We start from the raw sequence: 55,831 nt of genomic DNA on the forward strand, positions 1-55,831 counted from the left end.
AGGAAGCCCTCCAGCACCCGGCCCTCAAGCCGCTGCTCGCCCAGGCCGCCAGCTGACCCACACCCCCGGAAAGGGGGGCGGCAACCCCACCCCCCCCGAGGAGGGGCGGCGCCCCCGCCCCCTCCACGATCCGCGTGACGACTCCGTCCACGCAAGACAGTTCTGGAAGGCATCATGAGCATCGAGAAGGGCAACGCCCTGGAGCTCGACGACGTCCAGGCCGCCGCTCTGGAGCCACGGCCGACGCCCTACGCGGGCGCCTACCTCGCCCTGCGCATCGACGACCGGCGGCAGGGGCGCGAGCTGCTGCGGCGGCTCACCCCCGCCCTCGACTCGGTCGCCGCGTTCGACCCCGAGCGTCAGGTCTCGCTCGCGGTGGCACTCAGCTTCCAGGGCCTGAAGGCCTTGGGGGTGCCCGAGGAGTCGCTGGCCACCTTCCCGGAGGAGTTCCGGGAGGGCATGGCCGCGCGGGCGGAGTACATCGGGGACGTCGGGGAAAGCGCGCCGGAGAACTGGGAGGGCCCGCTCGGTTCGAAGGACGTGCACCTCATCCTGGGCGGACTCGCCCCGGATGCCGCCCGCCTGGAGACGGTCGTCCTCCTGGTCCGCGACGCCCTGCGTGATCTGCCCGGTGTCGTTGCCATCTGGCAGCAGGACGTGCACGTCGGACCGGACGAGAAGGAACCGTTCGGGTTCCGGGACGGCATCGGTCAGCCGGCGATCGAGGGCACGGGCATCCCCGGTACCAATCCGTACGAAGAGCCGCTCAGGGCAGGCGAGTTCATCACCGGATACGTGGACGAGACCCACGGCATCGCACCCGTTCCGCAGCCCGAGGTGCTCGGGCGCAACGGAACGTACGTGGCCTTCCGCAAGCTGCACACGCGAGTGGCCGACTTCCGTCAGTACCTCCACGAGCGCGCCACCGACCCCGCCGATGAGGAGTTGCTGGCGGCCAAGTTCGTCGGCCGCTGGCCCAGTGGCGCCCCGCTGGCACTGACGCCGGACAAGGACGATCCGGAACTCGGTGCCGATCCCAAGCGCAACAACGCGTATCTGTACGGCGACGACCCGCAGGGCCTCAAGTGCCCCGTGGGCGCCCACGCCCGGCGGATGAACCCGCGGGACGCGGTCGTCACCGGCGAGGTGCGCCTGCACCGCATGATCCGGCGCGGTACGACCTACGGCCCGCCGCTGCCCAAGGGAGTGCGGGAGGACGACGGCGCCGACCGCGGCATCATGTTCGCCTTTGTCGGAGCGCACCTGGACCGGCAGTTCGAGTTCGTCCAGAGGCAGTGGGTGAACGACGGCAAGTTCATCGGGGCGCCCGCGGAAAAGGACCCGCTGATCGGCGTGAACGACGACGGCGGGTTCACCGTCCCGCGCCAGCCGATCCGCCGCCGCTTCAAGGGGCTACCGCCGTTCGTCGTCAACCGGGGTGGCGAGTACTGCTTCATGCCTGGACTGTCGGCGCTGCGCTGGATCGCCGACCTCGACACCTGACATCTCTCACAAACAACACGACAAGGAGCGTTTCTCATGGCTGACCACTTCTCCGGGCCGCGTGCCATCGCGGACCCTGCATCCGACATCTGCGACGTATACGCCTTCCCGAGCCCGGAGCGGCCGGGGAACCTGGTGCTCATCCTCAACGTGCTCCCGGCCTCGGCCCCTACGGCCCTGTTCTCCGACGTGATCACCCACCGTTTCCGCGTCCGGCCGATCACCTGCGTGAGCGAGGGCGCCGCTGCGGCGTTCAATGTCGGCGAGGACGAGTACCTCTTCGACTTCACCTTCGACGCCCCCCAGAAGGTCGGCGGTACGGACACCCTGGTGCAGGCGGGCACGTGCCAGGCGCCCGGCGGCCGGAAGGTCTCCTTCCAGGTCGGCAACGAGGTGCCCACCGAGGCCGAGGGACTGAAGATCTTCGCCGGGTCGCGGCTCGACCCGTTCTTCATCGACTTCGTGGGCGTGATCGCCACCGAGGCGACGGGGAAGCTGGCCTTCCGGTCTGATGCCAGCAACGTTCTGGAGGGCCTGAACGCGCTGAGCATCGTGCTCGAAATCGACGCCGCGGTGCTCGGCCCGGCCGCCGGCTCGCTGGTGGCGGTCGTCGGCGAGACCCTGACTTCCGGTGGTGGACGCCCGGTCAGGCTGGAGCGCATGGGCCGGCCGGAGATCAAGAACGTGGTCATGTCGCCCAAGAACTTCGACACCGTCAACAGCGATCTGGAGATCCGCGACCTCTTCAACGAGGAGGACGCCTTCAGCGTGCGGCCCGACTATGCGAGCACCTACCGCGCACGACTCAACGCCAACCTGGCCTTCTACGACGGCCTGGACGGCAAGACCGCTTGGCCGCTGGACGAGCAGGGTGCTCACCCGCTGACCGAACTGCTGCTGGCGGACTTCCTCGTCGTCGACCTGTCCAAGCCCTTCTCCGAGGACGGCTGTTTCGAGATCGAGACCGCCCTGCTCGCCGGCCGCCCGCACACGACCTGCGGTGGCCGGTCGCTCAACGACGACATCGTGGACACCCTCTACACGCTGCTGGTGGGCGGCATCGACGGCGAGCGCATCAGTGACGGCGTCGACCAGCCCACTCAGCCGGCCACCGACACCTTCCCCTACCTGAACGCTCCCAACCCGACCCCGCCGGACCTGGGTGCCCGCCTGGCCGCGCAGATGCCTCCCCGCGAGGAAGCGGCATGACCGGGGCGTCTCCCCAGGAGCGGGAGCCGGTCACGACGAACGGCACCATCGCCGTAACGAATCTGCACGGGCAGATCGACGGCCTGGCCGTCCGGCTCAGCCGTACGGGTACCGGGGAGACGCCGGGGGCTCCGTTGGCGGTGGCGCAAGGAGCGGCCCTGGTCGACCTCCTCAACCTCCGAGGCCACATCCTGGGTCGCGTCGCCGACTACGAGCAAGCCGCGGACCTCGCTGAGCGGCTCGTGCACGGCGCACCCGAGGACGGCGCGGCCCTGCTTGCCCGCGCCAGGACGCGGGCGACCCTGCACCGCTTCGCCGAGGCCGTTGCCGACCTCGGCGCGGCGGGCCGGGGCGGCGCGGACGAGGCCACACTGGACGCGGAGCGAGCCGTCGTTCTGCAGGCCCTCGGCTGCTACGCGGAGGCCACGGCCCTGATCCGCAAAGCGGCGGAGCGGCAGAGCGAGTTCACGACGCTCGGCTCGCTCGCCGTACTCCAGGCCGAGCGCGGGGAGGTCACCGAGGCGGAGCGGCTGTTCGGCGAGGCGCGGCGCCACTATCAGGGGACCTCGCCGTTTCCGCTCGCCCAGTTGGACTTCCGACGCGGTGTGATGTGGCACCGCGAGGGCGATCTCGATGCGGCCCGCTCGTGCTACGAGGCCGCCCGGCGCCGGGTGCCCGACTACGCGCCGGCACTGGGCCACCTGGCCGAGGTCGAGCTGCTGCGCGGAGACCCTCACGGCGCCGTCGCCCTCCTGCGTCCCCTCACCCGGTCCAGCGACGACCCCGAGTACGCCGGCCACCTCGCGGCCGCGTTGCACGCATGCGACAGGCTTCAGGAGGCGAACCAGTGGCGCGAGCGCGCGGCAGCCGGTTACGACGAACTGGTGTTGCGTCACCCGGAGGCCTACGCCGACCACGCGGCCGACTTCTGGCTCACCGTGGGGGCCGATGCCGAGCGGGGGCTCCAACTGGCGCTGCAGAACCTCGCATTCCGCCAGACATCCCGAGCCCATGCCCTGTTCCAGCGCGCTGTCCTCGCGCAGAACCGGGTTGCACAGGCTGCCCCATAGTCGCCGAGCGGCGATGCCGGCGATATGGGGCACCGACGGGGTCGGCCGGACGGACAGGCGTGCTGTTCGGCCGACCCCGCACCAGCCCGCCAGGGGCAGACGTGGCCCGGCCGCGTATCGGCTGACGCCCCCCCATCGCCCGGCCCCTCTCAGCGCCCCTCACCCCTTTGTGGTCCCAGGGACCGCTGCAGCACTCCAAATCAGCAACCACTACCTGAGAAGGCCCAAAACGATGGACACCATGCTGGCAGGACGCGTCCACCTGGACACGAAGAAGTTCGTCATGGAGGAGATCCCGGTCCCCGTACCCGGGCCGGGCGAAGTACTGATCGAAGTGAAGGCGGCGGGCGTGTGCCTCTCCGACCTCCACCTCATCGACGGAAGCATCACGCCGCTGCACCTGAACTCCAACGTGCTCACCCTCGGGCACGAGATCTCCGGTGTCATCCATTCCCTGGGCCCCGGCCTCAAGCGCAACCTGGCCGTCGGCACACGGGTCGCCCTGCAGGCGGGACAGCCGTGCCGCGAGTGCGCCACCTGCGTCAGGGGCGGCACGTGCACGTCGTTCCGCGGTCGCGGCGTCGACTACGACGGTGGCTGGTCCCAGTACACGATCGCCCGTGAGGACACCGTCGTCCCCATCCCCGACACACTTCCCTTCGACCAGGCGGCGATCATCCCGGACGCCGTTTCCACCTCGTACGCGGCCCTGGTCGACACGGTGCAGGTGCGTTCCGCCCAGTCCGTGGGCATCTGGGGAGTCGGCGGGGTGGGTGCCCATGCCGTCCGGCTGGCCCGCACGATGGGTGCCACGCCGATCATCGCCGTCGACCCGCTGCCCAATGCGCGTGCGCGAGCCCTCGCGTTCGGCGCCGACATCGCGCTCGACCCGACCGACCCCGGTTTCGCCGAGGCCGTGCTGCGGGCCACCGACGGCCTGGGCCTGGACTACGCCTTCGACTTCGCGGGCGTTCCCCGGGTCCGGGAGCAGGCGTCGCCTCTCCTCGGTGACCACGGTTCGCTCGTCCTGGTGGGTATCACCACCGAGCCGCTGACGATCTCGGAGAAGATGACCTTCAACCTGAAGAACAAGAAGGTGTACGGACACTACGGATCCTCGTTCGACCACGTCTACGAGCTGATCCGGTTGGCCGGCAGCGGCCGTCTCGACCTGGCCCCGTCCATCACCGACCACATCTCCCTGGCCGACGCCCCCGAGGCGATCCACCGCCTGGAGCACAAGATCGGCGATCCGATCCGCCTCATCCTCGTTCCCTGACGAGTCGACCGAGCGCGATGGGCCGCCCCGGCGACGGAGTCGGCCCATAGCGCGACCAACACCCGCAACCGCCGCCCGCCCCGGAGAAGCAGACCGACATGCGCGACTCACGCAACGCCACCGCATCCAGCGACAGCAGGAATCCGACAGGCCTGTCGGCAGCCACGGTGCGCACCCGCGTGACGGTCCCGCTCCGTTTCGGCGACGGCTATATGGTGACCGCCGACCTCGCCACCTTCCACCACCTCGCCGACGGGCAGGAACACGTGGCCGTCATTCTCGGCGAACCCGCCGCCGGCCGGCCCCCGCTGGTGCGATTGCACTCCGAGTGCTTGACCGGTGATGTCTTCGGCTCGGCCCGCTGCGACTGCGGCCCCCAGTTGCGCGAGGCTGTCGAGCGCATCGCCGACCGCGGAGGCGTCCTGCTCTACCTGCGCCAGGAGGGGCGCGGCATCGGCCTGTACAACAAGCTCGACGCCTACGCCCTCCAGGACCAGGGCCTCGACACCTACGAGGCCAACGCGGCCCTCGGCCTCCCCGAGGACGCCCGCGACTACACCGCCGCCGCGCAGATACTCGCCGCCCTCGGCATCTTTGAGCTGGACCTGCTGTCCAACAACCCGGACAAGGCGGCCCAGCTGCGCACCCTGGGCCTTACGGTGACCCAGCACGTTCCCACGGGCGTCTTCCCCACGGCCCACAACGTCGGCTACCTGCGTACCAAGGTGGTCCACACCCAGCACACGCTGCCGCTGACGGAACTGACGGCGGGCTGACGGCCGATGCCCATCGGCTCATGGCCCAGTCCTGCGTCAACACGATGCGGCGCGTGACCAGGCAGATGGGCCGCGTCGCCGAGCAGAAAGACGCGTCACCGGCGCCAGCGGTCGATGCGAACCCGGAAGCTGTACTCGGTAAGTCGTGGGCTCTCGCGGTCTCTCAGTTGGAGCTCCCAGCGGTAGCGACAGCCTCAGCCGCAGGTCGAGCAGATGGGTGAAGACCGCTCAGGAGCGATCTTCGCAATGGACAAGTCCTCGACCTGCCGTTGACCACGTGATGGGCCGGGACATTTCGTAACGGCCGCCCTCGGGCAATGCGCGGGTTACGTTCGGCGATCCAGTTCGCCATGCGGAGTGTCGCCCGGCACGACGCCCGGGTTCCGGCGCCGCCGCGCCGTCATCACGGGGGATAGGCGAGTCTCGCCCCGCCAGACGGTATCCTTCCACTTTCCATACAACGTATGGTATTACTGTGAAGGGGTTCCGTACGGCGTATGGAACCCGGGGTATCAACGCATCGGCACCTCTCTCGCGTCTGGTGACGCAGTACCGAGCCGACCGACGCGCAGGAAGCAGAGCGGCCTGCGCTGCTGCATTCGAATGCTGCCCGCGAATTGCATCAGTGACCTGAGCACCCGTTGCACTGGCGGAGCGCTCTGAGGCGAAGGGGAAAACCTGTGAGTAACCGCGCGAAGCGCATGACCGTCGCCATCGCCTCCCTGGCGGTGGCCGGCGGAGCCGTTCTTGCTGCCGGGAGTACTGCGTCGGCTGCGACGGCGACGCCCGAACATGCGCAGCCCCCGGCCGTCAGCGTCGAGACCAACGACCATCGCTGGGGTGGCGACCACGACTACGGCTGGGACCGCGCAGGCTGCGACGCCGACTACCGCCGGGTCCGCTTCATCGACTACCGCTGGGACCACGGCATCAGCTACCTGTTGGAGGGTCGCCACGACCGGCGTCACGGCGAGGACCGTGACGAGGGGAGCCGGTACAGCGGCGACTGCTACAGCGCCGGTCGTTGACACGAAGGTCGCCTTCGTCAGGCAACTGATGTCGGTGGCATCCCGCACTGGTCGACGTAGTACCGCCTCCCTGTTCAGGCCTCGTTTGTTCCAGCGACAGAACTTCCGATGGCCCTCCCCGTATGACTCGGCACCAAGAGTGAGAGCAATGAAGTCGTTGAAAACCGTGATTCGGGGGCTACCTGTACAGCTCGTCGTCTCGCATGAGATGTCCCTTTCTATGAGCGTGAGCCTGCAGTACGAGCCCAGCGATCCCTGGGCTGTCCGCGCCGCATTCACCGTTGTCGGCAGCGGCGAGACGGTGGAGTGGATCATCGGGCGAGATCTTCTGGCCGATGGTCTGGAGGGCCCCGCCGGCGAGGGGGACATACGCGTATGGCCCGCCGAGGAGCATGATGTCAGCGACTTGTGCATCCTTCTCAATCCGCCAGATGGCACGGCCTTGCTCAAAGTTCCGGTGCGGGAAATCAAGACGTTCCTGCAGGAAACGGAGGCCGTGGTGCCCAGGGGGGCCGAGCCCGGGCACATCGACTGGGACGCTTGGCTGACGCACCTCATCGCCGAAAAATGAAGGAATCCAGATGCTCCGCACCAAGAGGCTGGGCCGCTCGGGCCCCGCGTCACCAAGTTCTGTTAGCGTGCGCACCCTGGGGGCTGGCACACTGAATTTGTGCTTCCACTGATGGCCGCTGCAGTTCAGGATGCGTTTCCATCGATTCCTGGCGCCGGCGTTGTATCGGTTTGCGCGTTGATCTTTACCGTCGCATCCTTCTGGTGGATCAACGCCAGGCAAGGGCACCTGAAGTCCTGGGAGCCTCATTCCTTTGCCGCGATTATCCACTGCTCCATGGCTCGCCTGCGGCTTCCGCTCGTCCTTCACAACACCGGTGCCAAGCCGATAGTCGTGCAGGATCTCAGGTTGACCTTCCCTGATGAGCCCCTCTCTCATCTGCCACTTCTGTGGATGTCTTCACCGTCTCGTCTCCAACCCGGACCGGAGGACGAGCCGAAGTTGCCAGCCGGATTCGCCGTGGCCGGCAGAGAAGCGCAGCAACTCCTCATCGAGTTCGAGGCACCGTTTTCCGGATTCGTTCCGGAGCCCCGTGACTACAAGGTCCAGCTTCAGGCGAGGGTCGGCCACCGCAAGGGATGGCGCACCCTTCTGACGTTCACCTTGAGGGCCGCCAACATCATTGATCCCGACCGGTACACCGTCTACAGCAACGCACCTCTTGAACTGACGAAAGAAGACAGGCAGAAGGCAGACGCTGCGCTCCTGGAACTGCTGGACGAGCAAGAAGACCTCTCTGCTCCGGGCGAGAGGAAGCAGCGGGACTCTTTGAACGATGAGGGCGACACCGGCACGAATCTCTAGCGAGCGGGAAGGCGCTCCCGGGCTTCGCCGTGGCGAATGTGTCGACGCCCCGCCTGCTGCCGTCGGAGCGGGTCAGACTGTGGCAGGGAAGGAGATGCTGCCGCGGCCAGTGGGGGTAGACCGTGGCCCGGCCGTCACTGGAGCGTTCGGCGACCGCGGCATGGGTGACCGCCCCAGGTCCGCGCCCAGAAGCTCTGCCGTGGCCGTCCCGCTGTGACGGGGGGCATCTTGGCCTGGCTCAGCCGACACCTGCTTCCTTGGCTGTGTGGCGGCGCGGCGCCTCCGACGACGTCACTCGACATCTATGAGACGGTTTGACTCGCAGAGTATCTCCGATACGTAATGTCTCACAGGTGCTGTGTGTCGGTCCGACGCTGATCGTTTCGGGTCAGGGGACGGTGAGGACGATCTTGCCGAGGGCTCGGTGGGAGCGGAGCCGGGTGACGGCTTGGTCGGCGGAATCGAAGCTCAGGGTGCTGTCGATGAGGGGGCGTACCCGTCCGTCGGTGACGGCGGGCAGCAGGTCTTGGCCGGCGGCTGCAATGACGGCGCCGAGTTCTGCGGCGCGGGTGAAGCCGAAGGACACGCCATGCACGTGCAGGTGCCGGTAGGACAGGGCGTCGAGGTCGATGGCGGCGGCGGCCTGGTCGAGGCGACCGATGTTGACCACGGTGCCGTCCACTGCGGTGGCGGGCATGCAGGCGGAGAAGGTCTGGCCGCCGACGTGATCCAGGACTAGGTCGACGCCCTCGCCAGCGGTAGCGTCGAGTACCGACTGGGTGAGGTCGTGTTCGCTGGTGATGACGACGGTGTCGGCTCCGGCCTGCTTGAGCAGGTCGTGCTTGGCGGCGCTGCGGGTGGTGGCGATGATCTGGCCTGCGCCCAGGGCGCGGACGATCTGCAGGCCGATGAGGCCGATGCTGGAAGTGGCGCCGGTGATCAGCACCGACTGGCTGGGGCGGAAGCCGCCGGTCATGAGGGCACCGTGCTCGGTGAGCAGGCCGGTGGGCAGCGCGCAGGCTTCGGTGTCATCGAGGCCGTCGGGGATGGGCAGGACGTGCCGGTGGTCGGCCAGCACGTACTGGGCGAAGCTCTCGGGGGCGGTGCCCGTCACGCGCTGGCCCACGGCGGTGGTGTCGACGCCGTCGCCGACGGCGGTGACTTGTCCCGCGAACTCGTAGCCCGCCTGGTACTCCTTGCCGCTGCCGCCCGCGGTGGGGTCGGCAGCTTCCAGCATGGCGGCGTCGGCGTTGTTGAGTGCCACGGCGTGTGCTCGCACCACGATCTGACCGGGGCCCGGCTGGGGGACGGCGACCTGGCGTCGGGTCCAGTGGGGTCCGGTGCCGCCGAAGAGGGCGGTCATCGTCGCGGTCATGATCGGATGCTCCTCATCGTGGGGACGGGGTCAGTGGCTGTTGCGGGTGCGGGGGGCTTGGTACTGGGCGTCGGTGACGTGCTCCAGCCAGGTGGTCTCCGGGCGGTCGTCATTCGGGGCGGTGGCGTCCCACAACGCGAGGTGCTGCATGAAGCGGTCCTCGGTGGCGCCGTGCCAGTGCTCCTCGCCGGGCGGGCAGGTGACGGTCTCGCCGGGGTGGGCGGCGTAGACGGTGCCGTCGCGGGTGCCGATCAGGGCGATGCCCGCGACGACGTGCAGGGTCTGGCCGACGGCGTGGTGGTGCCAGGCGGTGCGGGCGCCGGGGGAGAAGCGCACCATGTTGGCGCGGATGCGGGACGGTTCCTGGCCGGCGTGGATGACGTCGAACCAGACGTCTCCGGTGAACCAGTCTTCGGGGCCCTTGCCGGTGGGCTGCGGCTTGCGGAATTCCACGGGGTGCTCCTTGCTGCGGATCGGGTGCCTGGGGCGGCGTCAGGCGGCGTCAGCGTGGGCGAGGCCGGTGCCCAGAGTGCGGGAGGCGGTGGCCTGCGCGGTGATCTCCGCGCCCTTGGCCTCAGCAGTGGGGATGGCGTCGTCGCCGGCGACGAATCGCAGCGGCGGGGTGTCCAGGTCGATGACCTTCAGCAGGGCGTCGGCGAGCTTGGACGGATCTCCGGCCTGCTGACCGTTCATCGACTGCCACATCGCCTTGGTGGTCCGGGTGCGCTCTGCGTAGTCGTCGATGGACAGCTCGGCCCAGCTGGTGGAGGCGTCCACCAGCAGCTCGGTGCGGAAGAAGCCGGGCTCGACGATGGTGGTGCGGATGCCGTACGGCTCGACGTCGTAGCGCAGGGACTCCATCCAGCCCTCGACGCCGAACTTGGAGGCGGCGTAGGCGACGCAGAACTCCTGGCCGACCAGACCGGCGATCGAGGAGATGGTGACGATGTGACCGGCGCGCTGCTGGCGCATGACGGGCAGGACGGCGCGGGTGACGTTCATCGGGCCGAACAGATTCGTCTCGATCTGCGCGCGCATCTGCGCCTCGGAGATCTCCTCGAAATAGCCCGCCTGGAACGTGGCGGCGTTGTTGATCAGCACGTCGACGCGGCCGAACCGGGCCACGGCAGCATCGACCGCCGCCTGGGCGGCGTCGGCGCTGGTGATGTCCAGGGCGGCGACCAGCAGGTTGTCCTGCTCGCCGCCGAGCGCCTTGAGCACGCTGTCGGGGCGGCGACCGGTGGCGACGACCTGGTGGCCGGCGACCAGGGCCTGGCGGGCGATGTCGGTGCCCAGGCCGCGGCCCGCACCGGTGACAAAGAAGACCTTGCTCATGAGAAAGGGGAGCTCCTGCGTAAAGGGGGTGTGTCAGTGGTCCTGGGGGGCGTCGGCTGACGCCAGGACGGCCTTGAGCTGCGCGGCGGCGCCCATGGCGTTGGGCCAGCCGGCGTAGAACGCCAGGTGGGTGATGGCCTCGGTCAGCTCTTCCTTGGTCAGCCCGTTCTCCAGGGCCAGCTTGAGGTGGAAGCCGAGCTGGTCGGAGCGGTACAGGGCGATCAGCGCGCTGACGGTGACCAGGCTGCGATCCCGCGGGGAAAGTCCCTCGCGCTCCCAGACGTCACCGAAGAGCACCTGGTCGGTGAGGTCGGCGAGCTTGGGGGCGACGTCACCGATGGCCTGCTGTGCTGCGGATTCCTTTTCCGACACGATGCTCTTCCTTTCGCTGTCCTGTCTGGCGCAATTCCAGGTTTGCACCCCCACACGCGCCTGTGCAGTGGAGGGTTTGTTCCTGGGAACGAAACATCCTGGGAAGAATCCTTCCCCCTCACACCGGGCCCTTCCGCTGCCACACTGGAGAAATGAGTCCGACACCGCATCTGAACGAGCTGGGCGAGTTCCTCAAGGCGCGCCGCTCCGAGCTGAGCCCGCGCGCCGTGGGCCTGCCTGACAGCGGCGGGCAGCGTCGCGTTGCCGGACTGCGCAGGGAAGAGGTGGCTCAGCTCGCCGCGATCTCCACGGACTACTACACCCGCCTGGAGCAGGGGCGCCTGCCTCCCTCGGCGCCGGTGCTGGAGGCGGTGGCCCAGGCGCTGCAGCTGGACGACGACCAGCGGCGCTACGTGTTCGGCCTGGCCGGGAAAGAGACGGCGAAGCCGCGCCGCCGAGCCCGGCAGAGAGTCCAGCCCCAGCTGCGCAGAGTCCTGGACGACCTCACCGCCACGCCCGCCATCGTGATGGGCCGCCGCATGGACGTCATCGCCTGGAACCCCCTCGCGGCGGCACTCATCACCGACTTCGCGGCCGTCCCGGAAAAGCACCGCAATTACGTGCGGATCCTTTTCACCGACCCGGCGATGCGCACCCTGTATGCCGACTGGAAAAGCGTCGCACGGACTGCGGTCGCGCAATTGCGCATGGAGGCGGCGAAGTATCCGGACGATCCACGCCTGACCGCTTTGGTCGGTGAACTGTGCGTACAGGACGAGGACTTCCGCCAGTGGTGGGCCGCACACCATGTTGCCACCCTCAGCGTGGGCACAAAGGTTCTCAACCATCCCGTCGCCGGCGAGCTCTGCCTGGACTGGGACACCCTGACCGCCAGCACCGATCCCGACCAGCAACTCGTCGTCTGGACCGCCGAAGCCGGCTCCACCACCCACGACGGCCTGCGCATCCTCGCCTCCTGGGCCGCAGACCAGTACCAGGCCACCGCACAACCGGCCGAGTGAGGTCACCCACCGGGTCATGCCGCCCCACGTACTGGCCATACACCGGTGATCGACTCGACCCCGGAGCCGAGCAAAGTCTGCGGATCCCGGCAGCGGTGCGCCTTTCGTGGCCGCGGGGAAGTCGGTGCGACTGGCCGGCGTGACCGGCCAGCTCGGGACGCGTCAGCGGCGTCGCTGGTCGGCAAGCAGCTCGAAGTCGCCGTAGCTGTTGTCGACCGGGTTGACCGTGACGCCGGGCGCGACGATCTCGTCGATGGCGTCGAGCACGTCGGACGACAGCGTGACGTCGGCGGCGGGCAGAAACGCCTCCAACTGGTCCATGGTGCGCGGTCCGATGATCGCCGAGGTGACGCCGGGGTGGTTGATGACGAAGGCGACGGCCAGCTCGATCAGGGTGAGACCCGCTTTCTCCGCCAGGAGCGCGAGCTGTTCGACGGCGTCGAGCTTGCGCTGGTTGGCGGGGGTGCTCATGTCGAAGCGGGCCTCGGGGCGTGCCGCGGAGGCGGGGCCCTCTGTTGCGTTCTTGCGGTAGCGGCCGGAGAGCCAGCCGCCGGAGAGCGGGCTGTAGGTGAGGGTGCCCATGCCGTGGCGGCGCACGGTGGGCAGTACGTCCTCCTCGATACCGCGGACCAGGATCGAGTACGGCGGCTGCTCGGTCACGAACCGCTCCAGGTGGCGCTCCCGCGAGGTCCACTGGGCCTCGACGATCTGGGAGCCGGAGTAGGACGAGGAGCCGATGTAGCGGATCTTGCCCTGGTGCACGAGGTCGGAGAGTGCGCCGAGGGTCTCGGCGACGTCCGTGTCAGGGCTGGGGCGGTGGACCTGGTAGAGGTCGATGTGGTCGGTGTCGAGCCGGCGCAGGGAGTTCTCGACCTCGCGGATGATCCAGCGCCGTGAGCCGCCTCGCTGGTTGGGGTCGTTCTGGTCCATGGGCATGAAGAACTTGGTCGCCAGGAACACGTCCTCGCGGCGGCCCTTCAGGGCCTTGCCGACGATCTCTTCCGAGACGCCGGCGGAGTACACGTCCGCGGTGTCGACGAAGTTGATGCCCGCGTCCAGGGCACGGTGGATGATCCGGATCGAGTCGGCCTCGTCCTCGTTGCCCCAGGGGCCGAACATCATCGCGCCCAGGCAGAGCGGGCTGACCTGGACACCGGTGCGGCCGAGCGGTCGGTACTGCATGAAGGGGTTCTCCTCGGGTGTGCTCGGTGGTCAGTCGTTCGCGGTCGGGACGACGGTCCCGGTGCTTGCCCAACTGGCCAGCAGGTCCAGGGCCTCCCTCGCCGGGGAGTCCGGTTCGGGCGTGTAGAAGTTGAGGCGAAGTCCGGGATCGGCCGACAACTCCATCGCCTCGTAGGGCAGGGCGAGATCGCCGACCAGCGGGTGGTGCAGGTTCTTCACCCCGGAGCGGTGGAACTTCACGTCGTGGCGGGCCCACCGGCGGGCGAAGTCGCTGCTCTTGGTCGTCAGCTCCCCGATCAGGTCGGTCAGCGCCTTGTCGTGGGGTGCCTGGCCTGTCTCGTTGCGCAGGAAGGCGACCGCGTCGTCAGCGCCCTTGTCCCAGTCGACCCAGAAGTCCTTGCTCGCAGGGTCCAGGAACATGAAGCGGGCGGCGTTGGCCGGGCCGCGCTGGGCGAACAGCGGCGAGTCGAAAAGGGGTGCGTACAGTGCCCGCCCCAGCATGTTCGCGGCCAGGAGGTCGAAGCGCGCGTTGCGCACGTACGCCGGCACATCGGCCATCGAGTCGAGAAGGCGCAAGATCGTGGGCCGCACCCGGGACGTCGTCGCTGTGGGGCGCCGGCCCGACGGTGTCGACGCGTGGGCCAGGTCGTAGAGGTAAGTGCGCTCGGCCTCGTCCAGTTGCAGCGCGTGCGCGAGGGATTCCAGTACCGAGTCCGAGGCGCCGGAGAGGTTCCCGCGCTCCAGGCGGACGTAGTAGTCGACGCTCATGCCCGCGAGCAGCGCGACCTCCTCCCGGCGCAGGCCCGCAACGCGCCGGTTGCCGCCGTAGACCGGCAGTCCGGCCTGCTCGGGGGTGATCCGGGCACGCCTGGTGCTCAGGAACTCGCGGACCTCGGCGGCCACGCTCTTCTTGTCTCTGTCTGCCATCGTCCAGATCCCTGAAATCGCTCCGCCGCCGGTGACCGCGCCCCGGTGGGGCGGTCCAGCCCGACCTACGACGGTCCTGCCTTGACCTTCACCGTAGGTCCGTCCGCGAGGACCTGCGAGGTACTGCCAGTACCTGGAAGACCAGTGACTCCCACCCCTGTGCCCGCGCGGGGTTCTCTTGGAGAGAACCGAGGACCAGGAGTCCGACACCAGGCCCTCACCCTGAAGCGAAGGACACACCGTGCGCGCAGCACCCAAGTACGACGGGACCGGCGACGTCGCCATAGCGGAATCCACGCCGCCCATGGCGGTGCATGCGCCAGCCCCTGCCGCCCCGGCCCGGGCGACGCTGATCCTCACGATCATCTGCGTCAGCTACTTCATGGTCATCCTCGACAACTCGATCGTCTTCACCGGCCTGCCGCAGATCCGCTCCGACATGGGGTTCTCCGAGACCGGCCTGTCCTGGATCACTAACGCCTACGTCCTGGTCTTCGGCGGCCTGCTGCTGTTGGGGGCCCGGGCCGGTGACCTGTTCGGACACCGCAGGGTGTTCCTGTTCTCCCTGGTCGTCTTCGCGCTGACCTCACTTCTTGTCGGCGCCGCACAGAATCAGTGGTGGCTGATCGGAGCTCGGGCGCTGCAGGGCGTCGGGGCGGCGGTCCTGGCCCCCTCCGCTCTGTCCCTGCTCACCCGCAGCTTCGCCGAGGGCCGGGCCCGTAACCGGGCGATGGCCGCCTACAGCGCGGTGGCCGGGCTCGGCGCGGCTCTCGGCCTGGTGGTGGGCGGCCTGGTCGCCGACCTGATCTCCTGGCGGGCCGGGTTCTTCCTCAACGTCCCGGTCGGCATCGCGATGGTGGCGCTGGCCGTGCGGTTCCTGCCGGAGACCGAGCGACAGGGCGGCCGTTTCGACGTCGCCGGGGCGCTCCTGGCGACTGCGGGCTCCACCGCTCTGGTCTTCGGCATCGTGGATGCCACCGACATCGGCTGGACCGCTCCGGCCACCCTGATTCCGCTGGTGGCGGGACTGGTGATGCTGGCCCTGTTCGTCCTGGTGGAGCGCCGGGCCGCGCAGCCGATCGTGCCGCTGCGGTTGTTCGTCGGCCGGGAGCGCAGCGGCGCCTACGTCACCCGAATGCTCTACATGGGCGCGATGATCGGGTTCTTCTTCTTCACCGCGCAGTTCGTGCAGAGCGTCTACCACTGGACGCCGCTGCAGGCCGGTCTCGCCTTCCTGCCGATGACGCTGGTCAACTTCGTCTTCGCCGTCCAGGTGCCGCGGCTGCTGGAGCGGGCGAGCAGGCCGCAGGTGCTCACCACCGGGCTCGCCCTGACCATGGTGGGCATGGTGTGGCTCAGCCGCCTCGACCTGCACACGCCCTACCTGACGGGCGTGGCGTTGCCGATGGTGCTCATCGGCGCCGGCCAGGGCCTGGTCCTGGCCCCGCTGACTTCCAGCGGCGTGGACGGGGTCGTTCCCGCGGACGCGGGAGCCGCCTCGGGCCTGGTCAACACCGTGCACCAGATCGGCAGTGCGCTGAGCCTGAGCGTCCTGACCGCCGTGGCCGCCTCCGTCTCCACCGGACACGAGGCCGCCGACATCGCAGCCCGCTCGGGTGCCGCGCTGACCGGCTCCGCCGTCCTGCTCGCCCTGGCCCTCGCAGCCACCCTCACCCTCATCGTCCCCGCACGTACCCGCCCGCACGAAAGGTCCCTGTGATGCAGACCCTCACCCTCAACAACGGCGTCGAGATGCCCGCCCTCGGGCTCGGTGTCTTCCAGACCCCGCCGGACGAGACCCGGGCCGCCGTCACGGCCGCGCTCGAACTCGGCTACCGCCACATCGACACCGCCGCCGCGTACGGCAACGAACGCGAGGTCGGCCAGGCCATCCGCGCCTCCGCGGTGCCCCGTGACGACATCTTCATCGAGACGAAGATCTGGATCAGCGACTACGGCTACGACGAGACCCTGCACGGCTTCGACAAGAGCGCCGCCAAGCTCGGCGTGGACCAGATCGACCTGCTGATCCTGCACCAGGCGCTGCCGTCGGACTTCGACAAGACCCTCGCCGCCTACCGCGCCCTGGAGCGGCTCCTGGCAGACGGCAAGGTCCGGGCGATCGGCGTCAGCAACTTCATGGTCGATCACCTGACCACGCTGCTTGACGCGACCTCCGTCGTCCCGGCCGTCAATCAGCTGGAGATCCACCCGTACTTCCAGCAGCGCGCGGTCCTCGACTTCGCCGCCGAGCACGGCATCCTCAACCAGGCGTGGTCCCCGATCGGCGGCATCACCTTCTACCCGGGATATGGCGAGGACCGCAGGAGCGTCCTTGAGGACCCGGCCGTCACCGCGATCGCCGAGGTGCACGGTAAGAGCCCGGCCCAGGTGCTGCTGCGCTGGGGCATCCAGCAGGGCCGCTCGGTGATCCCCAAGTCGACCAAGCGCCACCGCATCGCGGAGAACATCGACGTCTTCGACTTCGTGCTGACCGCGGATGAGCTGAAGTCCCTCGACGCCCTGGAGACCGGTCGACGAGGCGGCCCCGAGCCCACGAGCGTCACCCTCGCAGCCTACGGCCGCGCCATCCCCGAAGCCTGACAGCACCTCGTACCTGAGCAAAGGAACCATCATGCCCACCACCGTCAACGCGTTCGGCACCCACGAAGCAGGCAAGCCGCTCGTTCCCGTCACCATCGAGCGCCGCGACGTCGGCCCGCACGACGTCAAGCTCGACATCCTGTACTGCGGGATCTGCCACTCCGACATGAACTACGTCGACGGTACGTTCGGCCCGCTGGCAGTCAGCCCGCTCGTCCCCGGCCACGAGATCGTCGGCCGGGTCACCGAGATCGGTCCCGACGTCACCCGCCACCAGGTCGGCGACCTGGTCGGCATCGGCTGCATGGTCAACTCCTGCCGCACATGCGAGAACTGCCAGGCAGGCCAGGAGCAGTACTGCCTCAAGGGAAACACCCTTGTCTTCGGGGCTCCCGATCCCGCCGAGCCCGGCGCCCACACCCAGGGCGGCTACTCCGAGGCGATCGTCGCCCCGGAGGACTTCGTCGTCCGCGTTCCCGAGGCCCTCGACCCGGCCGCCGCCGCTCCGCTGCTGTGCGCCGGCATCACCGTCTACTCTCCGCTCAAGCGGTTCGGCGCCCGGCCCGGCACCAAGGTCGCGGTCGTCGGCCTCGGCGGGCTCGGCCACCTCGGCGTGAAGATGGCCAAGGCCATGGGCGCCGACGTGACCGTCCTGTCCCAGTCCGGCAGCAAGCGCGAGGCCGCCGCGGCCCTCGGCGCCGACCACTACGCCGTGACCGGTGACGGTTCGGCGTTCACCGAGCTGGCCAACACCTTCGACATCATCCTGAACACCGTCAGCGCACCTGTGTCCCTCCCCGACTACCTCGGGATGCTGCGCCTGCACGGCACGATGGTGAACGTCGGAGTGACGACCGAGCCGATGCCGATGGAGGTCTTCACCCTCCTCCAGAACGGCCGGTCCTTCGTGGGATCGCTGTTCGGCGGCATCGCCGAGACACAGGAGATGCTCGACTTCGCGGCCGAGCACGACGTCACGGCCGACATCGAGCTGATCGACGCGCAGGACATCAACACCGCCTACGAGCGGATCCTCGCCTCCGACGTCCGCTACCGGTTCGTGATCGACGGCGCCACCTTCGCGAAGCCGAAGCAGGCATGACCGGCCCCCACATGGACGCTGTACGAGGGCGCTGAGAATCGCCCTCGTACGGGAGTGACCTGCGGCAACACCACCCGCAGGGGGATTTGACGCACAGGGCGCGCGATCGCGACGCCCGAGTGAGACTGACGGCACGGGTGCTCATCCCACCCGTGCCCTGGCGAGGAGGGAACGCACATGGCAGCACAGCCCCTGACCGTGCTGGTGATCGGCGCCACCGGCAGCATCGGACGGCTCGTGGTGGCCGAGGCGATCGCCCGCGGACACACCGTCCGGGCCCTGGTACGTGACCGCGCGAAGGGCACCCAGCTGCTCCCCGCCGACGCCGAGCTTGTCGTCGGCGATGTCACCCGGCCCGAGACCCTGCCCGAGGCGGTGGCCGGCGCCGACGCCATCGTGCTCACCCTCGGCTCCTTCGGCACCGGCGCTTCCTCGCCGGAGACGGTGGACTACGCAGGCGTACGCAACGTCCTGACCGCCCTGGCCTCCCTGGACGGCGCGCGGCCCCGCGTGGCGCTGATGACCTCCATCGGGGCCACCACTCGCAGCAGCAGCTACGGCCATCTGCTGGAGTGGAAGCGCCGCTCGGAGCGTCTGGTACGGGCCAGTGGCCTCACGTACACCATCGTGCGGCCGGGCTGGTTCGACATGAACGGACCCGACGAACACCAGATGGTGTTCCTCCAGGGCGACCGCCGCCGCTCCGGCGGCCCCGCCGACGGATGTGTCGCGCGCGCCGACGTCGCACGGGTCCTGGTGGCGGCCCTCACCGCTCCCGAGGCGGCCGACCGTACCTTCGAGCTGGTGGCCGAACAGGGAGACGGACCAAGCGACTTTGGGCCCTTGTTCGCGGCGCTGGACCAGGACCCGCCCGGCTCCCTGGACGCGGTACGGGACGAGGCCAACATGCCGCTCGACGCCGAGCCGCAGCGGGTCCGCGACGACCTCGACGCCGTCCGGGCACGCGCCGCAGCCTGACGACAGCCCAGGCCCGCCACGCAACAAGGAGTCAGCGTGCCACCCACCCCCAGCCAGACGGACCGGGAGGCCATCCTCCAGGCCCACCACGCCTACTTGGACGCCATGGTCGAAGGAGACACACCGTCACTCGACGACCTGCTCGACGCGGGTTTCACCCTCACCCACATGACGGGATACGTGCAGCCCAAAGCCGAGTGGCTGGCCGAGATGAAGGCCGGGCAGTTCGTCTACCACTCCATCGACGAGGTGGACACGGCGCTCGACCTCGACGGCAGCACGGCGCGTCTGACCGTCCGGACCATGACCGACGCGAAGGTATACGGAAGCCGGGCCGACTGGCGGCTGCTCCTGACCACCGACTACGGCCGCCGCGGTGAGACGTGGATCCCCCTGAGAACGGTCGCCACGACATGGTGACCCGCAGCAGCCAAGGGACCAGGGGAGCCCCAAGGACTCCCATGAACCCAACGGCCCCGAGGAGACTGCGTCGTGGCGGCCCTTGAGTTCGTCGTGCTGCTCGGATGCGCCCTGCTGGTGAGCGGCGCCCTCGCCCACCAGCTCAAGGTGGCCACCCCCGTACTGCAACTGGCCGCCGGCGTCCTGCTCGGCTTCGTACCCGCGCTCCGCGAGACCGAGCTGCCACCAGAGGTGCTGCTGCTCGTCTTCCTGCCGGTGCTCCTGTACTGGGAGAGCGTGACGACCTCCTTGCGGGCGATCCGGCGCGACCTGCGCGGCATCGTCCTGACCGGCAACCTCCTGGTGGCTGTCACCGCCTGGGCCGTCGCGGCCCTCGCGCACGCGCTCGGCCTGCCGTGGGGCCCGGCCTGGGTCCTTGGCGCCGCCGTCGCACCGACCGACGCCACCGCCGTGGGCGTGGTCTCCCGGCTACTGCCCCGGCGCAACGTCACGCTGCTGCGCGCCGAGTCCTTGATCAACGACGGTACCGCGCTGGTCATCTACAGCCTGGCAGTCGGCGTCACCGTGGGATCCGAGCACCTCAGCGCGGCCCACGTGAGCGGCCTGGTGGCCCTGTCCTACTACGGCGGCGGCATCGCGGCCGGCGTACTGGTCGCGTGGCTCGGCATCCGGCTCCGTCGCCTCGTACGCTGTGGGCCGCAGAACTACCGCGGCAACTGATTACCCCATGGCCCCGGAAACTCTGGCACTCCGGCTCCGTCAGAGTGGTGACACCCTGGTGGTCCCCGCGCTCGACCGCTACGGCCGCTCGCTGAAGGACCTGGTGAACATGGTCGGCGAGCCGAGGAGCCGCGGGATCGGCTTCACCTCGCTGCACGAGCGCCTGGACACCACCACCCCCGGCGGTCGGCTCATCTTCACACGTCTTCGCTGCCCTGGCGGAGTTCATCCGCGAGCTGATCGCCTCCGGCAACCCGCCGGACCTCCCGCAGGAGCAGACAACCGGCTCCCGCGAAGCCCAACGGGACGGATCAGGGGCACCTCGTCATCGCGACGCGGAAGCGGAGAAGGCCATGGCGAACAACTCCCACACGATCCTGTTCACGTGGAATCAGCGCGAGATGTACGCCGCTTACCTGGCTGCGGCCGCGGCAGCTGTTCAGGCGCAGGGTGGCAGCGCCTTCAGATAGGCCGCCCTCCGGCTGGCGTGCGGCGCGCCACGGGGCGGGACGCACGCAAACGGCCCTCGGTGACCTCGGCCGGGGGCCGTTGGCTGCCCAAGCGGCTGGACGCCTGGGCCCCGCCTACCCTCAGAGCTCACGGGGTACGGGGACGGGCGGAGGGGGCCCGGTCCCGACACACCGCCGCGCCGGGACCGGGGGACCCGTCGGTGGGCGGATCGTCGACCAGGCGCACGCGCTCGAACCGCTTCCCGGCCTCGGTCTGCTCGGCGACGTTCTCCCGCCACGCCTTGGCCGGATCCTGAACGATGTCCTCGCCGGCGTGCCACCGCTCCCACTTCGGGCTGTTGCGGTCCGAGGCGTAGCCGCGGCGGGTCTCCAGCCGCCAGGCGGTGTGCCGGAACTCGCCGAACGGGTGGGAGATTGAGGTGAACGGCTGCAGCTCAGGAGCCGGGGTCCTCGGCGCGTAGCGGGGGCGCGTAGCGGGTGAGCAGGCTGCGGGGTTCGGGCCGGGGGCCGACATGTACCTGTGGCAGCAGATGCGTCAGAACAAGGGGGGCGGAGCGAATTCCAAGCGCGGACGACAGGAACGCCCTCGACCCGGCACTGCACCTACTGTGAGCAGCAGCTTCACGGGGCCGTGACGCTGAGCCTTCGGGCCGTGAACACGTCTTGTAGCGATGAGACGTTGCCGATGTCATGGGTGCGTGCTCGACTGATTATGATCTTGATCATGTCTGTGCAGAACTCCGACAAAGCCCTTTCCCGTAAACAGAGACTTCAGGAGAAGCAGCGCCGCCAGTTGGCGGTGGTCGACACCGTGGACAAGGCCGAGGCCAAGGTCCGCAAGGCAGAGGTCGAACTGGCCATGGCTGTCACCGAGGCAGTGCAGGTGTTCGGCGACGAGCAGGCCGCGTCCGAAGGGCTCGACATGCCAGTCGATGCGATCCGGCGCTTTCTTGGCATAGCGCAGGACGAAGCGGCCAGTACAGACAACGTCGCCGAGGTCGCTGGCGCATCCTGAGCTTGGCGTTCGTGGCGACCCGTGGTAAGAGATCAGTTCGACGACCCGTATCGCCGCAGGGAGCGCTCCCCGGAGCGGGGCAGCCGCTTCCTTGGCAAGCCGCCTGCGGGAGACACCAGAAAGTCACCGGCCGCACGCCGGGCAAAGAACCCGCGGCCCAGGAGCCTCTCGCCCGCGCCTGTCAGTTCGCCACTGCCGCACCCCAACTCACCTGCCCTAAACCATCCCACCCTGCGGATGGGCACGGTCTGGACAGACGTGCCCTCGAGTCTGGTGCTGGTCGCAGCCCTCAACGGGCGGCTGTGACCAGCGGTTTCCCACGAGACGCTAGCCGCAGTCGTTGCGGTTGATCTTCAGGGAGCGGGTCTGGTCGTTGAGGTTGTAGGAGCGCAGGTCGTGGATGGAGCCGCCGCTGCGGGTTACGCAGACCCACCGGCCGCCGTAGTTCCTTTTCTCATACACCCGGGCGGTGCGGTCGGAGTTGTTCCTGATGGAACTGCCGCGGTCACGGATCGCGGACGGCAGGTCCTTCACGCCGCCATCGACAGCGCGCCGCACCCATGGCTGCCCACCGAAGCTGATCTCCGGGTAGATGCACACATAGCCGTTCGGGCAGTCAATCGCACGCCCTGTGCCGGCCTGGGCGGAAGCCGTTGTGGGGGCGGTCACCGGAAGGAACGCCAGCGCAGCAATTGCCCCGGCACACATCATTCTTCTGATCACACCTACACAAGGAGTCGACGCCAGCGGCCAGCAGGGCAAAGCCGCGCGCTGGTTCACCCCGACGGAGCAACGCTGTGGGCGACCGGGACGTCCCACCCGCTGACGGGTCAGCGTGCTCTTATCAGCGCGGTCCGAAGGTGGCCGGCGCTTCGATTCGGCGGCCGCCGGTTCGCGGTGGCGGTGCTGCGGCGCGCTGGACGGTCTTCTCCCGGGCGTCGCAGAGCTGCTGGGCGAGAGCGGCCTGGTCCGGGTGAACCGAGCCCGACGCGCACGGGCGGTCAGGTCCCCGAGGACCAGTTCCTGGTCGACGTCCCCGCCCTCCGGCTCCGGCGCCCGCCGCCCGGCGCGGCGGGCTCACCAGCGAAGTCCTGCGTCGTCAAGAGCCGCCTCCGGAAGCGGCAGCCCCGATGGCTGGTCCCTCGGGAACGGCGGCAGCGGGCGACGCATCCGTGCGACGATCCCCGTCGGCACGGCCCGCAGGCGGGGTACGGCGGCCGTCGCGCCGGACCGGTGCAGCAGCCCCCGGCGGGCAGCTGCCACTACCGCACGACGGGGACCGGGGAGCCTCTTCCGGATCCGAAATGCACGCCCGGCGCGATCTCCCCGGCCGTCAACCAGGCGAACCTGTCGTCGACGATCTGCTGCAGGGGCGGCTACACGGGGTCGCCGTAGTGGTGGCCACAAAAACAACGGATATCGCTGACCTAGGACGATGCCGCTCGGAGTGCGGGAAATCAAGTGGGACCTGGGGCGCTTCGGGTCCGGGTGGCCGGATCACTGATCACGAACAGGTCCGGGCCTATGACCTGCTGCGGATGCTCGGCCGCGAAGGTCACCCGCCCCCCGCTCGGCGCCGCGTTCGCCGAGTGCCGCCGCATGGACAAGACCATGCACCTGCTCGCCCTCATCGACCCGGTGGACGACACCTACTGCCGCATGATGCGGCGGGATCAGCGTGAGCCTGCCGCCCGGCGTCCGGCGCACAGCTTTCGGTATCCACTCCCGCACGGCGCCGGCCACCGCTACCGTGGGGCCATGGCCAGGGAAATCCGCATCGAGATCGATGACGAGCAGTACGCGCAGTTGGAGCGTGAGGCGCACGAGCGGCACGAGGATCCGACCGTGTACGCCGGACGCGTCCTGGCGCAGGAGCTCGACAAGGCGCGGTTCCTCGAGGGCAGCGCCCTCTTCCTCGCCACGCCCGGAGTGCGCGAGGAGTTCGCCAGCCGGTTCGGCCCGCAGCCCGGTACCGCCGCGTCCGCGGCGTAGGGCGGGCAGCGACGCAGTGGACCTCTCGGTAGATTTTCCGTGGCTCATGGAGATCGCCCGCACACAGCTGGGCGACCCTGACGTGACGGACTGGGGAGCGCTGGAGGCGGCCCGGGCGCGGCATGTCTTCCGCGTCATGGACGAACCCGTATACCCGCGGCCGTATCACCGGGCCGCCGCTCTTTTCCACTCGCTTGCCCGGGTCCCGGCCCTGGAGCACAGCAACGAGCTCTTCGGCGCGACGGTTGCGGCTGGCTACCTGCACGCCAGTGGCCTGCCCGTACGGTTCACCGCCAAGGAGGCCGCCGACCTCGCTGATCAGGTGTCGGCCGGGCAGGTAGATGTGCGCGCCCTGGCCACAGCCTTGAAGGAATGGACCGAGCGCAGCTGAGCATAGGCTCCGTCGGGCAGCGAAGACGACCGCCCGCAAGCCCCGGCGCAGCACGTAAGCGGCCCTGGCACCAGGCCGGAGCGCATGATGAGGACATGGGTCTCCGTCCCGTGTTTCCCCGAGCCGGGGCGGAGATCCGCCCCGCTGGCACGCCAGGCAGGGCTGGGGAACATCTCGCGGGGGCCTGTGGTTGGGAGATTGTGGTGGTGAAGGGACTGTGTCCCCGGGCCTCACCTATTGCCCATGAGGACGATCGTCCGGCTGAAGCCTCATGGAGCCTTCGCCGCGTAGGCGACCGCCCTCACGACCACGCATTTCCTGCGAGGCTCCGACCGGGTTACCGGCCGGAGCCTCGTTTGTTCTCCGTGCGGCCCTGGGCCGCGTCCGGTTCTTCGCTGTGCGTGACCTTGAGCTCGGCGGTACGGTGCCCAGACCATGGACGACTACGACCACCTCGACCTGGACGCCGTCACCTTCGCGCCGGTCGAGCACATCACACGGCGCCTGGCTCTTTTGACCCTGGAAGAGGCGCACGACCTGCTCGGGCTGCTTCAGGCAGTCGCGCAGGAGGGTGCACCATGTCGCCGGAGGCGGACCGGCTGGCGTGGGAGATCGCCGTCCGCATCCCGTCGGAGAGAGGACGCCCAGCTCAGCGGCGGTACGAGTACAGGAGCACAGGCCGGGCGAGCAGACGGGGGCGAAAGCGTTTGTCGGGATACGGCAGAGATCTGGCGCTGCCCGGCGGGTGGGTACGGCCGGGGAGTGGGACCGGGGGCCGCAAGTACGGGCAGCGATCGAGGCCTTCCTCCAGTACACCGTTGGCCCGTCCCGCGCACGTGTCCGGCTCGCGGGTCGGCTGGACGCCCCCTATCGCAGGCGGCGGTGAGCCACCCGGCCAAGGCACGCTATACTTGATCTTGAGCGTGCTGCAGAACTGCAGGGAACGCGCCGTGCGTTGGTGGTCCAAGGAAAGACGCCCCGCTTCCTGCGGGGAGATGCAGGTGCAAGGCCTGCCCGGCGCTCAAGCAAACCCCGCCCCGGAACATCCGGAGCGGGGTTCGTGCTTTTCGGCGGGCTTTAACCTCGATCTTGCATGAGGGTCCGTCAGCTTGCTGACGGACCCTCATGCAAGATCGAGGTTAAACCCCTTTCGGCTGAGCCGCGTGTTCTCGGCGACGCCTGAATTCTGACCCTCTGACGGCGGATCAAATGTGACCCTCTTGGTGATCTTCGCCTGAACCTGATCTTGATCGGAAGGTCAGGAGGGAAGGGTGATCTGCGTGGAGGACTGGGCAGAGATCCGCAGGCTGCACCGGGCCGAGCAGATGCCGATCCGGGCGATCGCCCGGCATCTGGGCATCTCGAAGAACACGGTCAAGCGGGCGCTGGCGAGTGACCGGCCGCCGAAGTACGAGCGGCCGGCCAAGGGCTCGGTGGTCGACGCGGTCGAGGTGCAGATCCGTGAGCTGCTCAGGGAGACTCCGACGACGATGCCCGCCACGGTGATCGCCGAGCGGATCGGGTGGTAGCGCGGGATGACGGTCCTCAAGGAACGGGTGCGGGAACTGCGGCCCGCCTACGTTCCTGTCGACCCGGTCTCCCGCACGACCTATCGGCCGGGCGAGCTGGCCCAGTGTGACTTGTGGTTTCCCGAGGCGGACATCCCGCTCGGCTACGGGCAGACGGGGCGTCCGCCGGTGCTGGTGATGGTGTCCGGCTACTCGCGGATGATCGCCGCGCGGATGCTGCCCTCCCGCACGACCGGCGATCTGATCGATGGCCACTGGCGGCTGCTGTCCGCCTGGGGCGCCGTGCCCAAAACACTGGTCTGGGACAACGAGGCCGGAGTCGGCCGCGGCAAGCTCACCGCGGAGTTCGCCGCGTTCGCGGGCCTGCTCGCCACCAAGATCTATCTCTGCCGGCCCCGTGATCCAGAAGCGAAAGGGCTGGTCGAGCGCGCGAACGGCTACCTGGAGACCAGCTTCCTGCCCGGTCGCACGTTCAGCGGACCCGGCGACTTCAACACCCAGCTGACCACCTGGCTGGCGGTCGCCAACCGGCGCCTCCACCGCACCCTGCCGGCCCGTCCCGCCGAACGCTGGGAGGCCGACCGGGCCGGGATGCTCACCCTGCCGCCCGTCGACCCGCCCGCCTGGTGGCGGATGCAGACCCGGATCGGCCGCGACCACTACGTCCGCGTCGACACCAACGACTACTCCGTGCACCCCGACGCGATCGGACACACCGTCACCGTGCTCACCGACGACGACGAAGTCATCGCGCTTGCCCCCGGCGGCGTGATCGTCGCCCGGCACCCCCGCTGCTGGGCCCGCCACCAGACCATCACCGATCCCGACCACGCCGCCGCAGTCAACAGGATGAGCGGGCATGCCCACCGTTCCCAGACCGCTCAGGCCAACAACAGCCCCAATCCCAGACCGAGGCCGGCCCGCGCATCGAGGTTGAGCAACGCGAACGGCGCTCCTATGACCGGCTGTTCACCGTCATCGAGGGCGGCGGCGAGAGGGAGGCTTACCAATGATGTTGTCAAGCGGTGCTGTTTCAGTGCTGGATGGTGACGACCATCTGCGGCAGCACTCTGCCGGCAATGGAGCCCGAGGGAACGTTTCCTATGGGGACTGCGCCCATCGCGCGGTACAAAGGCTCGGCATTCGGGTCTGCGTCGATCGTGAGCTGGGTGAACCCCAGGTCTCGTCCGGCGGCGATGGTGTGTTCGAACAGCAGGCGGCCGATCCCCTGGCCGATGGCCTGCGGATCGACGAACATCATGCCCAGAACGCCTGTGGGTGGCTCTCCCTCGAGGGTTGTGAAGCCCATGATGTGACCGTTTCTGTCAGCCACCGTGGCTCGTCGGCGTGCGACCTCGTGCGCGGCAACGGTGAGTTCGTCCCGACATGCTTCCAGGAACCCGGCGGCATAGCCCCAATGCGCCTTGGACCGCAGCGCCAAGTCTGTGAGCACCTCGGCTTCCGTTGCCCGTGCGGGCCTGATCAGCACGTCCATCTACGTCCCCCGCTCAGGTGTAGGTCTTTCGATCTTCGCACCCTGCAGTCGTGCGGGAAAAGTACGCGATGGCCTCTGGCTGGACAGGACGAGCGTTCAGCAGGCCGTTGCTGGAGGTTCGACTTGGTAGCACCGTCGGTCGCGGATGAGAGCCCACAGGACGTTGACGCGTCGACGGGCCGGCGCCAGGACGGCCTGGATGTGGCTCTTCCCTTCGGCTCCCTCAAGGGCGAACCGGCCGTGGCCTCCGCGTGACGGGCCGACCTGGGGTTTAGCGAGGGCCGTGGACGACGTGCCGTTCCGCGGGGTAGTCGCGGTCTGGGCGGGTTGTGCCTTTCCCCAGGGGTCCGCCAATCAGTGCAGAACACTGTCCACCAGGTCGGTCCTGCCCGCGATGACAGGCATCGGTCAGCTGCTCTATTGAAGCTCACCGCTGTGGACGTCGTCGGGGTTCGTCTGCCGGTTCCGGCTGCTGCTTGGGGACGGGATGTGTCAGCGTCGCATGGCGGGTGTTGACGGCGGGGGCGAGGAAGATCGCCACAGCGACGAGGACGAGAACGACAATCATCGCGGTGCGCAGGCCATAGTGGTCGCCGAGAAAGCCCAGGCCGGGTGGGCCCACGAGGAACGCGACGTAGCCGATCGTCGCCACCAGGCTGACACGGGCGGTCGAGTGGGGTCCGGAGTCGCTGGCTGCGGAGAGGGCAAGGGGGAATCCGAGTGAGGCGCCCAGCCCCCAGAGGAACACTGCCGCTCCGGCGAGGACGGGTGCGTCGGCGAAGATGACGATGGCGAGTCCGAGGGCCGCGGAAAGGGCGCTGGCGCGGACGACCACGGCGCGGCCGAAGCGGTCGATGACGAGTCCGCCGCCGAAGCGGCCGATCGCCATGGCGGCGGCGAAGCCCGCGTAGACGGCGGAGCCCAGGGCGGGGTTCATGTCGTGCCCGTCGACCATGAGCAGCGGCAGCCAGTCGTTGGCGGCTCCCTCGGCCAGGGCCATGGTCAGGACGATACCGCCGATCAGCAGCAGACGCCGGTCCTTCCAGACTGTCGGCCGCTGCCGCTCTTCCGTGTTCTCGGTGTGCTCCGCGGTGCCCCGGGTCTTCGCGTCCGCGGTGGGGATGGCCCGGTAGGCATGGGCGAAGAGGGCCACTGATGTGAGCGCGACCGCGGCGAGGTGCCAGAGCACGGGGACGGCCACAGCGGTGCAGATGATGCCCACGCAGGCGCCGATCACGGTGCCGAGACTGAAGAAGCCGTGCAGTACGGGCAGCACGGTGCGCCGGGTGAGATGTTCGACCTCGGCGCCGTCCACGTTGACGGCGACTTCGCCGCCGCCCATGCCCGCGCCGAAGAGGAACAGGCCGACGGTGACGGCGGGGGCGGAGGTGGCGGCGGTGCCGGTGCCGATCAGCAGCATGCTCAGCACGATCAGGGTGGTGCCGGCGCCGATGACGGGCCGCGGTCCGAAGCGGGAGACCAGGGGGCCGGAGGCGAGGACGCCGAGCATGGAGCCGACGGACAGCCCGAAGAGGATGAGGCCCATCTCGCTGGTGGAGGCGTCGAGTCGATCCCGTACGTCGGGAGTGCGGGTGACCCATGAGGAGATCGACAGTCCGGGTATCAGGAAGAAGATGAAGAGTGCGCTGCGGCGGCGGCGCACGGCGGAATCGATCATCCAGAAATGTTCTTTCAGGGCGGATTCATTGTCCAGCGGGCTGCGACGGCCCGCGGTGGCTGGTGGCTCAGGGCGCGGTGAGGGCACCGTGCATGTGACCGGAGTGATACCGCTCCACAGCGTTCGTCACGCGGGCCCGGTCGGAGAAGCAGAAGCCGCCGTAGAGGTAGGCGGGGGTGCGCAGGGGGCGGCCGACACCGAGGAGGAACTGGCCGCCGTGTTCGCCGGCGCGCAGTTCGACGGCGCCTTCGCCTTGCTCGAAAGTGGCCAGGCCGATCGGACTGAGGGTGCCGGTGGTGGTGGGGGTGGCGATGTGCCCGGCGCCGGAGACGGTGATGGCGAAGCCCCGGAAGGTGACTGGGACGGGAACCTCGACGCGGCGGTTGGGGGCGAGGGTGATGTCGTAGAGGTGGGTGTTGGCGGCTTCGCGCAGGGGGAGTGCATGCCGAAGTTCTCGCCGGCGACGACCCGCACGAACACGCCGTCGGCGAGGTCGGCGGCAGGGAGTTCGGACGGGGTGAAGTGCATGCCGTAGGGGTCGGCTTCCTCCTGATCTGCGGACAGACGGGCGAAGATCTGCACGCGGTCAGCGCGGCCGCCTGGTCGAGATCCGCGACAACCTCCTGGCCCGCATCACCGAGGCCGAACACGAAGGCTGGCTGGGCGAGCTGGAAGGACTTGAAACCAGCCTCACCGGAGCCCAGGACAAGCTCGCGCAGCTGGATGCCGAAGATGCCCGCCGCAGCACCGCCGTGGACCTCGGCATTCCGACCTTCCGCGACATCGCTGGCCGTCACAGCACCTTCAGCGCCGCCTCGCCATCCCGCACACCACCTTCCAGCGCCACCACACCGACCTGATCGACACATACTTCCGGCCCCCTCTCCTCGGGCCCTCCCTACTGGCGACGGACAGGGAGCATCACGTGCAGGAGGAGAGAAAGAAGGACAGCTCAGCCGGTTGCTGCGGGCAAACCCGCGCCCTGTACGAGGAGCCGGTTGCCCGCGTGCGGATCTTGGTCACCGTCGAGGTTGAGGGATCGTGGGTGCCGGACACCTGGGATAACGGCGGCCTGGTTCCGACTGCGCCACGGGACGAACCTGGTGGTCAGGCAGCCGCTGTAGCTGCCGAAGACTCGCCTCGAAACCTGCACCGGCGCTCATTTCGCGCAGCGGGGACCCCGATGAGGCGACCCCACTGAGGAGCATGCACATGAGCACCGACACCACCGCCACCGCCGGCTGGAACGCCGAGGCCCTCGACGAGATCCTGGCGAACGATGAGGGGCGGCCCGTGCTGTTCACCAACGCCCACATCCTGACGATGGACCCGCTGATCGGGACCATGACCGGCGCCGACCTCCTGTACGTCGGCTCCCTGCTCGTGGGCGTCGGCCCGGGCATCATCACCGCCGCGGGCGACGACAACGCCATCGTCGTCGACTGCACCGACATGACCATCGCCCCTGCCGTCGTCGACACCGTCGCCCTGGCCGGCGGCCGCGGCCACCGCTCCGAGTACGTCGCGACGCTGACCCCGGGCAACACCACCGACTTCCTGGTGGTGCCCGACGCGCTTGCTGCCGACGTGCCGAGCGCCCTGGACGCGCTCATGACCTCGCCGGAGCAGGTCCGCGCGCTCGTCGCGGCCGGACGGCCGGTCCTGTGGGACGGAGCGGACGTCCCTGGCCGGGCCACCGCCCCCGAGGCGGGCATCCCGGCCGCCGAGGACCTGACCGGCAGCCCGCGCGTCGGCGTCTGGATCGACCGGCACGACTTCCTGCACCAGGAGCTCACGGCCGACGGCCGCTACGACGAGACCCGGGGCGGGCGCCCGCACGCCTACCAGGGCCGCTACTGGATCGACGGCCACCGCATCGACTACCTGGACGACCTCGGCTTCTGGGCCTACGGGGAATTCCAGGGCGACGAGCTGTACCACGCGGGCTACGTCATGAAGCTCGGCTGACCCTTCCCCTTCCGGCCGTCGCCTCCCCGGTTTCCGATCCTGGGTGTGCGGCACCTGGGGAAACCGCGGCCTGGTTGCCGCAGCGGGCACGGCCGAGCCTGGTGTTCGAGCAGCCTCGGCCGCCCCCGGCGACCCGCCTTCTCAGCCCTCTCCAGCGGGCGGCCCCTTCTCCCGGCCCTGTCCGCCGTATCGAAGGAAGACCTCTCATGAACGTCAACACCACCACCAGCGCAGCCGTGCTCGAAGAGCTTCTGCGCCGGCCCGCCGACCGGCGGCGCGTTCTGTTCACCGGCGCGACCATCGTCACCATGGACCCCGACCTCGGCGTCATCGACGGCGGCGACCTCCTGGTCGAGGGCGACACGATCACCGCCGTCGGCCGCGACCTCGACGCGGCAGGTGCCGTGGTCGTGGACGCCACCGGCACGATCCTGACTCCCGGCTTCGTGGACACCCACCGGCACGCCTGGGAGGCCCAGTTGCGCCGGATCATGCCGGACGTCGACGACCTCGGCGGCTATGTCATGGCCACCCTGGCCGGCTACGCCACGGTCTACCGGCCCCAGGACATGTACATCGGCACCCGGCTGGCCGCGCTGACCGCGATCGACAGCGGTATCACGACGATGCTCGACTTCTCCCACAACTCCCGCACCCGTGAGCACTCCGATGCCGCGATCGAAGCCCTCGTCGACACCGGCATCCGTGGCGTGCACGCCTCCATGGGCCCGCACTTCGGCGAGTGGGACCGGCAGTGGCCCGGCGACCTGACCCGCCTCAAGGGCCAGTACTTCAGCAGTGGCGACCAGTTGCTCACGCTGCGCCTGGCGACCCTGGCCACCGACGAGATCGCCGGACCGGCGCTCGCCTACGGCCCCGAACTCGCCCGCGCCGCAAGGGAGCTGGGCGTCGGGGTGAGCGTGGACGCCGTGTTCGGGACGTCCGGCTCCGAGGCGGTCCTGCGCTGGGCCAAGGACGGCATTCTCAGCCCCGACGTCACCCTCATCCACTCCACCGGGCTGACCGCCGAGGCATGGAAGGCGATGGGGGAGACCGGTACCACCGTGGCCCTCGCCCCCACGTCCGACGCGCAGATCGGTCTGGAGACCGCGATCCCCGCCGTTGACGAGGCCCTGTCCGTCGGTATCCGTCCCGGACTGAGTATCGACGTCGAAGTTGCCCTGGCCAGCGACATGTTCACGCAGATGCGGGCGCTGCACGCCATCCAGCGGATGCGCGCGGTCAACGCCGCCTACGGCACCGACCAGCAGCCCTCCCGTATCACCACCCATGACGTCCTGGACTTCGCCACCCTCCAGGGCGCCCGCACCAACGGCCTGGCCGGTGTCACCGGTTCACTCACCGTGGGCAAGAAGGCCGACCTGATGGTGATCCAGGCAGAAGACCTCAACAACATGCCGCTCAACGACCCGATCGGCACCGTCGTGCTGGGCTCTGACGCCCGCAACATCAGCGCCGTCCTCATCAACGGCGAGCCCCGCAAGTGGGACGGCCGCGTCCTCGACGTCGACCTGGCCGCTCTGCGCGGCGAGGTGCACGCCTCGCGCGAGTACGTGCTCAACACCCCGGCTGCCTGACCAGCCCCTCCTCGTCCCCCGGCCGTCCCTCCACGGCCGGGGCACCCCACCGCATCCCTGTGGTGCCTCATCGGCCGATCGTGCCGCGCGCAACCACGCGGGGCGGTGACCAGACGCCCCCGACCTGGAGTTCCCATGTCCCACCCCGCTCCTACCGCTTCCCCCCGGCACACAGCCGGGACCAGCACCCCGGACCAGCCGTCGGCTTGGGCGCCCGCCGCGCCGACCATCGCCCTGCTGACCGCACTCGGCGTCCTGATGGTCGGCCAGATGTACACCGTCCTGGCCCTGCTGCACCCCATGGCCACCGCGCTGGGCACCACACCGGAGCAGGTCACCTGGACCGCAACGGCGTTCGGCTTCGCCTACGCCGGCGGATTCCTCCTCGCGGGCCCTCTCTCGGACCGCTACGGATCGCGCGCCGTGATCACCGCCGGGCTGGTGGCTGCCACCGCGGCCACCTTGGCGGTCAGCGCCGCCCCCGACCTCACCTGGGCCGTCGCCCTGCGCGGCGTGCAGGGACTCGCCACCGCGACCTTCGCGCCGTCCGCGCTCTCCTACGCCGTCCACCACATCGCGCCACAGCGCCGCGGCATCGCCCTGACCTGCATCACCAGCGGCATGTTCGCGGCGGCCGTGCTCCTGCAGATCGGCGCCCAGGCCGTCGCGGCCGGGCTCGGCTGGCGCGCGGTCTTCTGGATCAGTGCCGCCCTGATGGCGCTGAGCCTGATACCGGTACGCCGGGTACTGCGCCCCACCCTCCGCCACGACACACACACCGGCGGCGGACTGCGGCAGGCGTTCGCGGCGATGCCACGGCTGCTGCGCCGGCCGCGCCTGGTCGCCCTGTACCTGTCGACCGTGGTCCTGATGTCCGCCTTCGTCGCCGTCTACACGGCCGTGGCCATTGCCGGACCTGCCGGCGTCGCCGGGAACTCCTCCGCGATCCTCGCCCTGCGGGCGAGCGTGCTGCCCGCCCTGATCGCCGTCCCCGTGCTCGTCCCGATGCTCCAGCGTCTGGCCGCACCGCTGCGCACGGTCCTCGCCTTCACGCTGGCCGCCCTCGCCGTCGCGGCCGGCTCCGTCCTCGGCGGCCACACCGTGACACTGGCCATCGCCCTGCTGCTGTTCGTGGCAGCCGTCGCAGCAGCGGCGCCCGCTGTCGTCGAGACCATCAACGCCCATGCCCCGCACGCCCGCGGCGCGGCCGTCGCCCTGTACGGATGCAGCATGTTCATCGGCACCAGCCTGGGCCCACAGCTCACCGGCGCCCTGACCGGCCTGGGCTTCGGCGGCATCCTCCGCGTCGTCGCCGCCGCGCTCATCCTGGGCGTCCTCCTGGCCCTGCCCGCGCTCCGCCAGTACCGCACCGAATGACCCCAGCCCCCTCCCGAGGGGACACCACAACCCGCACACCCACGCACAGGCCGCCCGACGGCAGGAAGAGAGCGGAGCCATGAACACCCACGACAGCGCGGCCACACGACAGAAGCGTTTCGAGCACGGCATGGCCGTCCTGGAGAGCATCGACGGCGAGAGTGGGCAGAAGGTCATCGAGTCGCTGGCCGGCATCTCCCCCGAGCTGGGCCACCAGGTGGTCGCCTGGGCCTTCGGGGAGATGTACGACCGTCCGCAACTGGCCCTGCGGGAACGCCAACTGGTCACCCTGGGCATGCTGACGGCCCTGGGCGGCTGTGAGCCGCAGCTCGACGTCCACATCAACGCAGCCCTCAACGTCGGACTGAAGCCCGACGAGATCGTCGAGGCGCTGCTGCACGCCGCCGCTCGGCGGCGCTCTGGACGGTGGCGCGGTCGGTGACGTCGACGGCCAGGGCGAGTGCGGTGCCGCCGGCGGCCTCGATGGCCTTGACGACGCCGTCCAGCTTGTCCTTGCGGCGGGCGAGCACGACCACGGTGGCGCCGAGTTCGGCCAGGCGCTGGGCGGTGACGGCACCCATGCCGCTGGAGGCGCCGGAGACGACGGCGACACGGCCGGCGAGCGGGGTACCGATGAGCAGGGCAGCAGACATCACAAAACCTCAATCTCTTCGATCGGAAGGCTCGGAGGTGGGGAGAACTGTGGGTGCCCGGCCGGCCGGGTCTTCGCGGCCGGCCGGGCTGCTGGAGAGGGGGCTGCGGGCGCCTGAAGGCGACGCGCCCGGCGGGGGTGTGTCAGGCGTCGTCGTGGGCGGTGGCGGCGGACTTCTCGCGCCACGGGGCGAGGTCGTCCTGCACCTGCTGGTACTTGACGTCCAACCGCTCCAGGGTGTCGCGCCCGAGGTAGAGGTGGGTGGGCAGCTTCTCGGCGGCGGCGACCTCGACGATGAGGGCGGCGCCCTTGACGGGGTCGCCGAGCTGGGCGTGGTTGGCCTTGTCGATCCAGTCCAGCGTCACGTGCGCGGGGGTGTCGTCGTAGTCGGCGATGCGGTCCGCGGCCACCGACAGGGAGCTGGCGTCGAGGAAGTCGGTGCGGAAGACGCCCGGCTCGACGACCATCGACTGGATCCCGAACGGGGCCATCTCGGCGGAGAGTGCCTCGCTGATGCCCGCGACGGCGAACTTCGAGGCGCAGTACAGGCTGACACCGGGCTCGCCCTCGAAACCGGAGCGGGAACCGATGTGCACCAGCCGGCCCGAGCCCTGCTTGCGCATGACGGGCAGCACGGCGCGGGTGACGTTGATCAGGCCGAACACGTTGAGGTCGAACAGCGACCGGGCCTCCGCGTCGGTGATCTCCTCCAGCGCGCCGAGCAGGCCGCGGCCGGCGTTGTTCACCAGCACGTCGATGCCGCCGAACCGGTCCACCGCGGCCTCGACCGCCTGCGGGATGCTGTCGTTGTCCGTGACGTCCAGGGCGACCGCGAAGACCTTGTCCGAGTTCTTCAGATCGTCCGGCACGCGCTCCGGGTTCCGTACGGCGACCACGACATTGTTGCCTTCTGCCAGAGCGGCGCGGGCGATTTCCGCACCGATTCCACGGGAGGCGCCGGTGACAAACCACGTAGCCATGGGGAAGACCTCTTTCGTCGTTTCCCCGTTTTCGGGGATTTCCTGCTGACGTATTCGAGTGTGCCCCTCGGTTACGGAGCTATGAAGGCTGCGCTTTTCCTGGGTGTCCCACACCTAGGAAGACGAGGCGTACGCCCGGGCGAAGCATGAAGGCAGAGCACCGGGTCCGACGAGTCAAGGACCCTCAGGCGAGGCGGCATTCGGACCCTTCACCCCGGGGCTGCGCCCACCTGGAGCCTTGTACTGGGGTCTGCAGGCAGCCTGCTGCGGGAAGGCGGTCCTGGAAGCTGGAGCTTGCGGGGAGCGCAGCCGACTGCCCCACGAGATCAACCGCAGGGAGAAACCGGAGATCAGCGCACCATCGAGGCTGCCGTATCCCAGCGCGCGGAAACGTGGAACAGCTGGTTCTCGATCCGCCGACATCGACTTACGTGTACCTTTCCGGAAATCTGCCGGATGTAATTCTCGATGTCGCCGGGAGGGATGCTCAAAACAGCCCTGAGTGCGAAACGTGCCAGCCCCGCCGGGGCACATACGTGTCCCGGCGGGGCCGATTCTCCGGCGGTTTCCCGGTTCAGCAGCCGTGCGCGGGATCCTGCTGGTGAGGCACTTCAGGCGCACTGAGGGAGCCCAGCAGGGCCAGCCCGTCGGCGGACGGGGAGCCCGGCTCGGCCTGCAGGATGATGAGCTGCTGTCCCGGCACGCTGCGGATATTGAGGGCCTCGTGCCGCAACTCCAGGTCCCCCACGACGGAGTGGTGAATCTGCTTGACCTCATACGGCGGGACCCGGGTGTATTCGCGGGCCCACAGTGCGCGGAACTCGCCACTGCGCACCGACAGTTCACCGACGAGCTCAAGGATGCGGGGATCCTGCGGAGTGCTGGCCGCGGCCTGCTGAAGGTCGGCCACCGCACGATCCCGGGCCCGCTCAGGGCTCCGGTAGAAGTACTTGGCCGCGGGGTCCAGGAAGAGCATGCGCAGCACGTTGTCGTGCTGCGCGAAGTCACGGTAGAGGGCGTCGGCCAGCGCGTTGGTGGCCAGCAGGTCCTGGGCGTGGCCGATGATGAAGGCCGGTGTCCGGGTCCAGTCTTCGATCAGCTGCCGCAGGTGCGGGCGGACCCGCTCGACCCGGGAGGGGGACTTCGTGCGGCGGGCTGTCGGCCGGGCCAGGCGGAAGAGCTCCGCCTTGTCCTCGTCCCCGAGTTGCAGCGCGCGGGCAAGGGCCTCCAGCACCCGGTGCGAGGGGCCGAGTTCACGGCCCTGCTCAAGTCGGCTGTAGTAGCTGAGGCTGACACCTGAGAGTGTCGCGACCTCGTCGCGCCGCAGGCCGGGCACCTTTCGCCGGCCCGCACCGGGCAATCCTGCTGCTGCGGGGCTGAGGCGTTCTCTGCGGGAGCGGAGGAACTGGCCCAGCCCTCCAACCGGGTCAGGGTGCGTGTCATTGTCCATGCTGCCAAGGTAGGCGGAAATCGCCGCGCGCAGTTCTGCCGACCCTGGGTGCATTACACCCAGGAATACGGGTACCCCCCGGGGGAACGTACGTGACGGACCGCGGCACGCCATGGCGGCTGCCTTGCGAGCACGTCATTCGAGTAGCCGGCACCCCTGAGCTGCCTTTTTGCCGACGGCTCAGCCTCCGCAACGAGTCTCGGAGCCGGAAAATCCCGCCAAACCGGGCGGATTGCTACCCTTCGTGAACGGTGCGCTACGTGGTGCCATAGTGCGTGACCGGCGGTTCTCGTCGGCTGAAATGCATCTAGTCTTGCCGCATGAGCAATGGGACGCCTTTGGGTGGTTTCCTCCGGGCCCGCCGAGAAGCCCTGAAGCCGCAGGACGTCGGTCTGCCCGAACACGGACGACGCCGGGTCCCGGGACTACGCAGGGAAGAAGTCGCCATGCTCGCCGGAGTGAGCTCCGACTACTACATCCGGCTGGAACAGGGACGCGAGAACAGCCCCTCCCCACAGGTCCTCGACGCCGTGGCACAGGCACTGAAACTCGACGCGGAAGCCACCGACCACCTCAACCGCCTCTGCCTCACCGCCTCACAGCGCCCGCGCGACTGGGGCGAGACGGACGTCAGCCAGCAGCTGTTGCAGCTGATGGACGGATGGGAGCACACTCCGGCCTTCGTCGTCGGCCCGGCCCTCGACATCATGGCGGGCAACTCCCTCGCCACCGCCCTCCACAGCGGGTTCGAGAAGTTCGACAACCTCGCCCGCATGGTGTTCGTCGACCCCGCCGGGCGCGAGTTCTACCAGGAATGGGAGCGAGCCGCGCACTCCTGCGTCGCCGAAATCAGGGCCGCCCACGGACGCGACCCCGAATCGGTCCGCATCGCCGAAGTCGTCGCCGAACTGTCCGACCAGAGCGAGGAGTTCGCCGAGATCTGGCAGCTGCACGACGTCAAGAGCAAGTCCCAAGAGGGAAAGCACCTCAAACACCCTCAGGTCGGGGACCTGCACATCAAATTCGCGGCGTTCACCGTCAACGGGGCCCCGCACCAGCAGCTCGTGGTCTACCAAGCCGAACCGGCCAGCCCGACAGCAGCCGCCTTCGAAACGCTGAGGGCCATGGCCACCCAGCCGAAGCACGCCCAGACGGCCGCGCCCGTGGCCGACCTCGCCGCAGGCGAGCAGTAGGGGCGAACCTGACCACGTAAGCTCGGATGGAGACTGGTCCTGCCGCACCCAGGACCAACGCGGCCTTCATCACGGTGCTCCCGTCTGCCGACACTCGATGCGACAAGCAATGCGCCGGCTGACACTCCGGCCCGTCCACGCCCACGCCGGCTGCCTGCCATCTGCTCCAGTCCCCCACCGCCAGCCGCATCTCCGGGCTCAGATCAAGGCTGTTGGGGTACTCGGTGATTGCTTCCGGTGCCAGCAGACACGGCTCCGGCACATAGCCCGAGTAGTTGGCCTCACACGGTTCCGGTGGCGTGGCGAGGACATCGACGACCGAGGCGGCGGACCGCCAGAACACTGCAGTCGCGGGCTTCCAATCCGGATCGTGGTCGTAGGGACACCAGAGGACCTGGAGCAGATCGGCCTGCCCGGGCGGCCGCAACAGGGGTACGTCGCGCAGATACAGCTGGGCCACGGGCAACATGGGGACCGGGCACTCCGCGGGCCAGGGAGGGCCGGCGTCGCATCGCTTCGCGAGCCTCGCGGCATTCTGTTCCTTGATCGCCTCCTCCTCGGGCGTGAACGAGGGACCATGGGGCTCAAGGTGTAGCCGGGCCAGCCTGCGCCTCTCCAGCCGTACGTCTGCCGGCGACCGGCGGAACCCACTGTCCAGGTGCTCGCTTTCGCAGTGTGGTCACGGCTCCTCAGCTGGCCACAGCAACGGCCCCCCGACCGAGCTCTCCTCTATCGAAGGCGCCCCGGGACGAGGATGCAGCCGAATCGCAGGACGCGCCAACGGGGCCAGCTCAGGAAAGACCGCGGTCACCTCAACAGGCCGCGGCGGAGTCGTACGTACGAAAACCATGCCGGTGATCCTGCCACCACCCACCGACAGTCCCCTGCCACCTCAACCGGCGTCAACGCTCAACTGGCTGCAACGCCCACCAACCCAGCCACGGTGACAACAAATCTGCCTATGTGGCAACTATCGTGCCTCGGCTCACGATTGCCCGCTGCAGCAGACCACGCTCCTCGTCTACCTCAAGGTGAATCAGAAGGAGGTCGGCCTCGTTGCGGCGGCGGCCTCGCGGGCAGCTCACTGAGGGCCAGTGAGGCGGTGGGCGTCCTGATGGGCGCGGGCGTGGGTCTCCTCCCAGCGGCGCACTGCCGTACGGCCCGCCTGCAGGCCGAACCAGACGCATCCGGCGGCGAAGAGCAGTGCGAGCAGCCCGATGAGGATGTCCCCGAAGGATGGCCTGGAGCTGTTCTGGCCCACGTAGTTCAGGAATGCGCTCAGGCCGCGGTCTCGGAGGAGATCGGAGTCGGCCTTGAGGCTGCCCGAGCGGGATGAGGAGTCACCGCCGATCAGGCCGTAGACCAGCAGGAGAGCTGCGGCCGCCAGGGCTGTGCGCGTCGGTGGCAGCCAGGTCGATGGCGTGCGCAGCCGCGGCCGGAAGGCGCCGCCGAGCCGCACGGCGCAGGGAACCACCCGGTACAGGGCCGCGGCGCTGAAGATGCAGGCCAGATAGGACAGGACCTGTGCGGCTTCGAAGTCGTAACTGGTGAACCACCAGCTGAGCCAGGTGGCCACGATCGGGGTGAGGGCCCATAGGGCCCCGAGTACGAACGCGCGCAGTACGGCCAGGGCGCGGATGGCCGGACGCAGCCGGGCGGTCTCGGCAACCTGCCACTCCGTCTCGCGCTGCCGCAGCTGTTCCAGCTCCTGCTGCACCCTGAGCTGCCGCTCGCCTTCCTCCTGCGCGGCGCGCCGAAGCCGCTCCTGCCGCCGCAGTTCCTCTTCCTGCCGCCGCTGTTCCGCCTCCCGTTCCTGCCGGAGCCGCCGCTCGCGCGCCTCCTCGGCGGCCAGGCGTTGCCGCTCGCGCTCCCTGGCCACGGCGAGCGCCTGCTGCCGGGCCTGCTCGGACCACTCGGCCTCGGCCAGCCGGCCCAGCAGGGTGTCCCGTCCCCCTGCGGCCCGGAGCAGGCTGTCGTACCACCTTTTGGTCGGCTCCGGCGGCTGTGCCCTGGCCGGCAGCCGGGGCCGGATCTTCGCCAGCGCCTCCGACGGGAGAAGGGCGGCCAGCAGTGCCCCCGGCCCGACGTCCGCGGCCCAGTCCCGCACTTCGGGCGGCCACAGCGCCGTATCGGTGTCCCGCCACGTCTTCAGGGCCTTGTGCCACGTCCGCCGCACGCCCCGCAGCCGGTCGAGCGTGGAGAACTCGGCCAGGGTGTCGAGCAGCCACTCGTGCGGTCCGGCCAGCTCGTTGAGCAGCTCGGTGTCGCGCCTGCCCCCGTCGGCGTAACGGCGCAGGCAGATGCGGGCCAGCGAGGCGTAGGTGATCGGCCGGCCGTGGTAGACGACCGGGCCGTCGGGGTCGAGCCAGTGCAGCAGGCGCAGCAGCTTGTGGTCGTGAGGGAGGCGGGGGTCGGTCAGATAGGTGTCGATGAGGACGACGCGGCCCTCGACGTCGTCGCTCCTGTGGTCGTTGAACTGCCGTAGCCAGGAGCGGAGTTCGGCCCAGCCTTCCGACGGGAACGACTCGGTGCCCATGCGCCGGAAGAAACGGTCGGCGGCGGTCGCCCAGTGCTTGCGGATCGTCGCCGCCAGGTCCTTCTTGGTGGCGTGCTCGGTGCCGGCGAACACGAGGGCGCGGGACACGAAGGCGTGCGCGACCGAGGGCCGGGGCGGGGGCGCGACCGGGGCGGCCGACGGTGGCGGGGCGTCGGCGGCGGGCGCGGCGGGGTTGCGGGTGAGGGCAATGTGCTGGGTGGTGCCGCGGAACTGCTGTTCCGGGAGGGGTAGTTCCCGTCGGCGGGCGTTGCGGCGCAGTTCCTCGCCGAGGGCGCCGAGGGTGAGGAGTGGTCCGGCGTCGGGCATGCCGGTGCGTAGCAGGTGGAGCAGTTCGCCGGTGAACGCGGTGTACGTCTCTCCCGGCAGGACCAGGGCCTGTTCGTTCGCGGTGGTGGCGGTCAGCAGGCAGCTGCCCTCGATGTCGAGCTCCTGCGCGAGGCCGGCGGTGCCGCCGCTCATGCCCGGGATGGCGCGGCCGCTGAAGCAGCTGTCCACGATCACGATCTTGTTGGTCGCCCGGGACGCGTTCACGATCTCGCGCAGCAGGTCGTAGTCGAAGCCGCTGACCGCCACGTTGGCGTACTGCGTGTGGGGCAGGGCGAGATACAGGCCGCCGCGCAGCTTGCGCAGGCCGTGCCCCGCGAAGTAGATCAGCAGGGTGTCCGTGGCCTCGGCGGCGTGGTGCCGCAGGGCGTCGTAGACGGGGATCGCGCCGGGCGGGTCGAGCATGACCGTGCAGCGCTCGTCGGTGAAGGCGCCCAGTGGTGAGGTCAGGGCTGCGCGCAGATCCGTCAGGTTGTTGCCGACGGACGGCAGGTCGGCCAACTCGTCGGCCTCGTAGGCGGCGGTGCCGAACAGGAACGCGCGGGAACGCTCCGGGTCAGGCAGCCGGGTCATCGCCGTCGTGGAGGTGCTCGTCGCCGTGGAGGTGCGTGGAGAGGACCTCGGTCAGGCGCGCCAGCTCCGCGGGATCCTGGTGCTTGAGCTCGAACTGCCTGCCGTCGGGCAGGGTGAGGGTGACGCTCCCGGTGGGCGCGGTGGCCTGGGTCGCGCGGTAGGACACCCATGCGCCCAGCGAGGACACCAGGGTGCCGACGAAGGAGAGCCCCAGCTCCGACAGCTGGATGGCGATCTCCATCCCGGACCCCATGGTGCCGGCCGGCGCGGACGGGCTCTCCCACCGCAGACGCCCGCGTAGCTCACGCTCCGCGCCCAGCCACTCCCACAGGTCCTCCAGGGCCTCGTCGTCCCCCACAACGTCGATCCGTACTGACATGTGGCCCCCCAGCGCGTGTGTTCAGGGATGTGCGGTGGTCATTCCAGTAAACGGGTGATGGAGTGTCAAGGTAACTGTGTTGCTGGGGAGGGGCGTTGTTGCGGACCGGCCGGTCTCAACCGTCCAGATCCACTCGTACGGTCAGCGGATCGGCCCCGAACCCCCGCACCGCCGCGCTGTTGAACCGGAGCAGGGAGCGCAGCCGGGCAACCGGGTCGTCGTCGGGGAGCAGGTGGGCGGTGCCGGTGTGCACGCCCCGCGGATTCGCACGCGCACCCGCGGATCCGCCTCGATGTTGTGGTGGTGCGGTTGCGAGGAGGTCGACGCGCGACTCGTCGGACGGTCGGCCGGACCGGGTTCTGTGGGGGCGCGGGCGTTCTGTGCCGGTCGGCTCGGCGCCGTCCTCCATCAGGGCACACAGCAGGGTCCAGCCCGGCGCTTGTTCACGGGGACGGACGGCGGCTGTGAAGACTTCAGGGTCGGCGAAAATCGGCTCGCCATTGCATCGGCGCACATACGGCACGAATCCGTAGTCCACGCCGTCGTGGGCGTCGTAGCTCATCCAGGCGATCACTTCACGTTCGCCCTCGCGCAGTGGGTGGTTGGACACCGCTCGTGCCTGGACCCTGTCGCCTGTGTCGATCCAGATCTGGGGGACGGCGAAGACGAAGCGGGAGGTGTGGTTCTCCCGGGCCGCCTTCTCGGCGGCGCGTTGCTCGAACGCCGCGGCGGTGAGCTCGTCGCGCAGGTCCCTCTCTGTCAGCCTTGGGTGAGACATCCCGTTCTGCGGGGTCAGCCTGAGAGGGCGTGACAGGAGAACCGTCCCTTATGCCCAGTACAGCGCCCGTCGGGTCCGACCCGGCACTGAGGCCGAAGCGCCGCACTTTCACCTCGGAGTACAAAATACGGATCGTCGCTGAGTACGACGCCGCGCCCAGGAACGAGAAGGGTGCGGTCCTGCGCCGGGAACGGCTGTACCACACAGCCCCTATGAGCGGGGTCCTGGCGTGACCGCGCAGATCAACCGGCCGGTGAAGGTGACCGTGGGCCTGACCGGCGTTGCCACCCTCACGATCGAGGGCCATGAGCAGGGCGACCCCGAATACCCCAAAGTCGCTCTCGGTGATCCCGTGCTGCATGGCCTCTGACGGGCGGGCCGCTCCGCCGTCGGGGTTCTTGTGGGGCGCATGTGATGCCCCATAAGGTGAACTGCTTTGTGTGGCACGTGAGTTCGAGGTCGTCGACCAGGGGAGAGTCGTGGAGATCAAAAAGGTAGTGATCCGCGAAGAGGAGCGCACGAACCGCAAGCCCGCCGTCATGGAGAAGCGCCCGCCGACCCGCTGACCGAGCGGGAACGTGAGCGGGATATCGAGGGAACGGTGACGGGGGAGAGTGGTGTGCGCGTACAGCTGGTGACCATGCCGTGGCACCCGATCGATCTGCCCTCTCTCCAAGTGGGCCTGCTGCACCAGCTGTTGCGGCAGGTCCGCCCGGACGACGATGTGCGTGAGTTCCACGGCTCGCTGCGCTGGGCGGAGTTCCTCCTCGAGCGGTCCGGCGGGCGGCTGCGCCCCGGTGACTACGAGGCGATCGGCAGCGATTCGATCTTCGACGGCCTCGGTGACTGGGTCTTCTCGGGTGTGCTGTACGAGGACGAGAACTGGGGCGTGGCCCGGCTGAAGGAGTACGCCGCACGTCGCGGCCTCTGCATCGACACCGCCTCCGACATGCGGGTCCACGCGACCGAGTTCATCGCCGAGTGCGCGACGGAGGTGCTCGCCCAGGAACCGGACGTCGTCGGGTTCACCAGCACGTTCATGCAGAACGTGCCCTCGCTCGCGCTGGCCAGGGAGCTCAAGCGCCGCCGTCCAGGGCTCACCGTCGTCTTCGGCGGCAGCAACTGCGACGGCCCGATGGGGCACGCCCTGCACCGCAACCATCCCTTCGTCGACCACGTGGTGCGTGGCGAGGGCGAGTACGCCTTCCCGGCGCTCCTGCGCCACCTGGACGCCGACACGCCACCCGCCGACGTACCGGGCCTGTGCTGGTGGGAAGGGCAGACGGACGGCCGGGTCTCGCGGGCGAACACCGAGTCCCGGCGCACCGTGGCGCCCTCCGACATCCCCGCGCCCGACTACGACCAGTGGCAGGCAGCCCTCGACGCATCCCCCGTCCTCGAATACGTCTACCCGAAGCTGGTGGTCGAGGGGGCACGCGGCTGCTGGTGGGGCGAGAAGCACCACTGCACCTTCTGCGGGCTCAACGGCTCCTCCATGGCGTTCCGCGCCAAGTCGGGCGAGCAGCTGTGGAGCGAGATCGACCACCTCGTACGACGGCACCGCATCCTCGACGTCGTCACCGTCGACAACATCATCGACATGGCGTACTTCAAGGACTTCCTGCCCCTCGCCGCCGAGAGCGGCTGGGACCTGCGGATGCACTACGAGGTCAAGTCCAACCTCAACCGTGAACAGATCGCCCTCCTCGGGCGGGCCGGAGCCGTGCTCATCCAGCCCGGCATCGAAAGCCTGAGCAACCGGGTCCTCGACCTCATGGACAAGGGCGTCAGCGGCGCCCGCAACATCCGCACACTCCGTGAGTGCGAGAACCACGCGCTGACCGTCACCTGGAACTACCTGTACGGCTTCCCGGGCGAGACCGTCGAGGACTACGCACCGGTCGTCGACCAACTGCCCGCGCTCGTCCACCTGCAGCCCCCGGGCGGCGCCCACCGCATCCAACTGGAGCGGTTCAGCCCGAACTTCACGGACCCGGGGTTCGGCTTCGGCAAGCGGCGCCCAGCCGAGATGTACCACCATGTCTACGAGCTGCCCGAGTCCGAACTCACCGACCTCGTCTACCTGTTCGCGACGGATGACGCGGGCATCGGCGGAGAGACCGAGAGCCGGCTCAAGCGGGCCGTCGCGGCATGGCGCGACGGACATCACGGATCGAGCCTGGTGATGGAGGAAGCGGAGCCGGAGGACGGTGTGGACGTACTGCTCGTACACGACCGGCGCCACGGCTGGCCCCGCCGCACCCACCGGCTGACCGGCTGGCAGGCGCAAGCGCTGCGCCGCCTCGAGGACGGGCGGACGGAGCCCGCGCTGCACCGGCTGCTGACCGGCGACGGACACGACATCGCGGCCGAGGAGCTGAGCGGGTGGATCCAGCAGGCTCAGGCGACGGGGCTGGTGTTCCGCGACGGGCGGACGTACGTGTCCCTGCCCACGTGGGACGTACCGGACCGCATCGACCCCGACCCGGCTCCGCAATCCACGGACCGTCAGGAGGTGGCCGGATGACCGGGCTTCCCGCGACCGTCCCCCACCGCGTGATCGGCCGACAGGTCCACGTGGACGTGCCGCTGCGCCTGGGCGGGGCGGGGCGCGAGACGGCGGTGGCGGTCCAGTTCCTGCGCGAGTGCCAGAGCCAACGGCTCCGTACGCACTGGGAGATCGCCTACGAAGACCGGCCGCGAGGCGACGACCCGCTTGACACGCATGACGCCCCGTACGTACGGATGCTGCACCACCTCCCACCACCCGTGGAACGGCCCGACGAACCAGGTGAGTTGAGCGCCTGGCGCACCTCGTACGCAGCCTTCCCCGCCGGTATGCTCTACCACCGCCGCGGCCCGGACTTCATCACCGTCATGGACCGCAGAGAGCGGCCCGCCTCGGCGAGGTTCACCCTCGACCACCCGGATCTGCTCGCCACCTTCGCCATGGTCCAGGAGCCCACGGCGCTCGGTGAACTCGACGCCGTGCAGCGGGAGGCCGTCGACCTGCTCGCGGCCGAGCGGCTGGCTCTCGTCGCCGACGGTTGGGCGGTGGCCCTGCCGCCGCGGCTGCACCGCTGGCCCGTTCCCTGCACGGGGATCTGAGGGTTGGGCGCGTCACGGGCCGACGGGACGGTCCCCCTGCGTCGCCACCGTCCCTTCGTGCTGCTGTGCGGCGAGCAGGTCGCGAGCTCCGTCGGGCGGCAGATCACCGCTCTCGCACTGACCCTGCTGGCCGTGACCGACCTCGGCGCGGGGCCGTTCGGGGCGGCCGCGCTGTTGGCGCTGACCTATCTGCCCGGCGCCGTGCTGAGCCCGCTGGCCGGAGCGATCGTCGACAGGATCAGGCTGCGCCGCCTCCTCGTGTGGGTGACCACCCTGCAGACCCTGGTCGTCGGCTCGATCCCGTTGGCCGGCGCGGTGGGGCATGTCACCCTGGCGCACCTGTACGTGGTCGCAGGCGTCTCGGGCACCCTGACCTTCACGCTCTCGGTCGCGCTCCAGGCAGCGCTGCCGCGCGTCGTCGGACCGGAGCGGCTCCTCGCCGCCAACTCGGCGCTGACCGCGGCCCGTACGAGCGGACAGGTCGGCGGGCCCGCGCTCGGCGGTGTCATGGTCGGGCTCCTCGGAGCCGACGCGGCGCTCCTCGCGGGCAGTGCGGCCTACGCAATCGAGGCGCTCTTTCTGTTCGCGCTGCCCGCCGCGCTGAACGCGCTGACAGGCTCGCGGGAGCCCGCCCGCGCGAAGTCCCTGGCCGGCTCGCTGCGTACGGGACTCGCGGTGGTGCGCGCCGAGCGCCGGCTGCGCCGCATGGTCCTGGCGGGCGCCGGACTCAACCTCGGCAGCGGTGCGGCGGCCGCCCTCTACGTCTTCTACGCGACCCGCGATCTCGCCCTGCCCGCCTGGCAGTTGGGCACGACGTACGCGGCCTACAGCGCGGCCACCCTGGCGGGCGCCCTGCTCGCCGGACGCTTCGCCAGGACCTCGGGGCTGTGGCGGGCCACGCAGATCTTCGGACTCGCGGCAGGCGCTGCCGTGTTCCTGATCCCGGCCGCGTCGCTGGGCCTCGCCTTCCCCGTGCTGCTCGCGTACCAGGTCTGCTACGGCCTCTCCGGCACCGTATGGATGATCTCCATGACGACCACGCAGCAACTGGTCACCCCTGACGGCATGCAGGGCCGCGTCGCGGGACTCGTGCAGGCGGTGCTGCTCACGACGGTGCCGGTCGGAGCCCTTGCGGGGGGCGCGCTGGCCGCCTGGCTCGGCAACGTACCCATGCTCATGGGCGCGGCGGCCGTGACCCTGCTCTCCGCGGCGACCCTTTGGGCACCCACGGGGGCGGGCGTCACCGTGCCGGAGCGGGCCCTGGACGCGGAGGCGGAGAGCCGCCGCTAGTCACTCACGACGGCCTCCCGCCTAACTGCCAGTTGTGGACCTCGATATGGGCATACGCGTCCGAGATGAGGACGCCGCGAGCCGTCTCCGGGTCCGGCGCCCGGAGCAGGGCCGCCGTCCCGAGCCAGGTGCCGCCGTCGTCGGACAACAGCGGCCCGTACGCGATCAGTTCGTCCCGGTCGCGCGGCACGCCCAGGTCGGCGCCCGGCCCCGTACCGAGGCCCATCACCAGGTACTGGTTGCCACCCTCCCGGCCGCCGGGGAACTCCCACATGGTGCGCCCCAGCCGACGTGAGTTGGCCTCGTGACTTCGGACCCGAACGCTTCTCCGGAGGCATAGATGACCCAACCAGGCTCCTTCGCGTCGCAGACTGCGACGGGCAGGTTGTCGGACATCTCACAGGGTCGGTGGCTGAGGGATCTGCGATGCGGCCGGTCAAGGTCGCGATGCTCGTGAGCATGTATGTCCAGCCAGCCCACCGCCACGGCGGGCTCGGAACACGTCTGATCACGCAGTTCTCGGCCTGGGCGAAGGAAGCGGGGGCCGAACTGGCCGAGGTGACCGCGTACTCCAGCAATGCCGATGCGATCCGCTTCTACGAACGGAACGGTTTCGCGAGTCAGTCAGTGACGTTGCGGACCGCCTTGTGAGATCAAACCACAGCCAGCATCACTGCCGGGGTGAAGTTCCACCCTGGGCTTGGACAGCGGGTGTTTATTATGCTGCGGGAGTGAGGTCTTGCGTCGCGAGAGCTCTGGTCTCGAGTGGGGTGACGTAGCCGTACTTGGGGTGCTTGCGCAGGCGGGTGCGGTTGTACTCGACCTCGATGAAACGGAAGACGTTGGCTCGGCCGGCTTCGTGGGACTCCTTCGCGGTGGGGGCCCTTCGAGGCTGTCCGTCTCGGTGGGTCGTCACGGTGACATCCGTGCCGTCGTCTGCAATGCTGCGCACCATGTTCATGATCGCCACGGCGTCGGCCGCAGCCTCCTCCAACCCGACAGGGGTTCTGATCTTCCTCGCGGCTTTTGGGGCCGCAGCCGTTTACATGGGAGCGAGATGGGCTTTCAACCTCCGCGGCGCCGTTGACGTAACGCTGGCACGGCGCCGGGCCGCTTTGGAGCTGAAGGGCCAGCGCACGGGCGATCTGAGCCTTGCAGACACCGAGAGCCTCGGCCCCGGGTTCTTCAAGTTCTTCGGCGGCGTCATTGCCGTGGCGGGACTCGCCGTGTTGGCACTGAGCATGATCCTGGCGACCAGCTGAGTCGAGCATACGGGCACCTCCGGCCCTCGGGGTGTCACGGCTCGCAGCCGTTGCGCATCTGCCGTCCGGTGAAGATGAGGAAGACCGTGCTGCACAGCGGGCTCATGGGGGAGTGCTGCCCGGCGCCTGGATGCACCTCATCCGCTCCCAGGCCTTCGCGAACCTGTGGGGGGAAGCCCACCGCGCCTACGACGAGGGCCTGATGGTCGTCCGCGCCATGGGCCCGACGAACTGCACGTCACCGGCGACTGGCGCCGCGGTGTTCGCCGAAGGCCGCGGTGTCATCGAGGCGAAGGTCAAGGACGTTTCCCCCGTCGGCATCGACCACAACCAGGACGCTGAGCCCCTTGAGAGCCTCCCCTGGAGCCGATCACCCGGCCCAGGAATGCCCGCCGGGATGGGTGATCGGTCGTCACGGGCCCGTACGGTGATCCACCAGCCGAGGACCGGAAGAGACGATGCCTGAGCGGAACATCGAGTTCGGCAAGTACGGCGCGAGCGGGGCATCAAGGGCCACGAAGCCGTCGCCCGCCAGCTGGACGCGCTTGCCGGCTACATCGCCACCCCCGTCACCGCCCGCCGCGGCCTGCTGGCCCGACTGCACTACCTCACCCGCACCGACCACGCCCGCGCCGCCGCCCGGGCGGCCGGCCTGACCGTCACCGATCGCACCCTGCGCGCCTGGCTCGAGGGCACCCGCTCGCCCTCGAAGCGGAACCTGGAGCGGATTGAGCAGGCGCACCGCACGGTGCGGCGGGAGAAAGTCGCCCGCTACCTCGTCGCTCGCCTCAACCGCGAAGGCCGTGGCACCCGCGTGGAGATCCACCCGCTCAACCAGTCACAGGTCGACCGGCCGCGCCAGCGCGTGGTGGAGTTCCGGACGTTGAACGTGCGCCGCTGGGACCGGATCGTGGCCGCGTGGGTGGCCGGAGACGATCAGGAGCTGGACGACGCGTGGGTGGACCAGGTCGTCGACCTGGGCTCGCAGTGGGGGCAGTACGAGTACGTCACGAACATCGGATTTGCGGCATGACGGTGCCCTGTTTACAGATGCCCTGTCACTTCGCAGGATGGGCACATCAGTTCGAGATTGAGGCGGTGGGAGCCGCGTGACAGCCGGATGGTTGGATGCCGGTACCGGTTGCGGGGCGTCTCGTTGGGCAAACCAACGGGCCGCTGCGGTACCGGTGGACAGGCTCGGTTCGAGGGGATGGAGGGCCGGCCGTGAGTGATCGCAGTGCGATCGAGTGGACCGAGGCGACGTGGAACCCGACCACGGGCTCCGACCGCGTCTCCCCTGGCTGCGACAACTGCTACGCGTTGACGTTGTCGAAGCGGCTGAAGGCAATGGGATCACCGAAGTACCAGGCCGACGGGGACCCGCGAACTTCCGGGCCCGGCTTCGGACTGGCCCTGCACCCGGACGCCTTGAGCGTGCCGTACGGCTGGAAGAGCCCGCGGACGGTGTTCGTGAACTCCATGAGCGACCTCTTCCCGGGTACCGCTCGACTACGTGCGCCGTGTCTTCGACGTGATCGCCGAAACCCCGCAGCACACCTACCAGGTCCTTACCAAGCGGGCGCGGCGCCTGCGGCAGGTCGCCGACCGGCTGGAGTGGCCGGCGAACCTGTGGATGGGCGTCTCGGTGGAAAGCGCGAAGGAGCTGCCGCGTGTCGATGACCTGCGCCAGATCCCGGCGGCGGTGAAGTTCCTGTCGTGCGAGCCGCTGCTGGGGCCGCTGGATGGGCTGGAGCTGTCTGGCATCGACTGGGTCATTGCGGGCGGAGAGTCCGGACCCGGGCACCGGCCGCTGGACGAAGCGTGGGTAACGCAGATCCGCGACACCTGCCAGCAGGCCGACGTGGCGTTCTTCTTCAAACAGTGGGGCGGCCGCACGCCGAAGGCCGGCGGCCGCGAGCTGGAAGGCCGTACCTGGGACCAGATGCCGCAGCTCGTGGAGGCGTGAGCCAGCCGGGCCGTTGTGCAGGCTTGGCCCGCCTTCAGGAGTGATAGCGGCGCGCCCCGTTCCTCGGATCAGGCGCCACCCAGGGCCCAACTGCCGTCCTGCGGCACCGCGAAAGCGAGCTTCCAGGGCTTGTGGCCCGGGGCGGTGCAGAACGCCCAGAGGCGGATGGGAGCGGTGCGGTACTCGTTGCGCCAGCGCTGTTCTCCGTCGAAGCCCTCGTACCAGAACGGTCTCAGGGACGGGTCGATGGCGAGCCGATGGCGGTCACCGGGGAGAAGGGGGAATGCGGGAACCGACCGGCCCAGCTCGTCCGCTTCATCGACTCCGGGCCGGAATCGGTACGGCCCCCAGATGACCTCCTCTCGCTGCTCCAGTGTCGGAGTACCGGCCAGGTGGGGAAGCCGAGAGCGGTCGAAATCGTCCCGAACGGTCAGCTGTACGCTGAGTTCGCCGAGCGTGGCCGGGCTGTCGAAACGGACGTACAACACCTCATGGGACTCAGCCTGGAGTTTGATCCGGAGCTGGGGAGTCAGTTCCTTGTGCCAGCGATCCCGCTCGATCTGTGCGACCGAAGTGGCCGTCTCGTTCGCCTCGCGGGAGGCCTTCCACGCGCCCCAGGCAGCGACCCCGCTGAACGCTGCTGACGCCGCAGCTATGGACGTATCGACGATGCTCATGCCGGACTGTATAGCTCACCTGGAGCGCGACGATTCACCGAAGTCAGCCCGCTGCCCCTCCGGCGAAGTACGGAACGTCGGTGGGAGCGAGGCCGGTGCCATCGGGCGGGATGCCGCCAGCGTCCGGCGCTGCCCCGGGCGACGTCGACGAGGCGGCGTCCGCCGGCGCCTCCCGCTCGACAGGCGCATGCACCCCGCGCGGTCAGTGGGCGTCCCGCCGCTCTCAGCGTTACTCCGCTGGATCCTCCTCGGCGTGCCGCACCGCCTTCTTCACCGACTGCTCCAGCTCGTACCGGTCGCCCCCGCTCTCCTTGGCGTGTGCCGTGACCGCGGCCTGCGCCGCTTCTGATGCTTCACGCCAGCGGCGCCACTGCGCGTCGTATTCTTCGCCGGAGAGGCCAGCCAGGCGGGCCCGCTCCGTCTCGGCGGTGCGCTCCAGCTTGATCAGTCTTTCGGGGATCTCTGTCACGTGCACGGATCCTAAGCGGGCAGTCCGGGTGCAGCCGGTACTCCGTGACCGGAGGACGCTCTGGAGTCGCAGGAAAATACCTGCTCAGAGTAGTCCGCGCAGGCGTGCTCTCTTCCTCTCGGTGATCCCACCAGAGTGAGCTTGGGCATTCTGGCCAGGACTGCGAGTAGAAGCCGACTGCTCAGGTCGCTCATCGGCACCACTCGGGGGACTCAGTACCGACGCGGCCGCCGCCCAGTTGCAGGCGACAGCCACCGGCTCCCAGACATAGCCATCCCAACGGGAAATCAGGCGTGGGACCTCCGGATCAACATGCGAACCCCGCTCAGGGCCTGAGTTGAGCGTATTGAGGCGCAACCTCCCCTTCTTCCGCTTCCGTTCCTCCTCGCGCCTGCGCGCCCATTGCTCGAAAGGCTCATCGCTCACTCCGTCAGCATGGAGCAGTCGCAGCTCGGAAGGCCATAGCGGACCGCGGATGATTCATGCGCGCACCAAGTCTGCGGCGGGCTTCGAAGCATGGGCTAACTGGCCGCTCGCCTGGCGACGACCTTTGAAGACAGGCACTTCAGGCTGCGAGGCTTCCGGGACGGATAGTGATTTCCCGCGTCCTGCGCACGCCCACCCCGTTGCTGGGCGTCTTGCCCTGATCGTGCAGGAGGCGTACAGCCTTGCGCACCACCGGTTCGGTCACCTGGCCGTAGAAGCTGCCGAAGACCTCCAGCGTGTGGTCGACCAACTTGACCGGACGCCGGGCGCGCAGCAGCAGCTTCTCCAGGTTGCCTGCGATCTCCGGCACCGCCCTGGCCTCTACCTCCTGGGGGTCCGGTCGGCTGGAGAAGAACGACAGCTGCCCCTCCCTCTCTTCCTCTTCGCGCGTCTCGAATGTCTTCCACCATTCGTCCCGCGCGCGGGCGACGGTGTCGCCGAACACCCACAGGCCGTACTGGCTGCGGGTTGCGAAGACCAGCCGGTAGACGGCGCGCTTGTGCGGCGCGTGCGACACGGGCACCGATTGCACGAACATGCCCGTACGCCGGGCAAGTCGGCGGGCGTACTCGGCTGCCACGGCCTCGATGGCGTCTTCCGCGGCGCCGTCCCTGGCGGAGGCTGCCGACGCGTCGGCGAAGTACTCGCGGCACCACGGGCCGCCGCAGACGTCGTCGAAGCGCTGCAGCGACTTCTCGTTGCCGTTCGGGGAGCGGACGTGACCGCCCAGGCGCCACACGGCCATCATGCTGAAGTTCATCAGCAGCTCGGTCGCCGGCTTCTTCTGCGGCCGCTGCCGCGCCAGCACGTCCACGAGCCGGTCCTGGGGCAGGACCAGCCCGCACGGGTCCAGGAAGAGGAACAGCGGCTCGCGCACGGCGCGCTGGACCACGCTGTCGAGGACACTGTCGACTTCGCCGCGGTGGGCGTGTGCGAGCACACCGCCTGCCCGGTAGTGCCCGACCACCTCGTTCAGGCGGTCGAACGACTTCTGCTGCGACTCCGTGAAGAAGCACTCCACGGTGATCCCGTGCCGGGCGCGGAAATGGGAAGCGACCCGTAGCGCGATTTCTGCCGATGCTGGGTCACCGTTCTCGTAACGGCCCTCGCCTGCGTATCCGTCCAGGTAGACCACACGCCTGTCGTGCGACTGCGTGCCCGTCATGCCGCCGAACTGGGGCAGGTAGCGCTTCAGGAGGTCGTGCTTGAACACGCTGGGCAGCGCCTTGTCCGCCCAGTAATCGCCGCCCGTTCCCGTGGACATGGCCCCCCATTCCGTTACGGCTCAACTAACCGCCTGTTACGCATAGTCAGCCCACGCCCCCAAGCCCGACAAGAGGCCCAATCCGCCACCTGTCCGGACTGATCGAGCCTGCATCGCATGAGAGAGCACCGAACTGGCTCCCGGTTCCTGGAGTACTTCGTATGCGCCTAACACGCCGCCGGGGGCCTCTGACGAGCAACAGCTGTAAGGCCTGCGGGCAGCAGCGGCCTGGCAGCTGCACCGCAAGGCCGTCGGACCAGGCGGATACGGCCGGGCAGGCCCCTCTTTCTCGGCTGGACGGAATCACAGAGACACCGAGTATCGCGACGGCGATTGGGTGGCCAGGGTCTTCGGCATGATCTCGTCGAATCCGGAGGGGTGCAGGTTGCTCGACACGGCCAGCGCCCGCCGTTCGTAGGCGGCATCGACCAGGCGGTAGAAGCCCTCGGCGGCGTCCGGTGAAACGGGCAGAAGCCCGATGTCGTCAACGATGAGTCTTCGCCATCTTCGAACATGCAGGTCGGAGACTCTGGCGTGGCGCTCGCTCGGGGTACTCATGCTGATCACGGGCGGGAGTCGGCGATCTTGATCATCCGTCATGTCATCGGTCGAGACAGTTACATTTGGGTCATTGAACCCAACCCAGCCAGCCGGGTTGTTGATTTCAAGCAACCGCTCGCGGCGGCACGGCCCGAAGGGCACATCAGCCCCCAGCGTCATCTCCCGGTGCGGTACGCTCTCGCGGCCCACGGCCAGCGACGGCGTCTGCGAGGGTCGCAGCCAGGTTCCCGTTGTATGTAGTGTGCGGAAATGACAAGAAGCGAGCGGCTCGCGGAGCAGTTGGACTGGCACTGGCGCACGAACCTGCGGCCGCGGCTGGACGGTCTTACCGATGAGGAGTACTTCTGGGAGCCGGTGCGCGGCTGCTGGAGCATCCGCCCACGTGGCACGTCGGCCGCACCGATGTCGGAAGGTTCGGGGGAGTGGACGATGGACTTCGCGTCCCCTGGCCCGGTGCCGGCGCCGGTGACCACGATTGCCTGGCGGCTGGCACACATCATCGTCTCGTGCCTGGGCTATCGGGTCGGATGGTACTTCGGCGGCCAGGACGTCGACTCCCAGACATTCGCCTACGCGGGGACCGCTGACGAGGCGCTGAAACAGCTCGATGAGATGTACGGGAGATGGAACGAGGGGGTCCGCGCGCTCTCGGACGCTGACCTGGAGAATCCGCCCACGGTGGGTCCCGAGCGGTTTCCCATGGAGAACAGGGTCCTGCACGTCAATAGGGAGCTGATCCATCACGGCGCTGAGATTTCCCTGCTGCGCGACCTCTACCGCTGGCAGGACGGAGCCGTACCGCACCGAATATGACTTTTCGGTAACCGGCGATCGAGCTTCGGTAGCTTACGTGGACTCCGTGACGCTCCGTGGCTGCTGCCGCCGAGAGGCCTCACGATCTTTGACCGCCCCTCTACCTGCATGTTCGAAGAAGCTTCGCCATCTTCGAACGTGCTGGTCGGGGGCTCTGGCGTGATCGGTTTGCGGGGTGCTCGTGCTGGTCGTGGGCGGCAGTCTGGCGTGTAGATCGTCTGGCAGGGATGGTTATGCGGATTCCCGCCCGTCGGTTCGGGTTGCGTCCCTACGCTCCGGCGCATGACGGATCCCGAGGTGTTGGAGCGACTCGCGGCGCGACGCGCGGAGCTGGACGGACTCGAAGAGCAGCGGGTCAAACAGTTGGCGGAGGTGCGGTCCGAGCGGGACGAACTCGCCGTGGCCGAGCGGGTGCTGCTGCGGATGGCCGAGCAGATCGCCGCTGAGCGGGATACTGCCTCCTCGCCGGTCGCGCACGTGGCCGGGCGCGCGGTGCGGCTGGTCCCGGACCGTGCGCCGGGGGGTGGCCGAGTCCGCGTTGCCGGCGGAGTACCGGCGCATCCTGGCCGCGGTGCGCCAGGCTGGGGGTCCCGTGGCGACCCGGGGCGTCGGCGAGATGCTGGGCCTGGACACCTCGGTGCGGGGCAGGCTGGAGCCGCTGCGCGGGAAGCTGACGAAGCTCGCTCCACCGACAAGTGCCCGCAGCCCACCGCCCCGTGGGCGGCGTGTCCGCAGGTCACCACGCCTTTCTGAGCGTGGTGGGGAGCCCGACATCCCCTGCTGCACACCCCGCGCTCGCCCCAGAACAGAAAGAAAGAAGGAGGTGAAGGGGACGGCGGGCGGAACGGGCGGGCAGTGCGGCCGGGGGATCGGGGGCGGCCTGGTGTCTGTTGCGCGTCGGCGGCCGCCTTCGCGCAACCCGCCGCCGCAGCCCCCGGCTTGAGGGCCCGTGAGGAGCCCAGGGAGCGTGCCCGGCGGCAACTCCCGGGTAGACAGGGCAACGGTGATGGGGACTCTTGAAAACGGCTCTGGCCGCAGTTTCGTGAGCCCGTTCAGAAGGACCGGTAGATCCCCTCGGGATCATCGTGAGCCCATGCCGCGTACTCCTCGAAGCCCAGGTTGCCGATGCTCAGGTTCGCGTGGACGTCGTGGAGCCCTGCGGGCGTGGTGCGGAAATCGCGGCCGAACTCGGTCAGCTGTTCATAGTCCTCTTCGTCCACGCACTCCTCCCGCGTCAGCGTGGTGACCGCCAGCAGCGG

At 69.2% G+C, this 55,831-nt stretch carries 51 protein-coding genes and 12 pseudogenes (1 of these 63 cut by a window edge); 37 read left to right on the plus strand and 26 right to left on the minus strand.

Annotation, left to right across the window (positions count from 1 at the left end):
* Positions 1-174: 174 nt before the first annotated feature.
* From ABT114_RS40800 to ABT114_RS40835, 8 genes are all read left to right on the plus strand, one after another.
* Positions 175-1,503: a Dyp-type peroxidase gene (locus ABT114_RS40800; RefSeq protein ID WP_351149499.1), complete on the plus strand. Its 1,329-nt coding sequence runs from the start codon at positions 175-177 to the stop codon at positions 1,501-1,503.
* A 36-nt stretch (positions 1,504-1,539) separates the two neighbouring features.
* Positions 1,540-2,712 (plus strand): DUF4331 family protein, encoded by a 1,173-nt coding sequence (locus ABT114_RS40805; protein WP_351149502.1) that lies wholly within the window; start codon positions 1,540-1,542, stop codon positions 2,710-2,712.
* Positions 2,709-3,782 carry a tetratricopeptide repeat protein gene (locus ABT114_RS40810; protein ID WP_351149505.1) on the plus strand — a complete coding sequence of 358 codons (1,074 nt, stop codon included), beginning with the start codon at positions 2,709-2,711 and terminating at the stop codon, positions 3,780-3,782. Before ABT114_RS40805 ends, ABT114_RS40810 begins: the two co-directional genes overlap by 4 nt.
* A 232-nt stretch (positions 3,783-4,014) precedes the next feature.
* Complete coding sequence (locus tag ABT114_RS40815) at positions 4,015-5,061, plus strand: zinc-binding dehydrogenase (protein WP_351149508.1); 1,047 nt, start codon at positions 4,015-4,017, stop codon at positions 5,059-5,061.
* Between the two features lie 98 nt (positions 5,062-5,159).
* Positions 5,160-5,837 carry a GTP cyclohydrolase II gene (locus ABT114_RS40820; protein WP_351149510.1) on the plus strand — a complete coding sequence of 226 codons (678 nt, stop codon included), beginning with the start codon at positions 5,160-5,162 and terminating at the stop codon, positions 5,835-5,837.
* Between the two features lie 680 nt (positions 5,838-6,517).
* Complete coding sequence (locus tag ABT114_RS40825; RefSeq protein ID WP_351149513.1) at positions 6,518-6,865, plus strand: hypothetical protein; 348 nt, start codon at positions 6,518-6,520, stop codon at positions 6,863-6,865.
* A gap of 148 nt (positions 6,866-7,013) precedes the next feature.
* Complete coding sequence (locus tag ABT114_RS40830; protein ID WP_351149516.1) at positions 7,014-7,436, plus strand: SsgA family sporulation/cell division regulator; 423 nt, start codon at positions 7,014-7,016, stop codon at positions 7,434-7,436.
* A 111-nt stretch (positions 7,437-7,547) separates the two neighbouring features.
* A complete protein-coding gene (locus ABT114_RS40835) occupies positions 7,548-8,240 on the plus strand; it encodes a hypothetical protein (RefSeq protein WP_351149518.1) in 693 nt (230 codons plus the stop codon).
* Between the two features lie 388 nt (positions 8,241-8,628).
* Here ABT114_RS40835 and ABT114_RS40840 read toward each other — a convergent pair whose 3' ends face one another.
* Genes ABT114_RS40840 through ABT114_RS40855 form a run of 4 tightly spaced genes read right to left on the minus strand, consistent with a single transcriptional unit; the run spans position 8,629 to position 11,322 of the window.
* Positions 8,629-9,615: a quinone oxidoreductase family protein gene (locus ABT114_RS40840; protein ID WP_351149521.1), complete on the minus strand. Its 987-nt coding sequence runs from the start codon at positions 9,613-9,615 to the stop codon at positions 8,629-8,631.
* Between the two features lie 30 nt (positions 9,616-9,645).
* Positions 9,646-10,068: a (R)-mandelonitrile lyase gene (locus ABT114_RS40845; RefSeq protein ID WP_351149524.1), complete on the minus strand. Its 423-nt coding sequence runs from the start codon at positions 10,066-10,068 to the stop codon at positions 9,646-9,648.
* Positions 10,069-10,107: 39 nt separating this feature from the next.
* On the minus strand, positions 10,108-10,950 hold the full coding sequence (locus ABT114_RS40850) for an SDR family oxidoreductase (protein ID WP_351149526.1): 843 nt from the start codon (positions 10,948-10,950) through the stop codon (positions 10,108-10,110).
* Between the two features lie 33 nt (positions 10,951-10,983).
* A complete protein-coding gene (locus tag ABT114_RS40855; RefSeq protein ID WP_351149528.1) occupies positions 10,984-11,322 on the minus strand; it encodes a carboxymuconolactone decarboxylase family protein in 339 nt (112 codons plus the stop codon).
* A 152-nt stretch (positions 11,323-11,474) separates the two neighbouring features.
* On the opposite strand from ABT114_RS40855, the gene ABT114_RS40860 reads away from it, so the two are divergent.
* Positions 11,475-12,344, plus strand: a complete 870-nt coding sequence (locus ABT114_RS40860; RefSeq protein WP_351149531.1) for a helix-turn-helix domain-containing protein — start codon at positions 11,475-11,477, stop codon at positions 12,342-12,344.
* Between the two features lie 162 nt (positions 12,345-12,506).
* Here ABT114_RS40860 and ABT114_RS40865 read toward each other — a convergent pair whose 3' ends face one another.
* A complete protein-coding gene (locus ABT114_RS40865) occupies positions 12,507-13,526 on the minus strand; it encodes an aldo/keto reductase (protein ID WP_351149533.1) in 1,020 nt (339 codons plus the stop codon).
* A 30-nt stretch (positions 13,527-13,556) separates the two neighbouring features.
* Positions 13,557-14,453, minus strand: coding sequence for a helix-turn-helix transcriptional regulator (locus ABT114_RS40870; RefSeq protein ID WP_351149535.1), 897 nt, complete (start codon positions 14,451-14,453; stop codon positions 13,557-13,559).
* A gap of 241 nt (positions 14,454-14,694) precedes the next feature.
* Between ABT114_RS40870 and ABT114_RS40875 the strand changes: the two genes are divergently transcribed.
* From ABT114_RS40875 to ABT114_RS50750, 7 genes and pseudogenes are all read left to right on the plus strand, one after another.
* Positions 14,695-16,173, plus strand: a complete 1,479-nt coding sequence (locus ABT114_RS40875; RefSeq protein ID WP_351149538.1) for an MFS transporter — start codon at positions 14,695-14,697, stop codon at positions 16,171-16,173.
* Positions 16,173-17,057: an aldo/keto reductase gene (locus tag ABT114_RS40880; protein ID WP_351149540.1), complete on the plus strand. Its 885-nt coding sequence runs from the start codon at positions 16,173-16,175 to the stop codon at positions 17,055-17,057. The genes ABT114_RS40875 and ABT114_RS40880 overlap by 1 nt, the downstream gene beginning before the upstream one ends.
* A 31-nt stretch (positions 17,058-17,088) precedes the next feature.
* Complete coding sequence (locus ABT114_RS40885) at positions 17,089-18,159, plus strand: NAD(P)-dependent alcohol dehydrogenase (RefSeq protein ID WP_351149543.1); 1,071 nt, start codon at positions 17,089-17,091, stop codon at positions 18,157-18,159.
* Positions 18,160-18,336: 177 nt separating this feature from the next.
* Positions 18,337-19,137, plus strand: a complete 801-nt coding sequence (locus tag ABT114_RS40890) for an SDR family oxidoreductase (RefSeq protein WP_351149545.1) — start codon at positions 18,337-18,339, stop codon at positions 19,135-19,137.
* Between the two features lie 36 nt (positions 19,138-19,173).
* A complete protein-coding gene (locus tag ABT114_RS40895; RefSeq protein WP_351149548.1) occupies positions 19,174-19,557 on the plus strand; it encodes a nuclear transport factor 2 family protein in 384 nt (127 codons plus the stop codon).
* Positions 19,558-19,629: 72 nt separating this feature from the next.
* Complete coding sequence (locus ABT114_RS40900; RefSeq protein ID WP_351149551.1) at positions 19,630-20,277, plus strand: cation:proton antiporter domain-containing protein; 648 nt, start codon at positions 19,630-19,632, stop codon at positions 20,275-20,277.
* Positions 20,278-20,284: 7 nt separating this feature from the next.
* A pseudogene (locus tag ABT114_RS50750) lies at positions 20,285-20,419 on the plus strand (recombinase family protein); the annotation flags it as partial.
* A gap of 521 nt (positions 20,420-20,940) precedes the next feature.
* Here ABT114_RS50750 and ABT114_RS40910 read toward each other — a convergent pair.
* A pseudogene (locus tag ABT114_RS40910) lies at positions 20,941-21,261 on the minus strand (DUF6879 family protein); the annotation flags it as partial.
* 210 nt (positions 21,262-21,471) lie between these two features.
* Here ABT114_RS40910 and ABT114_RS40915 point away from each other — a divergent pair.
* Positions 21,472-21,762 (plus strand): hypothetical protein, encoded by a 291-nt coding sequence (locus ABT114_RS40915; RefSeq protein ID WP_351149554.1) that lies wholly within the window; start codon positions 21,472-21,474, stop codon positions 21,760-21,762.
* Between the two features lie 327 nt (positions 21,763-22,089).
* Here ABT114_RS40915 and ABT114_RS40920 read toward each other — a convergent pair whose 3' ends face one another.
* Complete coding sequence (locus ABT114_RS40920; protein ID WP_351149557.1) at positions 22,090-22,431, minus strand: peptidase inhibitor family I36 protein; 342 nt, start codon at positions 22,429-22,431, stop codon at positions 22,090-22,092.
* Between the two features lie 813 nt (positions 22,432-23,244).
* On the opposite strand from ABT114_RS40920, the pseudogene ABT114_RS50755 reads away from it, so the two are divergent.
* The 3 genes and pseudogenes from ABT114_RS50755 to istA form a co-directional block, all read left to right on the plus strand.
* A pseudogene (locus ABT114_RS50755) lies at positions 23,245-23,433 on the plus strand (Tn3 family transposase); the annotation flags it as partial.
* A 367-nt stretch (positions 23,434-23,800) separates the two neighbouring features.
* Positions 23,801-24,145, plus strand: coding sequence for a fic family toxin-antitoxin system, toxin component (locus ABT114_RS40930; protein WP_351149560.1), 345 nt, complete (start codon positions 23,801-23,803; stop codon positions 24,143-24,145).
* Positions 24,146-25,416: 1,271 nt separating this feature from the next.
* A pseudogene (gene istA, locus ABT114_RS40940) lies at positions 25,417-26,514 on the plus strand (IS21 family transposase); the annotation flags it as partial.
* A gap of 193 nt (positions 26,515-26,707) precedes the next feature.
* Here istA and ABT114_RS40945 read toward each other — a convergent pair.
* The 4 genes and pseudogenes from ABT114_RS40945 to ABT114_RS40955 all read right to left on the minus strand — a co-directional run bounded on the left by ABT114_RS40945 (position 26,708) and on the right by ABT114_RS40955 (position 29,280).
* The gene (locus ABT114_RS40945; RefSeq protein WP_351149566.1) at positions 26,708-27,169 is read right to left on the minus strand and encodes a GNAT family N-acetyltransferase; all 462 of its coding nucleotides are present in this window, start codon (positions 27,167-27,169) and stop codon (positions 26,708-26,710) included.
* Positions 27,170-27,265: 96 nt separating this feature from the next.
* Positions 27,266-27,388, minus strand: a pseudogene (locus ABT114_RS50760) (IS110 family transposase); the annotation flags it as partial.
* 208 nt (positions 27,389-27,596) lie between these two features.
* Positions 27,597-28,847 carry an MFS transporter gene (locus ABT114_RS40950; RefSeq protein ID WP_351149569.1) on the minus strand — a complete coding sequence of 417 codons (1,251 nt, stop codon included), beginning with the start codon at positions 28,845-28,847 and terminating at the stop codon, positions 27,597-27,599.
* Between the two features lie 67 nt (positions 28,848-28,914).
* Positions 28,915-29,280 carry a pirin-like C-terminal cupin domain-containing protein gene (locus ABT114_RS40955; RefSeq protein WP_351149727.1) on the minus strand — a complete coding sequence of 122 codons (366 nt, stop codon included), beginning with the start codon at positions 29,278-29,280 and terminating at the stop codon, positions 28,915-28,917.
* A 779-nt stretch (positions 29,281-30,059) separates the two neighbouring features.
* On the opposite strand from ABT114_RS40955, the gene ABT114_RS40960 reads away from it, so the two are divergent.
* The 4 genes and pseudogenes from ABT114_RS40960 to ABT114_RS40975 form a co-directional block, all read left to right on the plus strand.
* Positions 30,060-30,815, plus strand: coding sequence for an Atu4866 domain-containing protein (locus ABT114_RS40960; protein ID WP_351149572.1), 756 nt, complete (start codon positions 30,060-30,062; stop codon positions 30,813-30,815).
* Positions 30,816-31,021: 206 nt separating this feature from the next.
* Positions 31,022-32,413, plus strand: a complete 1,392-nt coding sequence (locus ABT114_RS40965) for an amidohydrolase family protein (protein WP_351149575.1) — start codon at positions 31,022-31,024, stop codon at positions 32,411-32,413.
* Positions 32,414-32,548: 135 nt separating this feature from the next.
* The gene (locus ABT114_RS40970) at positions 32,549-33,790 is read left to right on the plus strand and encodes an MFS transporter (RefSeq protein ID WP_351149578.1); all 1,242 of its coding nucleotides are present in this window, start codon (positions 32,549-32,551) and stop codon (positions 33,788-33,790) included.
* A gap of 79 nt (positions 33,791-33,869) precedes the next feature.
* A pseudogene (locus ABT114_RS40975) lies at positions 33,870-34,196 on the plus strand (carboxymuconolactone decarboxylase family protein); the annotation flags it as partial.
* Here ABT114_RS40975 and ABT114_RS40980 read toward each other — a convergent pair.
* The 3 genes from ABT114_RS40980 to ABT114_RS40990 form a co-directional block, all read right to left on the minus strand.
* Entirely contained in the window at positions 34,144-34,443 is a 300-nt protein-coding gene (locus ABT114_RS40980; RefSeq protein WP_351149582.1) for an SDR family NAD(P)-dependent oxidoreductase, read from the minus strand. The pseudogene ABT114_RS40975 and the gene ABT114_RS40980 sit on opposite strands and share 53 nt — an antisense overlap.
* A gap of 142 nt (positions 34,444-34,585) precedes the next feature.
* Positions 34,586-35,422, minus strand: coding sequence for an SDR family NAD(P)-dependent oxidoreductase (locus ABT114_RS40985; RefSeq protein WP_351149585.1), 837 nt, complete (start codon positions 35,420-35,422; stop codon positions 34,586-34,588).
* A 574-nt stretch (positions 35,423-35,996) separates the two neighbouring features.
* Positions 35,997-36,872, minus strand: a complete 876-nt coding sequence (locus ABT114_RS40990) for a helix-turn-helix transcriptional regulator (protein WP_351149588.1) — start codon at positions 36,870-36,872, stop codon at positions 35,997-35,999.
* Between the two features lie 320 nt (positions 36,873-37,192).
* On the opposite strand from ABT114_RS40990, the gene ABT114_RS40995 reads away from it, so the two are divergent.
* The gene (locus ABT114_RS40995; RefSeq protein ID WP_351149591.1) at positions 37,193-38,065 is read left to right on the plus strand and encodes a helix-turn-helix transcriptional regulator; all 873 of its coding nucleotides are present in this window, start codon (positions 37,193-37,195) and stop codon (positions 38,063-38,065) included.
* A gap of 1,081 nt (positions 38,066-39,146) precedes the next feature.
* Here ABT114_RS40995 and ABT114_RS41005 read toward each other — a convergent pair.
* The 3 genes and pseudogenes from ABT114_RS41005 to ABT114_RS41015 form a co-directional block, all read right to left on the minus strand.
* Positions 39,147-41,519 carry a caspase, EACC1-associated type gene (locus tag ABT114_RS41005; protein WP_351149593.1) on the minus strand — a complete coding sequence of 791 codons (2,373 nt, stop codon included), beginning with the start codon at positions 41,517-41,519 and terminating at the stop codon, positions 39,147-39,149.
* Positions 41,503-41,898 carry an effector-associated constant component EACC1 gene (locus ABT114_RS41010; RefSeq protein ID WP_351149595.1) on the minus strand — a complete coding sequence of 132 codons (396 nt, stop codon included), beginning with the start codon at positions 41,896-41,898 and terminating at the stop codon, positions 41,503-41,505. The genes ABT114_RS41005 and ABT114_RS41010 overlap by 17 nt, the downstream gene beginning before the upstream one ends.
* A 115-nt stretch (positions 41,899-42,013) precedes the next feature.
* Positions 42,014-42,195 (minus strand): annotated as a pseudogene (locus ABT114_RS41015) (nitroreductase/quinone reductase family protein); the annotation flags it as partial.
* Positions 42,196-42,905: 710 nt separating this feature from the next.
* Here ABT114_RS41015 and ABT114_RS41020 point away from each other — a divergent pair.
* The 5 genes from ABT114_RS41020 (at position 42,906) to ABT114_RS41040 (ending at position 47,074) form a co-directional block, all read left to right on the plus strand.
* Positions 42,906-43,046, plus strand: a complete 141-nt coding sequence (locus ABT114_RS41020) for a hypothetical protein (protein WP_351149597.1) — start codon at positions 42,906-42,908, stop codon at positions 43,044-43,046.
* Between the two features lie 70 nt (positions 43,047-43,116).
* Positions 43,117-43,242, plus strand: coding sequence for a hypothetical protein (locus tag ABT114_RS41025; RefSeq protein WP_256223277.1), 126 nt, complete (start codon positions 43,117-43,119; stop codon positions 43,240-43,242).
* A 53-nt stretch (positions 43,243-43,295) separates the two neighbouring features.
* Positions 43,296-45,203 (plus strand): RiPP maturation radical SAM C-methyltransferase, encoded by a 1,908-nt coding sequence (locus ABT114_RS41030; protein WP_351149602.1) that lies wholly within the window; start codon positions 43,296-43,298, stop codon positions 45,201-45,203.
* On the plus strand, positions 45,200-45,784 hold the full coding sequence (locus ABT114_RS41035; RefSeq protein ID WP_351149604.1) for a DUF5825 family protein: 585 nt from the start codon (positions 45,200-45,202) through the stop codon (positions 45,782-45,784). The genes ABT114_RS41030 and ABT114_RS41035 overlap by 4 nt, the downstream gene beginning before the upstream one ends.
* 3 nt (positions 45,785-45,787) lie before the next feature.
* A complete protein-coding gene (locus ABT114_RS41040; protein ID WP_351149607.1) occupies positions 45,788-47,074 on the plus strand; it encodes an MFS transporter in 1,287 nt (428 codons plus the stop codon).
* Positions 47,075-47,078: 4 nt separating this feature from the next.
* Here the strand turns inward: ABT114_RS41040 and ABT114_RS41045 are convergent.
* Positions 47,079-47,360, minus strand: a pseudogene (locus ABT114_RS41045) (YciI family protein); the annotation flags it as partial.
* A gap of 5 nt (positions 47,361-47,365) precedes the next feature.
* Here ABT114_RS41045 and ABT114_RS41050 point away from each other — a divergent pair.
* On the plus strand, positions 47,366-47,725 hold the full coding sequence (locus ABT114_RS41050; protein WP_351149610.1) for a GNAT family N-acetyltransferase: 360 nt from the start codon (positions 47,366-47,368) through the stop codon (positions 47,723-47,725).
* 67 nt (positions 47,726-47,792) lie between these two features.
* Here ABT114_RS41050 and ABT114_RS41055 read toward each other — a convergent pair whose 3' ends face one another.
* On the minus strand, positions 47,793-47,990 hold the full coding sequence (locus ABT114_RS41055) for a hypothetical protein (protein WP_351149612.1): 198 nt from the start codon (positions 47,988-47,990) through the stop codon (positions 47,793-47,795).
* A 37-nt stretch (positions 47,991-48,027) separates the two neighbouring features.
* On the opposite strand from ABT114_RS41055, the gene ABT114_RS41060 reads away from it, so the two are divergent.
* The 4 genes and pseudogenes from ABT114_RS41060 to ABT114_RS41075 all read left to right on the plus strand — a co-directional run bounded on the left by ABT114_RS41060 (position 48,028) and on the right by ABT114_RS41075 (position 50,302).
* Positions 48,028-48,336, plus strand: coding sequence for a hypothetical protein (locus ABT114_RS41060; protein WP_351149615.1), 309 nt, complete (start codon positions 48,028-48,030; stop codon positions 48,334-48,336).
* Positions 48,337-48,463: 127 nt separating this feature from the next.
* Positions 48,464-48,661 (plus strand): annotated as a pseudogene (locus ABT114_RS41065) (transcriptional regulator); the annotation flags it as partial.
* Positions 48,662-48,794: 133 nt separating this feature from the next.
* Positions 48,795-49,369, plus strand: a pseudogene (locus tag ABT114_RS41070) (transcriptional regulator).
* A gap of 191 nt (positions 49,370-49,560) precedes the next feature.
* Positions 49,561-50,302: pseudogene (locus ABT114_RS41075) on the plus strand (DUF5131 family protein).
* A 68-nt stretch (positions 50,303-50,370) separates the two neighbouring features.
* On the opposite strand, the gene ABT114_RS41080 reads toward ABT114_RS41075, so the two are convergent.
* The 5 genes and pseudogenes from ABT114_RS41080 to ABT114_RS41100 form a co-directional block, all read right to left on the minus strand.
* On the minus strand, positions 50,371-50,979 hold the full coding sequence (locus ABT114_RS41080) for a hypothetical protein (RefSeq protein WP_351149617.1): 609 nt from the start codon (positions 50,977-50,979) through the stop codon (positions 50,371-50,373).
* 229 nt (positions 50,980-51,208) lie between these two features.
* Positions 51,209-51,448 (minus strand): hypothetical protein, encoded by a 240-nt coding sequence (locus tag ABT114_RS41085; protein WP_351149620.1) that lies wholly within the window; start codon positions 51,446-51,448, stop codon positions 51,209-51,211.
* A gap of 84 nt (positions 51,449-51,532) precedes the next feature.
* Positions 51,533-51,874 (minus strand): DUF6087 family protein, encoded by a 342-nt coding sequence (locus tag ABT114_RS41090; RefSeq protein WP_351149624.1) that lies wholly within the window; start codon positions 51,872-51,874, stop codon positions 51,533-51,535.
* A 139-nt stretch (positions 51,875-52,013) separates the two neighbouring features.
* Positions 52,014-53,198: a three-Cys-motif partner protein TcmP gene (gene tcmP / locus ABT114_RS41095; RefSeq protein ID WP_351149627.1), complete on the minus strand. Its 1,185-nt coding sequence runs from the start codon at positions 53,196-53,198 to the stop codon at positions 52,014-52,016.
* Between the two features lie 321 nt (positions 53,199-53,519).
* Positions 53,520-53,693, minus strand: a pseudogene (locus tag ABT114_RS41100) (ATP-binding protein); the annotation flags it as partial.
* Positions 53,694-54,008: 315 nt separating this feature from the next.
* Here ABT114_RS41100 and ABT114_RS41105 point away from each other — a divergent pair.
* Positions 54,009-54,572, plus strand: coding sequence for a DinB family protein (locus tag ABT114_RS41105; protein WP_351149630.1), 564 nt, complete (start codon positions 54,009-54,011; stop codon positions 54,570-54,572).
* 282 nt (positions 54,573-54,854) lie between these two features.
* A complete protein-coding gene (locus ABT114_RS41110; RefSeq protein WP_351149633.1) occupies positions 54,855-55,325 on the plus strand; it encodes a hypothetical protein in 471 nt (156 codons plus the stop codon).
* A gap of 299 nt (positions 55,326-55,624) precedes the next feature.
* On the opposite strand, the gene ABT114_RS41115 is transcribed toward ABT114_RS41110, so the two are convergent.
* A protein-coding gene (locus ABT114_RS41115) for a DUF6924 domain-containing protein (RefSeq protein ID WP_351149636.1) crosses the window boundary here: on the minus strand, positions 55,625-55,831 show its 3' end. Its footprint extends 270 nt past the window's final position; only the last 207 of its 477 coding nucleotides appear in the window; its start codon lies beyond the right edge, outside the window; the stop codon is at positions 55,625-55,627.

Origin of the sequence: Streptomyces sp. NPDC002088 (assembly GCF_040296605.1) — a bacterium.
GTDB lineage: Bacteria > Actinomycetota > Actinomycetes > Streptomycetales > Streptomycetaceae > Streptomyces.

What these genes read in the sequence shown, in the direction of transcription:
- ABT114_RS40800 (WP_351149499.1), top strand. Translation starts at nt 175, where the DNA reads ATGAGCATCGAGAAGGGCAACGCCCTGGAGCTCGACGACGTCCAGGCC.
- ABT114_RS40805 (WP_351149502.1), top strand. Translation starts at nt 1,540, where the DNA reads ATGGCTGACCACTTCTCCGGGCCGCGTGCCATCGCGGACCCTGCATCC.
- ABT114_RS40810 (WP_351149505.1), top strand. Translation starts at nt 2,709, where the DNA reads ATGACCGGGGCGTCTCCCCAGGAGCGGGAGCCGGTCACGACGAACGGC.
- ABT114_RS40815 (WP_351149508.1), top strand. Translation starts at nt 4,015, where the DNA reads ATGGACACCATGCTGGCAGGACGCGTCCACCTGGACACGAAGAAGTTC.
- ABT114_RS40820 (WP_351149510.1), top strand. Translation starts at nt 5,160, where the DNA reads ATGCGCGACTCACGCAACGCCACCGCATCCAGCGACAGCAGGAATCCG.
- ABT114_RS40830 (WP_351149516.1), top strand. Translation starts at nt 7,014, where the DNA reads ATGAAGTCGTTGAAAACCGTGATTCGGGGGCTACCTGTACAGCTCGTC.
- ABT114_RS40835 (WP_351149518.1), top strand. Translation starts at nt 7,548, where the DNA reads ATGGCCGCTGCAGTTCAGGATGCGTTTCCATCGATTCCTGGCGCCGGC.
- ABT114_RS40840 (WP_351149521.1), bottom strand. Translation starts at nt 9,615, where the DNA reads ATGACCGCGACGATGACCGCCCTCTTCGGCGGCACCGGACCCCACTGG.
- ABT114_RS40850 (WP_351149526.1), bottom strand. Translation starts at nt 10,950, where the DNA reads ATGAGCAAGGTCTTCTTTGTCACCGGTGCGGGCCGCGGCCTGGGCACC.
- ABT114_RS40860 (WP_351149531.1), top strand. Translation starts at nt 11,475, where the DNA reads ATGAGTCCGACACCGCATCTGAACGAGCTGGGCGAGTTCCTCAAGGCG.
- ABT114_RS40865 (WP_351149533.1), bottom strand. Translation starts at nt 13,526, where the DNA reads ATGCAGTACCGACCGCTCGGCCGCACCGGTGTCCAGGTCAGCCCGCTC.
- ABT114_RS40870 (WP_351149535.1), bottom strand. Translation starts at nt 14,453, where the DNA reads ATGGCAGACAGAGACAAGAAGAGCGTGGCCGCCGAGGTCCGCGAGTTC.
- ABT114_RS40880 (WP_351149540.1), top strand. Translation starts at nt 16,173, where the DNA reads ATGCAGACCCTCACCCTCAACAACGGCGTCGAGATGCCCGCCCTCGGG.
- ABT114_RS40885 (WP_351149543.1), top strand. Translation starts at nt 17,089, where the DNA reads ATGCCCACCACCGTCAACGCGTTCGGCACCCACGAAGCAGGCAAGCCG.
- ABT114_RS40890 (WP_351149545.1), top strand. Translation starts at nt 18,337, where the DNA reads ATGGCAGCACAGCCCCTGACCGTGCTGGTGATCGGCGCCACCGGCAGC.
- ABT114_RS40915 (WP_351149554.1), top strand. Translation starts at nt 21,472, where the DNA reads ATGTCTGTGCAGAACTCCGACAAAGCCCTTTCCCGTAAACAGAGACTT.
- ABT114_RS40930 (WP_351149560.1), top strand. Translation starts at nt 23,801, where the DNA reads ATGGAGATCGCCCGCACACAGCTGGGCGACCCTGACGTGACGGACTGG.
- ABT114_RS40945 (WP_351149566.1), bottom strand. Translation starts at nt 27,169, where the DNA reads ATGGACGTGCTGATCAGGCCCGCACGGGCAACGGAAGCCGAGGTGCTC.
- ABT114_RS40950 (WP_351149569.1), bottom strand. Translation starts at nt 28,847, where the DNA reads ATGATCGATTCCGCCGTGCGCCGCCGCCGCAGCGCACTCTTCATCTTC.
- ABT114_RS40960 (WP_351149572.1), top strand. Translation starts at nt 30,060, where the DNA reads ATGAGCACCGACACCACCGCCACCGCCGGCTGGAACGCCGAGGCCCTC.
- ABT114_RS40965 (WP_351149575.1), top strand. Translation starts at nt 31,022, where the DNA reads ATGAACGTCAACACCACCACCAGCGCAGCCGTGCTCGAAGAGCTTCTG.
- ABT114_RS40970 (WP_351149578.1), top strand. Translation starts at nt 32,549, where the DNA reads ATGTCCCACCCCGCTCCTACCGCTTCCCCCCGGCACACAGCCGGGACC.
- ABT114_RS40980 (WP_351149582.1), bottom strand. Translation starts at nt 34,443, where the DNA reads ATGTCTGCTGCCCTGCTCATCGGTACCCCGCTCGCCGGCCGTGTCGCC.
- ABT114_RS40985 (WP_351149585.1), bottom strand. Translation starts at nt 35,422, where the DNA reads ATGGCTACGTGGTTTGTCACCGGCGCCTCCCGTGGAATCGGTGCGGAA.
- ABT114_RS40990 (WP_351149588.1), bottom strand. Translation starts at nt 36,872, where the DNA reads ATGGACAATGACACGCACCCTGACCCGGTTGGAGGGCTGGGCCAGTTC.
- ABT114_RS40995 (WP_351149591.1), top strand. Translation starts at nt 37,193, where the DNA reads ATGAGCAATGGGACGCCTTTGGGTGGTTTCCTCCGGGCCCGCCGAGAA.
- ABT114_RS41005 (WP_351149593.1), bottom strand. Translation starts at nt 41,519, where the DNA reads ATGACCCGGCTGCCTGACCCGGAGCGTTCCCGCGCGTTCCTGTTCGGC.
- ABT114_RS41010 (WP_351149595.1), bottom strand. Translation starts at nt 41,898, where the DNA reads ATGTCAGTACGGATCGACGTTGTGGGGGACGACGAGGCCCTGGAGGAC.
- ABT114_RS41035 (WP_351149604.1), top strand. Translation starts at nt 45,200, where the DNA reads ATGACCGGGCTTCCCGCGACCGTCCCCCACCGCGTGATCGGCCGACAG.
- ABT114_RS41060 (WP_351149615.1), top strand. Translation starts at nt 48,028, where the DNA reads ATGTTCATGATCGCCACGGCGTCGGCCGCAGCCTCCTCCAACCCGACA.
- ABT114_RS41080 (WP_351149617.1), bottom strand. Translation starts at nt 50,979, where the DNA reads ATGAGCATCGTCGATACGTCCATAGCTGCGGCGTCAGCAGCGTTCAGC.
- tcmP (WP_351149627.1), bottom strand. Translation starts at nt 53,198, where the DNA reads ATGTCCACGGGAACGGGCGGCGATTACTGGGCGGACAAGGCGCTGCCC.
- ABT114_RS41105 (WP_351149630.1), top strand. Translation starts at nt 54,009, where the DNA reads ATGACAAGAAGCGAGCGGCTCGCGGAGCAGTTGGACTGGCACTGGCGC.
- ABT114_RS41110 (WP_351149633.1), top strand. Translation starts at nt 54,855, where the DNA reads ATGACGGATCCCGAGGTGTTGGAGCGACTCGCGGCGCGACGCGCGGAG.